A 57671-nucleotide genomic window follows, 5' to 3' on the forward strand; every position below is an offset into this window, starting at 1 on the left:
TTAGTTTTCAAAGATCGTTTGCTTTTAATCAGCTATCCTTGTAAGGTATCAAGCGGCTTTTTAAAGCCCTTGCTGAAACAAGGAAATGAAAGTATAGTCATAGAAAGCTTAAGGTTTGCTTAAATTAGGGAATGTTTGGGAAAATATTTTGATTTTTTAGAGTGCTTAAAAATTGCACGATCTTTTCTTTAGGGATAATCACTAAACTTTCGTGGTTTTCTAAAGTGCTGCTAGCCATTCCCATAAACTCCCCCACTTCGCTAAAATAAGGCCTCCCTCCCCACAACACGCTCCCCTTTTTAAAAGAACTATCAAGCGAAAGAAACTTTTTAGATTTTAAAAGTTCAGCCACAGAAATACCCGTTATCTGTATAGAAAAAGAATTCCCCTCATTTAACGCTGGGTAGTAGAGATCGGAATTGGGTGTTTTTTGATTGGTATAAGGATTTGAATGAAAAGTTTGAGCGTATTTTGTGTAAATCCTTGCATGATAATAGCTCTCTTCTCTTTTATGGCAATAATCGTCTCTAAAATCGGCGGTTTTTAAAAGCGAAAGCCCTTGATTCCTATCCATCGCTTCAAGGCGCAAGCTGGCTATACAAATCAGCTCTTTAGCGCTGCTGTCTTGCATTTTGGCTAAAATCGTTTTAGGGTATAAGCCGTTAGAATAAAGCGTTTCAGAAGAAGCGATATAACGCCCGTTTTCTAGCAAAGTCGCATAGCCTTCTTTATAAGTCCCATCGCTAAAATACACTTTCAATAACGCAACAGAATAAACCCATGCAGGGAGCGTTGGATCAAGGGGCGGATCGTCTCTGACGATTTGAATGTTATTAGCGTTTATCATGCATGAAAATAAAACGATACAACAACCAACCGCTAATCTTTTATGCCAAAACGCCATTATCAAACTTACCGCTTAAATTTCAAAGGTATCCTACAGTACTATCGGCTAAAATACCATTTGTTTTAATTTGTTGCTATAATAGAGCATTTGAATGACAAAAGCTTATCGCAAAGGTTTATGATGGATCCAATTAAAACTTATGAAATTAAAGAAGAAGAGCTTGCAAAAACCGCTTACGCCACAATCAAAACCAATAAAGGCAATATCGCTCTAGAGCTTTTTTACAAAGACGCGCCCCAAGCGGTCAGTAACTTTGTAACTTTGGCTAAAGAGGGTTTTTATAATGGGCTTAACTTCCATCGTGTGATCGCCGGCTTTGTGGCTCAAGGAGGCTGCCCTTATGGCACAGGCACAGGCGGGCCAGGACACCGCATTAAATGCGAAGTGGCCCATAACCCCAACAAGCACAAAAGAGGCTCTATTTCTATGGCGCATGCTGGGAGAGACACAGGGGGGAGTCAATTTTTCTTGTGTTTTGTGGATTTGCCCCATTTAGATGGCGAACACACCGTGTTTGGCAAGATCACTAGTGCAGAAGGTCTTAATGTCTTGGATAAAATCAAGCAAGGCGATATAATAGAAAGCGTTGTGTTTAGCCCTTCTCTATAAGGAACAAGAGATTAGACATGCTCATACTCAGCCGCAAAGTTAATGAAGGGATTGTCATTGATGATAACATCCACATTAAAGTCATTTCCATAGATAGAGGGAGTGTGCGTTTAGGGTTTGAAGCCCCTGAAAGCACCCTTATTTTGCGCGCTGAACTCAAAGAGGCCATTGTGAGCGAAAACCAAAAAGCTTCTGCGTGCGTAGATGAAAGCGTGTTAGAAAACATCAAAAAGGTCATTAAGCCTTGATGCATGTTTTTGAAGTTTATCCTAAAGTCAATATTTTTTTAAAGATCCTTCACAAAGAAGGGGCTTATCATAAGCTCATTTCTCGCATGTGTTTAGTCAAAGATAAGCTAAAGGATATTATTAGCGTCAAAAGTGCGCTTTCCTTTTCGCTAAAAGGGGATTTTGACTGCCCTTTAGAAGAAAACTCGCTCTTTAAAGCCCTCCAAATTTTAAAAAATTTTTTAAAATCAAAAAATTTCTCTCATTCTGTCATCAAATCCCTAGACACCCTAGCGATTGAAGTGGAAAAAAACATCCCCACTCAAGCCGGGTTAGGCGGTGGGAGTGCTGATGCTGGGGGGCTGTTGTATCATTTAAATCAAATATTTGACTGGCGTTTGAGTTTAGAAGAGCTCTATAGCATGGGATCTTTAGTGGGTGCAGACACCAATTTTTTCATCTCGCAATACAAAAGCGCTAACGCTACTTCTTATGGCGAAGTCATTGAAAATTTTGAAGAAGAGCCTTTAGAAAATCGCCTAGAAATCTATGCTCCAACTCATGTTTTTTGCAGCACTAAAGCCGTTTATCAAGCTTATAAACCTGAAACTTGTTTTTCTCAAGCTAAAGAATGGCTTAAAAAGCCGAGTTTGGAATGCCTAAAAACTTGCGACAGAAGCGAATTAAACGATCTTTTAAAGCCGGCTTTACTCACTAACCAAGCCTTAAGAGATATAGAAAGCGAATTAGGCAAGGAGTGGTTTTTTAGCGGGAGCGGGAGTGCGTTTTTTAGGCTAAAAAATACTCAAAAGGGAGCGAATGAAACTCATTGCCAGCAATAAAAAAGCCTATTTTGACTATGAAATTTTGGAAACTTTAGAAGCGGGATTAGCGCTTTTAGGTTCTGAAGTGAAGGCTTTGAGGCAAACTAGGGTGAATTTAAAAGATAATTTTGTTAAAATAATCAAAGGAGAAGCTTTTTTATTTGGTGTTCATATATCATATTTAGATACAATCCATGCGTATTACAAGCCCAATGAAAGGCGAGAGCGTAAGTTGCTTTTACACAAAAAGCAATTATTGAAATGGCAAATGGAAGCGTCTAAAGAACGCTTGAGTATCGTAGGATTGAAATTGTATTTTAACCAAAAAAATAGAGCTAAAATCCAAATTGCTTTAGTGAAAGGAAAAAGATTGCACGACAAAAGACAAAGTCTCAAAGAAAAAGCACTCAATAAAGAAATTCTTGCTGATTTAAAACACCACTTTAAAGGATAATAATGAAAGAAATGGTAGATTATGGGATCATAGGGTTTTTGATCTTCTTATCCGTCATCGTTATAGCGATCGCAATAGAAAGGTTGTGGTTTTTTGCCACTCTTCGTGTAGATGACTACACAGACAGGCGTAAATTAGAATTAGCCTTACACAAACGACTGACTTTAGTGGCCACGATTGGCTCAAACGCCCCTTATATCGGTCTTTTAGGAACGGTTATGGGGATCATGCTCACCTTTATGGATTTAGGCTCAGCTTCTGGCATTGACACTAAAGCAATCATGACTAATTTAGCCCTTGCTTTAAAAGCGACTGGCATGGGGTTATTGGTAGCGATCCCTGCGATTGTGATTTATAACTTGCTCGTGAGAAAAAGCGAGATTTTAGTCACTAAATGGGATATTTTCCACCACCCGGTTGACACGCAATCCCATGAGATTTATAACAAAGCTAAGGATTAAGCGGTGAAAAAAGTAGAATCCATGAATGTGGTGCCTTTCATTGACATCATGCTTGTGTTACTAGTGATCGTGCTTACAACAGCGTCTTTTGTGCAAACTTCAAAGCTCCCTATTAGCATTCCCCAAGTGGATAAAGACAGCACTGATTCTAAAGATGTGTTGGACAAAAAACAAGTTACAATCTCCATTTCTAATAAAGGCTCTTTCTATTTAGACGATAAAGAAATCAGCTTTGAAAATTTAAAGCACAAGGTTTCCACTTTGGCTAAAGACACCCCTATTGTCTTGCAAGGCGACAAGAAAAGCAATTTGGATAACTTTATCAAAGTCGTGGATTTATTGCAAACGAACAATCTGAAACAGCTTTACATTCTTGTTGAAGATAAAAAGAATCAAAAAAATTAGTTTTAGTCAATTTTTAGCATTCTTTAGCTAAAATCTGTGTTTATGTTTAATTTTTATCAAGGGAGTTTTAAATGAAACGCACTTACCAACCACACAACACACCAAGAAAGCGAACCCATGGCTTTCTTGTGAGAATGAAAACCAAAAACGGGCGCAAGGTGATTAATGCCAGACGAGCTAAGGGCAGAAAAAAGCTTTCCATCTAAACCCTATGACTCTTTAAAAAACAAGAGTGAGTTTGATAGGGTTTATCAAAAGGGGTTTAAAAAGCATAACCCTTTTTTTTCGCTCTTTGTTTTGGATTTGTCAAAAGAGCCACCAAAAGGAAAAGAGAGTTTTAAAGATCCGCTCTTTTGTAGGCTTAAAGACAAAAAAACGCTTTATTTATTAGGCTTGAGCGTGTCCAAAAAAGTCGGCAACGCCGTGAAACGAAACCTTATCAAACGCCGTTTGCGATCACTGGTTGCAAGGCATGCCGCTCTTTGTCAAGGGCTTGCTTTGGTGTTTGTGCCTAGAAGCGATTGTTGCCATTTGGATTTTTGGGCTTTAGAAAAACATTTTTTAGAAATGCTAACTTCCATTAAAAACTATATGAATAAAGCCTTAAAAGACTTGAAAAAAGGAATAACTCATACCTATGCGAAACAATAAAACGCCTTTTTTGAGCGCGATTTTTACGGCATCAATTAGGGGTTACCAACGCTTTTTTTCGGCTTTCACCTTTTCAAGCTGTCGGTTTTACCCCACTTGCTCCAACTACGCTCTGTGGTTGCTTTATTTTGAAAACCCTTTGAGCGCTATGGGTAAAATCGCTATAAGGATACTCTCATGCAACCCTTTTTGCTCTGGGGGCATTGCTTACCCTACTACTCGCTTGAAACGCCCAAGCCTGATCCAATCTCATAAAGATTTTAACCGCAATTTTAAAACCATTACTTTTTGGCTCGTTCCTACTACAAAAAGCTACGCAACTTACTACATCATTAAGGTTTAATCACAATGGATAGAAACAACAATAATAATCTCCGCTTGATTTTAGCGATCGCTCTGTCTTTCTTGTTTATCGCTCTTTATAGCTATTTTTTCCAAAAACCAAACAAAACAACAACCCAAACCACAAAGCAAGAAACAACCAACAACCATACAGCAACAAGTCCTAACGCGCCCAACGCCCAACATTTTAGCGTTGCTCAAACCATCCCACAAGAGAGTTTGTTAAGCACGATTTCTTTTGAGCATGCCAGGATTGAAATTGACTTTTTAGGGCGCATCAAACAGGTTTATCTCAAGGATAAAAAGTATCTAACCCCTAAACAAAAGGGCTTTTTAGAGCATGTGGGCCATCTTTTTAGCTCCAAAGAAAACGCGCAACCCCCCCTAAAAGAGCTCCCCCTTTTAGCAGCCGATAAACTCAAGCCTTTAGAAGTGCGTTTTTTAGACCCCACGCTCAATAACAAAGCGTTCAACACCCCTTATAGCGCTTCAAAAACCACTCTTGGGCCTAATGAACAGCTTGTTTTAACTCAAGATTTAGGCGCTCTTACCATCACTAAAACCCTGACTTTTTATGATGATTTGCATTATGATTTAAAAATCGCCTTCAAATCGCCCAACAACATTATCCCTAGCTACGTGATCACTAATGGTTACAGGCCGGTGGCTGATTTGGACAGCTACACCTTTTCAGGCGTGCTTTTAGAAAATAACGACAAAAAAATTGAAAAAATTGAAGATAAAGACGCTAAAGAAATCAAACGCTTTTCTAACACCCTCTTTTTATCCAGCGTGGATAGGTATTTCACCACCTTGCTTTTCACTAAAGATCCTCAAGGTTTTGAAGCCTTAATTGATTCAGAAATCGGCACTAAAAACCCCTTAGGCTTCATTTCCCTTAAAAATGAAGCAAATTTGCATGGCTATATTGGCCCTAAAGATTACCGCTCTTTGAAAGCGATTTCACCCATGCTTACGGATGTGATAGAGTATGGCTTAATCACTTTCTTTGCTAAAGGCGTGTTTGTTTTACTGGATTATTTGTATCAATTCGTGGGCAATTGGGGTTGGGCTATCATTTTTTTAACGATTATCGTGCGCCTAATCCTCTACCCCTTAAGCTATAAGGGCATGGTGAGCATGCAAAAGCTCAAAGAATTAGCCCCTAAAATGAAAGAGCTCCAAGAAAAATACAAGGGCGAACCCCAAAAGTTGCAAGCCCACATGATGCAGCTTTACAAAAAACATGGGGCTAACCCGCTAGGGGGTTGTCTGCCCTTAATCTTACAAATCCCGGTGTTTTTTGCGATTTATAGAGTGCTTTATAACGCTGTGGAATTGAAAAGCTCAGAGTGGATCTTATGGATTCATGATTTATCCATCATGGATCCGTATTTTATTTTACCGCTTCTTATGGGAGCGTCTATGTATTGGCACCAAAGCGTTACACCAAACACCATGACCGATCCCATGCAAGCGAAGATTTTTAAACTCTTACCCCTATTATTCACAATCTTTTTAATCACTTTCCCTGCAGGGTTAGTCTTGTATTGGACCACGAACAACATCCTTTCGGTGTTGCAACAACTCATCATCAATAAAGTCTTAGAGAACAAAAAACGCATGCATGCGCAAAACAAAAAGGAACATTGATGCAAAATCCTATTGAAATCAAAGCCAAAACCTTAGAAGAAGCCCTTATCCAGGCTTCTATCGCCTTGAATTGCCCCATTATTAATTTGCAATACGAAGTCATTCAAACGCCCTCTAAAGGTTTTTTAAACATCGGTAAAAAAGAAGCCATCATTTTAGTGGGCGTTAAAGAAACTAAAGAAAATAGCCTTAAAGAAACCAGCGCTAAAGAAAATCATCAAAACCATCAAAACAATATAGAAGAAAAAAAACAAAACTTAGAAACAGAAACACCGCAAGAAGAAATCATTACCCCTAAACCCCCTAAAAAAAACCTTAAAGAAGAATCTCACAATGAAGACAAACTCCATGAGATTAAGCAAGAATTGAAAGACTTATTCTCTCATTTGCCTTATAAAATCAATAAAGTGGAGGTGAGTCTTTATGAGCCGGGGGTTTTATTGATTGATATTGATGGCGAAGATTCCGCTCTTTTAATTGGTGAGAAAGGCTATCGTTACAAAGCCCTTTCTTACTTGCTTTTTAACTGGATCCATCCTACTTATGGCTATAGTATCCGCTTAGAAATTTCCACCTTTTTACAAAACCAAGAAAAGGTTATGGAAGCGCAGCTCCAAAGCACGATCATGACCGTGCATGAAGTGGGTAAAGGGCAGATGAAAGCCCCTGATGGCGTTTTAACCTATATCGCTTTAAAGAAATTACGAAAAGCGTTCCCTAACAAATATGTCTCTATCAAAACCAATTTAAACGATGAAAAATACATCGTCATCAACGACTTTAACAATGAATGACACCATCGCCGCTATCGCTACCCCTTCAGGCAAGGGAGCGATTAGCATCATTAAAATCAGCGGCTATAATGCTTTAAACATCCTCAAACAACTCACCCAAAAACAAGACTTCACCCCCAGATACGCTTATGTGTGCGATATTTTTTCTGATGGTGTTTTATTAGACAAAGCGTTAGTCATTTATTTCAAAGCCCCTTATAGTTTCACTGGTGAAGATGTGTGCGAAATCCAATGCCATGGAAGCCCCCTTTTAGCACAACATATCTTACAAGCTTGTTTGAATTTAGGGGCTAGGCTTGCTAAAGCGGGGGAATTTAGTAAAAAAGCCTTTTTAAACCATAAAATGGATTTGAGCGAGATTGAAGCGAGCGTTCAACTCATCCTTTGCGAAGATGAAAGCGTTTTAAACGCTCTAGCCAGGCAGCTTAAGGGCGAGTTAAAAATTTTTATTGAAGAGGCTAGAGATAATCTTTTAAAGCTTTTGGCTAGCTCAGAAGTTTTAATTGATTATAGCGAAGAAGACATCCCTAGCGATTTTTTAGATGGAGTGTCTCAAAATTTAGAAAAACAAATCGCCTCTTTTAAAGACTTATTGGATTTTTCTAACACGCAAAAACAAAGGAATAAAGGGCATGCCTTAAGCATTGTTGGCAAACCCAATGCTGGCAAAAGCTCTCTATTAAACGCCATGCTTTTAGAAGAAAGGGCTTTAGTGAGCGATATTAAAGGCACAACAAGGGACACCATAGAAGAAGTCATTGAACTAAAAGGGCATAAGGTGCGCTTGATTGATACGGCTGGTATTAGAGAGAGCACGGATAAAATAGAGCGTTTAGGGATTGAAAAAAGCCTTAAAAGTTTAGAAAATTGCGACATTATTTTAGGCGTGTTTGATCTTTCTAAACCCCTAGAAAAAGAAGATTTTAATCTCATTGACACCCTTAATCGCGCTAAAAAGCCTTGCATTGTTGTCTTGAATAAAAACGATCTAACCCCTAAACTAGAGCTTGAAATTTTAAAATCTTATCTTAAAATCCCTTATTCTATCCTAGAAACTAACACCCTAAATTCCAAGGCTTGTTTGAAAGATTTGAGCCAAAAAATCAGTGAGTTTTTCCCCAAACTAGACACTCAAAACAAGCTCTTACTCACTTCCCTAGCCCAAACAACCGCCCTAGAAAACACCATTATTGAATTGCAAAACGCTAAAAGCCATTTAGACACTTTGGAGCTTTTTTCTTATCATATTTTAAGCGCGATAGAAAACTTGAACTTGCTCACCCGCCCTTATGAAACCAGCCAAATGCTTGATAGCATGTTCAGTGAATTTTGCTTAGGCAAATGAAATCGCTTAAAGCATGGATTAAAAACCCCCTTTTAGTGCTACTTTTTAAGACTTTTTACCCATTAGTGCCGTTTAATACCCATATTTACAAAAAACCATACTGCCATTTTTCAAAAAGGGGTAAAATGAGCTAGTTTAAAATATATACATACTATCAACTGCTTTTGAGTAAAAATGTTAAAAAAGACCATTAAGGAGATTTCATGCTAAAACTCGCTAGCAAAACGATTTGTTTGTCCCTAATCGGATCGTTCACCGCTTTAGAAGCCTACCCAAAACACCAAAAAGACGGCTTTTTTGTAGAAGCTGGGTTTGAAACTGGGCTATTACAAGGCACACAAACCCAAGAACAAACCATAGCCACCACTCAAGAAAAACCTAAACCCAAACCCAAACCAAAGCCCAAACCCATTACCCCTCAAAGCACCTATGGGAAATACTACATCTCCCAAAGCACCATTTTAAAGAATGCGACTGAGTTATTTGCAGAGGACAATATCACCAACTTAACCTTTTATTCTTTAACCCCTGTGTATGTAACCGCTTATAACCAAGAAAGTGCTGAAGAAGATGGCTATGGCGATAGCAGCTTGATTATGATACAAAACTTCTTGCCTTACAATTTAAACAACATTGAGCTGAGTTATACAGACAATCAAGGCAATGTAGTCAGTTTGGGCGTGATAGAGACTATCCCTAAACAATCTCAAATCATTCTGCCCGCAAGCTTGTTTAACGATCCGCAACTTAACGCTGATGGCTTCCAACAACTCCAAACTGCCACCACAAAATTTTCTGATTCCAGCACGCAGAATCTGTTTGACAAGCTCAGTAGGGTTACGACCAATCTTCAAATGACTTATATCAATTACAACCAATTTTCTAGCGGTAACGGCAGTGGCTCTAAACCCCCATGCCCTCCATACGAAAATCAAGAAAATTGTACGGCTAAAGTGCCGCCTTTCACCTCTCAAGACGCCAAGAATTTGACCAATTTAATGCTGAACATGATGGCGGTGTTTGATTCTAAATCTTGGGAAGATGCCGTTAAAAACGCCCCCTTTCAGTTTAGCGACAACAACCTGTCAAAGCCATGTTATTCTAATTATTCTACATGCGTGAATCCTTACAACGATGGGCTTGTTGATCCTAAATTGATCGCTAAAAACGCTGGAGATGAATACAATATAGAAAACGGGCAAACAGGCTCAGTGATATTAACGCCGCAAGATGTTATCTATAGCTATAGAGTTACGAATAATCTTTATGTGAATCTCTTGCCCCCAAGAGGAGGGGATTTAGGGCTAGGGTCTCAATATGGCGGCCCCAATGGCCCAGGCGATGATGGCACCAATTTTGGCGCTTTAGGGATATTGTCTCCTTTCTTAGACCCTGAAATACTATTTGGCAAAGAATTGAATAAAGTCGCCATCATGCAATTAAGAGACATTATCCATGAATACGGGCACACTTTGGGCTATACGCATAACGGGAACATGACTTATCAAAGGGTGCGCATGTGTGAAGAAAACAATGGACCAGAAGAGCGCTGTAAGGGCGGGAAGATAGAGCAATTGAATGGACAAGAAGTGCAAGTGTTTGACAACGGGCACGAAGTGCGAGATACCGATGGCTCTTTCTATGATGTGTGTTCTCGTTTTAAAGACACGCCCTATACAGCGGGCAATTATCCTAACTCCATTTATACTGATTGCTCTCAAGTCCCCGCCGGGCTTATAGGCGTTACCAGTGCGGTTTGGCAACAACTCATTGATCAAAACGCCCTACCGGTGGATTACACTAATTTGAGCAGCCAAACCAACTATTTAAACGCTAGTTTGAACACGCAAGATTTTGCGACCACTATGCTTAGTGCGATCAGTCAAAGCCTTTCATCTTCTAAATCTAGCGCCACTACCTATCGCACTTCAAAAACCTCACGGCCCTTTGGGAGCCCCCTATTAGGCGTTAATCTTAAAATGGGCTATCAAAAATATTTTAACGATTATCTAGGGTTGTCTTCTTATGGTATTATCAAATACAACTACGCTCAAGCCAATAACGAAAAAATCCAACAATTAAGCTATGGCGTGGGAATGGATGTGTTGTTTGATTTTATCACCAATTACACTAACGAAAAGAACCCTAAAAACAATCTAACCAAAAAAGTGTTCACTTCCTCTCTTGGGGTGTTTGGAGGGTTAAGGGGCTTATACAACAGCTATTATTTGTTGAACCAATACAAAGGGAGCGGTAATTTAAATGTAACCGGTGGGTTGAATTACCGCTACAAGCATTCTAAATATTCTGTAGGCATTAGCGTTCCTTTAGTCCAGTTGAAATCTAGGGTCGTTTCTAGCGATGGCGCAACCACCAATTCTATCACCCTGAATGAAGGGGGCAGCCATTTTAAAGTGTTTTTTAATTACGGGTGGATTTTTTAGGGGTTAAAAATTGGCTTTAACTCTCTATTGGCTCCTAAGAATTAAGAGCGAATTGCCAAATTTCACTAGCATTCTTAGGTTTAAAGTTTTCAGTCGTATTAGGATTATCAATATCTAATAAATCTTGTTTTAGTTCATTATTAGGAGTATATTTATTAGCTAAATTCTCCTCTTTCTTAGCTTGAGAATATTGCTTTTAATCTTTCTCATTTGTGTTTTAATTTCTAAAACTTTACTTTGATACTTAGCTAATTGTTTTTCTAATTTGCCAATCTCCTTATAAAATTTAACCCCTACTTCTACATCTTTTAACATCTTATCTCCTTAACTCAATCAATCATAATCACCCCATTATATCTAAATTAACCAAATCCATGCTAAAATAAAAATAATGGGGAAATCATATATTTTATAATACAAAATTACAAAATAGCTTACAATGGGGAAATCCCCCTTGACCCCCTAAAAATCAAATGAGAGAACAAGTGAATATAAACAAACAAATTATTAAAAGTCTCAGGCTATCTAAAGAACAATGGCAAACTATCCAAACTCAAATGTAAGAAAAAAATTTAAACTTCTCTCAATTGGTTTTAAACTCTCTTTTACACCAAAACTCACAAACTCCAACAAAATCTAAAAAACAAAAAGCGATTGCTAATAAAGAACTAGTTATTGAATTAGCTAAGTGGGGAAACAATTTAAACCAAATCGCTAAATGTCTCAACACTAATAAAGGAGCGTTGTAATCATTTGAAAGCGCGCTAGCGATCAGATGACCCATGCTAGCTTTTTCTGCAATGTAAAGATTAGGCATTGTCGTTTGCTTCCAAAATGATCACAAAAGTGTCTAATGGAATGTGTTTTTTTGCCAAGCTATCTCTTAGAGCCATATGAGAAACTGCTCACGCCTGAAGCTAGGAAACTTTTGGAACAACAGGCTCTAGATTGTTTGACAAACACCAAAACTGAAGCCGACAGAAAAGAATGTGTCAAAAACCTCCCCAAAAACTTGAGAAAAGAGATTTTAGATAAAAACAGCTTAGAAGCCTATAAAACGCCCCAAAAGTCAAGGACAAACCCGCTTATAAAGGAAACCCCTAAGCTTTTAAACTCAGGGGAACGCTCTTAGAAAAATCAGCGTTTCACAGAAACGATCACTTTAAGCCCTAAAAAAGCAAACTCAAAGTATAATGTTTTCCAAGAGCGTTTGCCATTTTTGTGTTTCATGGCATGCTCCTTTTGACATAGGATTTGCCCCATAATGCAACTATGGGGCGTGATAAGATTCTACAACAAACCCCTTTAAAATCTCATCTAATCAAACACAAGGCGTTTTTAAAACATCAAAGAATGAGCGTTATTAAGCGGTATTGTTTAAAACTAATGCTTCAAACAATCTTCAAACAAATACTGATGCTCGCTAGGTAAAGCGTCAAATAAGGCTTTGGCTAAATCTTGCATTTCTTTTAAGGCTTTATTACTGCTTCTTAAAGTCAATAAATTTTGCAAACTCCTAGCGTTAATGCTATACGCTAAATGCGTTTTATAGCTCTCCGGCATGGCGTATTTGGCTAAATCGTTTTTAATGTTATGCTCGCTCAATAAAACCCTGAGATTTTCCAAAGCTAAAACGCTCATTGCATTCACTTTTTCATTATCCACAAAAACTAAAAACTCTTTGGCTCTTTCTAAATTCGTTTCATTAAGGGGTAAAAAGCTCTCCACTTCTTTCAATTCCCTCAAAGTGTAACGGCTTGACTTCACGCTCAAGCTCGCTATTCGATGCCGGCTCAATTCTTGCAACGCCCCCCTGCTCAAACCCTTGATTTCAAAATTGTAATAAAGATGCTCTAAAGTGGAAGAATGCCTAAAAATATTCCCCACCCTATGGATCAATTCCTTATCTTTACAGCCTCCATCATCGCTGTATTCAAAACTCTGCCAGCAAGTGCGGATCGCTTGGCTCGCAATGTCTAAAGGGGTGTAGTGCTTACAAATCACTTCCATTATCCTACTCCTAATATCGCTTTTTATTCCACGGTAACGCTTTTAGCCAAGTTTCTTGGGTGATCCACATCGTGGTTCAAACGCATAGCGATTTCTAAGGCTAAAAGCTGCATCGCTAAATTCATGCGGAAAAATTCTTCCATGTAGCTTTCGCTCTCTTCTAATTGGATAAAATCATCAGCAATTTCTAAAATTTCAGAGCTTAACACGCAAATCGTAGAATCCCTAGCGCTCAATTCTTCAATATTGCTTTTGGTTTTATCAAATAATAAGTGCTTAGACAATAAAGCAATGGTAAAAAGATTGGAATCCACCAACGCAATAGGCCCATGCTTCATTTCCGCGCTCGCATACCCCTCAGCATGCAAGTAGCTGATTTCTTTAAGTTTCAACGCCCCTTCTAAAGCGAGCGGGTAAAACACATCACGCCCGATATAAAAAAAGCCATGCCCATGCAAGTAGCGTTTGGATAAACGCTTGATCTTTTCATGCAATTTAGGCTCTACTTTCATCGCCTTCACGCTATTGAGCATGTTCTTAGCCTGGATTCTTTCTTCTTCTTTAGAAATTGTCCCTAGCTGTTTGCCTAGATACACGCTCAAAAGCCATAAAAGCATCACTTGCGAAGAAAACGCCTTAGTGGATGCCACGCTCCTTTCCACCCCCGCTCTAATCAAAAGCACATGATCACTAATGCGGCTCATCATGCTAAAGGGAGCGTTACACAAACTAATGGTTTTAAGCCCTTGGGCTTTGGCTAATTTTAGTGCCTCCAAAGTGTCAGCGGTTTCCCCGCTTTGAGAAATCGCTATAAAAAGCTCGTTAGGGTTGCTTTTAAAATTAGCGTAGCGGTATTCGCTCGCTAAAATGGCCCTCGCTCTTATTTTGGTCAATCTTTCAAACAAATACACGCTCGCCAAACTCGCATGGTAACTGCTCCCGCAAGAACACAGCGTGATTTCGCTCACATTTTCTAAAAATTCAGGATCGATCTCGCAATACACATTCAAGGCTTCCAAGCGCCCCTCTAAACACTCTAGCAAACTGCTGTGCTGCTCATAAATCTCTTTTTCTAAATAATTCCTAAAATTGCCTTTAGAATAATCCTTGTTTTCAAAAGCGTAATCTTTCATGTTTTCAATGTGTTTTAAATCTTTAAAATTTTCTAAAGAAATCTGCCCCACGCTGTTTTCTTCTAAAATGACAAATTGATCCACCTTAGGGGCTAACACGCTCAAACTGGACGCAAAAAACACCCCCTCTTTGCCCTTACCCACAACTAAAGGCGAAGAAGACTTAGCGTAAAACAAGCTCTCTTTAGCCCTTTTATGGAGCATTAAAATCGCATAACTCCCTTTTAAAAGGCTGATGCTTTTTTCAAAGGCTTTCAATAAATCGCCCTCGCTTTTAAGCGTTTCTTCTAATAAATGCGCAATAACTTCCGTGTCCGTTTGGCTTAAAAACGCATGCCCTTTGTTTTCTAATTCTTTTTTCAAGCTCGCGTAATTTTCAATGATGCCATTATGCACTAAGGCTAAATTTTCTGTAAAATGCGGGTGGGCGTTCGCGCTACTTGGCTTGCCATGCGTTGCCCATCTGGTGTGAGCGATACTCACGCCAAAATCCAAAAACTCTTTATTTGTAAGCTCTGATTTAAGGTTTTCTAATTTCCCTTGAGTTTTAAACACTTCCAAACGATTGCCGCTCAATACGGCTAAACCCGCGCTGTCATAACCTCTGTATTCCAATTCCTTTAAGCCCTCTAAAAGAATGGATTTTTTCTCGCTATCCCCTATATAACCTACAATCCCACACATTTAAAACACCAATAACCCTTTTTTGATTTTATTTAAAGCGTTGATAAGCTCCTTCAATCGCTCCACTTCTTCGCTTAATTGCGTAAAAAACGCTTCATTCACGCTCTTTGGCATGTCCATGCTCCCTCTTTTAATTTCAATAAAATCCCCCAAACTCAAATTCGCTAATTTTAAAAGCATTTCAATTTCATTTTGCGAATCTTCAATCTCCGCTAAAATCTTGCGTATTTTTTCAAACATGTGATCGCCTTTAATTTAGAATGCTCCATGATAGCTAAACTATTAAATTATTAAACTATCAATGATGTTTTCTAAAATCTGTTTGACTTTGGCGTGGTTTTCTTTAAATTCCTTATGCGCGTTAAGCCCTACATGATTACTCACGCAAAAAATCCCTTTAGCCTTCAAAGAAAACGCCTTAGCCACGCTTAAAACGCTAAAAAACTCCATGTTTTCTAACAAAACGCCCTTTTGAGCCATTTTTTTAGCAAACATTTCACTCGTGTGGATATAGTTACTGCTATTGACGCACACCCTTTCAAAAAGAGCTTCCTCTTCAGTTTCTATTTGAATGAAATTATCCAAAGGCGTGTAGCTGTTTAAATGGCTAAAACTCTCTTCAATTTGATAGCCGCAAACGCTTTCAAACACGCTTAAAAGCTCCATTTCTGGGCTATAACTCCCCGCGCTCCCTATAAAAATAAGGCTTTCTGTATCAGGGTTTTTTAGGCATATTCTCGTTAAATTAATCGCGCTTCCTATCAAGCCCACACCAATAGGCACCGCCCCTTTTAAAGTCTCATTCCTTCCAGCACAAAGCAGCATGAAAATCCTTTTTTCGCATCCATTAGCTTATTATAAAGCAAGCATTATAGACAAACCCTTAAAAGAAACACCTTAATTTTAAGGCTTCATTCACATTTCATTCACATGTTATTCCTTTTTCATTCACCACTTATTCACGCTATAATAACGCCATGGATACCAACAACAATATTGAGAAAGAAATCTTGGCGCTAGTCAAACAAAATCCTAAAGTTAGTCTCATAGAATATGAAAATTACTTTAGCCAACTCAAATACAACCCTAACGCGAGCAAGAGCGATATTGCCTTTTTTTATGCCCCCAACCAAGTCTTATGCACCACGATTACGGCTAAATACGGCGCGTTGCTTAAAGAAATTTTAAGCCAGAATAAAGTCGGCATGCATTTAGCCCATAGCGTGGACGTGCGTATTGAAGTAGCGCCTAAAATCCAAATTAACGCCCAAGCTAATATCAATTACAAAGCCATAAAAACGAGCGTCAAAGACTCTTACACTTTTGAAAATTTCGTCGTAGGCTCATGCAACAACACCGTTTATGAAATCGCTAAAAAAGTCGCCCAAAGCGATACCCCCCCTTATAACCCGGTGCTTTTTTATGGCGGCACAGGGTTAGGCAAAACGCACATTTTAAACGCTATCGGCAACCATGCCCTAGAAAAGCATAAAAAAGTCGTGTTAGTCACTTCAGAAGATTTTTTGACAGACTTTTTAAAGCATTTAGACAACAAAACCATGGATTCTTTTAAAGCAAAATACCGCCATTGCGACTTTTTCTTGTTAGATGACGCTCAATTTTTGCAAGGAAAACCCAAACTAGAAGAAGAATTTTTCCACACTTTTAACGAATTGCACGCCAACAGCAAACAAATCGTATTGATTTCAGACCGATCGCCTAAAAACATCGCTGGCTTAGAAGATCGCTTAAAATCGCGCTTTGAATGGGGGATAACCGCTAAAGTCATGCCCCCTGATCTAGAAACCAAACTTTCCATTGTCAAACAAAAATGCCAACTCAATCAAATCACTTTACCTGAAGAGGTGATGGAATACATCGCCCAACACATCAGCGATAACATCCGCCAAATGGAAGGCGCGATCATTAAAATCAGCGTGAACGCGAACTTAATGAACGCTCCCATTGATTTGAACCTCGCTAAAACCGTTTTAGAAGATTTGCAAAAAGATCATGCTGAAGGCTCAAGCTTGGAAAATATCTTACTCGCTGTCGCGCAAAGCTTGAATCTCAAATCCAGCGAAATCAAAGTTTCTTCGCGCCAAAAAAATGTCGCTTTGGCGAGAAAATTAGTCGTGTATTTCGCCAGGCTTTATACCCCTAACCCCACGCTCTCGCTCGCTCAATTTTTGGATTTAAAGGATCATTCAAGCATTTCTAAAATGTATTCTGGCGTTAAAAAAATGCTTGAAGAAGAAAAAAGCCCTTTTATCTCAAGCCTTAGAGAAGAAATCAAAAACCGCTTGAACGAATTGAACGACAAAAAAACCGCTTTCAAATTGAGTGAATAAAAAAAGGCTTATCAAAAAGCGTTTCATTCACTTTTTTTCAAATCCCACAACCCCCCTAAAAACGCGCATCCCTGAAACTTTTTAATTTTTCATTCCATCCATTCACGCCCCTACTACTGTTACTAATTATTATTAATTAAAGTGTTACCTATCTATAACCTATTTATGACTTTTAATAAACCTTTTTTTAAGCTATAATCCAAAAATCTAAAATAAAAAGGAATAAGCATGAAAAAATCCCTTTGTCTATCTTTCTTTCTGACTTTCTCTAACCCTCTTCAAGCCCTTGTGATCGAGCTTTTAGAAGAGATCAAAACTTCGCCGCATAAAGGCACTTTTAAAGCTAAAGTCCTTGATTCTAAAGAACCCAAACAGGTTTTAGGCATTTATAATATCTCCCCACACAAAAAACTCACGCTCACTATCACCCACATATCCACTGCAATCGTCTATCAACCCCTTGATGAAAAACTTTCTTTAGAAACGACCTTAAACCCTAACCGCCCTACTATCCCTAGAAACACCCAAATTGTTTTTTCTTCAAAAGAATTGAAAGAAGTGCACGCGCACCAAATGCCTTCTTTAAACGCACCCATGCAAAAACCACAAAATAAACCCAGTTCATCGCAACAACCTCCTCAAAACTTTTCTTACCCAGAGCCCAAACTAGGATCTAAAAACTCTAAAAACAGCCTTTTACAGCCTTTAATAACTCCTAGCAAAACAAACCCCACTAACGAAACTCAAACGCCAACAAACGACACCAAACCCCCTTTAAAGCATTCTTCAGAAGATCAAGAAAACAACCTATTCATAACGCCACCCACTGAAAAAACGCTCCCTAGTAACAACACCCCTAACGCTGATGCGAGTGAAAACAATGAAAATAACGAAAATAGGGACAATGTGGAAAAACAAGCGATTAGAGATCCTAATATTAAAGAATTTGCATGCGGGAAGTGGGTTTATGATGATGAAAATTTACAAGCCTATCGCCCAAGCATTTTAAAACGCGTTGATGAAGACAAACAGACTGCGACAGATATTACCCCTTGCGATTACAGCACCGCTGAAAATAAAAGCGGTAAAATCATTACCCCTTATACTAAAATCTCTGTTCATAAAACAGAGCCTTTAGAAGAGCCGCAAACTTTTGAAGCTAAAAATAATTTCGCCATTCTCCAAGCCAGAAGCTCTACAGAAAAGTGTAAAAGGGCTAGAGCAAGAAAAGACGGCACAACTAGGCAATGCTATCTGATAGAAGAGCCTTTAAAACAAGCATGGGAGAGCGAGTATGAAATCACCACACAATTAGTGAAAGCCATTTATGAACGCCCCAAACAAGACGATCAAGTAAAGCCGACTTTTTATGAAACCAGCGAATTGGCTTATTCTTCCACACGAAAAAGCGAAATAACGCGCAATGAATTGAATTTGAATGAAAAATTCATGGAATTTGTGGAAGTGTATGAGGGGCATTATTTAAACGATATAGTCAAAGAGAGCAGTGAATATAAAGAATGGGTTAAAAACCATGTGCGCTTTAAAGAAGGGGTGTGCATGGCCTTAGAAATAGAAGAGCAACCACGAGCCAAAAGCACGCCTTTGAGTATTGAAAACTCTCGCGTTGTGTGTGTCAAAAGGGGGAATTATTTATTCAATGAAGTTTAAAATGGTGGCTTGAGGCGGAATCGAACCACCGACACGAAGATTTTCAGTCTTCTGCTCTACCGACTGAGCTATCAAGCCAAGCAAAAAACAATTATTACATAAAAAAGGTAAAACAAAGCTTAATTTTTAAAAAAATGACTAAAAAGATATAATTCACTCAAAATCAAACAAGGATTAAAATGAAATTGATTTCATGGAATGTGAACGGGTTAAGGGCCTGCATGACTAAGGGCTTTATGGATTTTTTTAATAGCGTTGATGCGGATGTTTTTTGCATTCAAGAATCTAAAATGCAGCAAGAACAAAACACTTTTGAATTTAAAGGGTATTTTGATTTTTGGAATTGCGCGATTAAAAAGGGCTATTCTGGGGTGGTAACTTTCACTAAAAAAGAGCCTTTAAGCGTGAGCTATGGCATTAATATGGAAGAGCATGACAAAGAAGGACGCGTAATAACTTGCGAATTTGAGTCGTTTTACTTGGTGAATGTTTATACCCCTAATTCCCAACAAGCCCTATCCAGGCTTAGTTACCGCATGAGTTGGGAAATGGAATTTAAGAAATTTTTAAAAGCTTTAGAGTTGAAAAAACCGGTCATTGTGTGCGGGGATTTGAATGTGGCCCACAATGAAATTGATTTAGAAAACCCCAAAACCAACCGAAAAAATGCGGGCTTTAGCGATGAAGAGAGAGGAAAATTCAACGAGCTTTTGAACGCCGGTTTTATTGACACTTTCCGTTATTTTTACCCCAACAAAGAAAAGGCTTACACCTGGTGGAGTTACATGCAACAAGCAAGGGATAAAGACATTGGTTGGCGCATTGATTATTTTCTATGCTCTAATCCTTTAAAAACGCGCTTAAAAGACGCTTTAATCTATAAAGATATTTTAGGGAGCGATCATTGCCCAGTAGGGTTGGAATTAGTTTAAAGGTAGAAAGTGTGCGAAATAAAAATAGCAAATGTTCTTACAAAGGGGGAGTCGTATTCAAAGGCAAAGGGCCATTTAACCCCTACTTCAATACTAGCGTCATGGTGGAATAGCACGGTTTGGAATTTAAACCCCACTAAACCCAACATCCTAAAATTGGAAGTTTTGAGCGAAAACCCTTGAATGCTGCGCCAATCGTCAATGATGAAATTCGCGCTGTGCTTGGAAATTGTCCATGTGTTTTCGGCAACTTGCATGCCGTAAAAAAGGGAAAGAACATACAAGGGGTTTTTATTGTATTCCACAATCAAATCCCCCCCAAAGCCATAAGTGAACATGTTCGCTTGAGCGCCCGTTCTTTTATTGAGTATGACATTCCCGTAATCCATAAAAAAGTAATAGCGAGAATAAAACCAATAATTAGTGGGGTTAATCTCCCAGCCTAAAGAAAAGCTCGCCCCCTCAATCGTGCGTTTAAGATCGTTGTATTTTTTCATGATCATTTTCCCTACCTGATATTGAGAAGCCACATAAAAACGGCTTTTGGCTTGCGCAAGGGTGGGGCTTAAAAAATAAACGCTTAAAAATAAAGGGATTACTTTTTTAAACAAATCCTTTGAAAAAAATTTCACACTTTAATACTTCCTGTTGAGTGGGGAACTGAGATTGTCTTGGTGGTTAGTGGCTCGTTGTAAAACGTTATTCGTTCTTTTTTGCGAAGGATCAGCGTTTTCTTCATTATTGATTTCATCAATTTTGTTTTCGTTATTGATCAGATCATTCACTTCTTTGGTGACTTTTTCATCTTCTTCTTCATGCTCAATCTTTTTTATATCCTTATTAGGTTGATTGATTTGATTGTTTTGAGTGGTTTTAGTGTTGTTTTGGTGCGATTGGGACGATTTTTTAGGCTCGTCTTTGCATGCGCTCAACAGGCTTAAAACAAAAGAGATAGCGATAAAATGAGTGATTTTAGATTTCATCAATTAAATTTCCTTAAATCAATGTATAATTTGACTATCTTATCATAAAAATGATTAAGGATTGGCTAGGGTAAGAACAAATTGCAAGAAACAAATGACTTATTAAAAACATTGAACGTGAAATCGCTTTTAGAAGCCTTGCTTGTTTATACGCCCAAAGGCTATAAAGATTTAAATTTATTAGAGCGTTTTGAAACGGGCTTGAGTGGCGTTTTAGAAGTGGGTATTTTAGAGAAAAGAAACTACGCCAAAGTTTTAAAGATTTTCGCCTATTCCAAACGATTTTACAAAAATTTAGAGCTTGTTTTTTTCAATTACAGCACGTTCCATTATAGCCAGTTCAAAACCGGCGAGAGTTTGTTCATTTATGGTAAATTAGAGCAAAGCTCTTTTAATCAAGCTTATATCATTAACACGCCTAAAATCCTTACCGAATTTGGCAAGATTTCTTTAATTTTTAAAAAAGTTAAAAATCATAAAAAAATACAAGAAAATTTACAAAAACTTATTTCATTAGAAAATTTAAAAAAGGAAGGCGTTAAAGAAAATATCGCGCGTTTATTGTTAGAAATCTTTTTCCCCACGCCGCATTTTGTCAAGGATTTTGAAACGAATAAAAATTTTCCTTCACAACATTTAAATGCATTAAAATACATTGAAATGCTTTTTTATATGAAAAATTTAGAGCACAAAAAATTGCAATTTGGCGCTAAAATCGCATGCCCTAATAATAGCGAACGCTTGAAAGCGTTTATTACTTCTTTACCTTTTAAACTCACCAACGACCAACAAAACGCCATTAAAGAAATCCAAAGCGATCTCACCAGTCCTATAGCGTGCAAGCGTTTGATTGTGGGCGATGTGGGGTGCGGGAAAACGATGGTGATTTTAGCGAGCATGGTATTAGCCTACCCTAATAAAACCCTTTTAATGGCGCCCACTTCCATTCTCGCTAAACAGCTTTATAACGAAGCCTTAAAATTTTTACCCCCTTATTTTGAAGTGGAATTGCTGCTTGGCGGGAGCCACAAGAAGCGATCCAATCATTTGTTTGAAACAATCACGCATGTGGTTATCGGCACGCAAGCGTTGTTGTTTGATAAGCGCGATTTGAATGAATTCGCACTAGTGATCACTGATGAGCAGCATAGATTTGGCACCAAGCAGCGCTACCAATTAGAAAAAATGGCAAGCAGTAAGGGTAATAAACCCCATTCTTTGCAATTTTCCGCTACCCCCATTCCTCGCACGCTCGCCCTAGCCAAAAGCGCGTTTGTGAAAACGACCATGATCAGAGAAATCCCTTACCCTAAAGAGATTGAAACTTTAGTCTTGCATAAAAGAGATTTTAAAATAGTGATGGAGAAAATCAGCGAAGAAATCGCTAAAAACCATCAAGTCATTGTCGTTTATCCGCTGGTGAATGAAAGCGAAAAAATCCCGTATTTATCGCTCAGTGAGGGGGCGAGTTTTTGGCAAAAACGCTTTAAAAAGGTTTATACCACTTCAGGGCAAGATAAAAATAAAGAAGAAGTGATTGAAGAATTTAGAGAGTCCGGGAGCATTCTTTTAGCGACTACGCTCATTGAGGTGGGCATTTCTTTACCACGATTGAGCGTTATGGTGATTTTAGCGCCCGAAAGGTTAGGCTTAGCGACTTTACACCAGTTAAGGGGGCGCGTGTCTCGTAACGGCTTGAAAGGCTATTGTTTTTTATGCACGATCCAAGAAGAAAATGAACGATTAGAAAAATTTGCTGATGAATTAGACGGCTTTAAAATCGCTGAATTGGATTTAGAATACAGAAAAAGCGGGGATTTACTCCAAGGGGGGGAGCAGAGCGGGAATAGTTTTGAATACATTGACTTAGCCAAAGATGAAAACATTATCGCTGAAGTGAAACAGGATTTTTTAAAAAACCGCTAGCGTTTCACATGAAACATTTGAAAATTAAGGCGGAATTGGGTAATTTAAATCATTTAAAAAAAGGATAGCCATGCAAAATAAAGAAATGGATCAAGAAAAAAGCGTTAATGAAAAAAATGTAGAGGTTTTTAATCGTTATTTTCCCGGTTGCTTGAGTATAGAAAATGACAATCAACTCACGCTAGACACAAAAAAATTAAAAGCGTTACTAGGGGATTTTAGCGAGATAAAAGAAGAGGGCTATGGGTTGGATTTTGTAGGTAAGAAAATCGCCTTAAATCAAGCTTTTAAGAAAAACAATAAGATTTTAAAGCCCTTAAATAAATCCACTAGCAAGCACATTCTCATCAAGGGCGATAATTTAGACGCTCTCAAAATCTTAAAACAAAGCTATAGTGAAAAAATCAAAATGATTTACATTGACCCCCCTTACAACACCAAAAACGATAATTTTATTTATGGCGATGATTTCTCGCAATCCAATGAAGAAATTTTAAAACAATTGGATTATTCTAAAGAAAAATTGGATTATATCAAGAATCTTTTTGGGTCAAAATGCCATAGCGGGTGGCTTAGTTTCATGTATCCTAGATTGCTGCTCGCTAGAGATTTGCTCAAACAAGACGGCGTGATTTTCATCAGCATTGACGATAACGAATGCGCCCAACTCAAACTTTTATGCGATGAAATTTTTGGGGAGGGGAATTTTGTGGCTCAATTTATATGGCATTCTAAAAATAAGCCAAGTGGCAACACAACAGAAGATAAAACGATTGATACAAGAACAGAATATATTTTCTGCTATCAAAGATATAATTTTAAAGCAAATAAACATGAAAATACAAAAGAAGAATTGGAAGAAAAGGGTTATATTTTAAAAGATGAATATTTTGAAACAAGAGGGCATTATAAGCTTACTCCTTTAATGCACTCATGTTCTGCAAGTAGTTTTCAATATATTGAGAGCTTGGATTATGAAATACAAGCGCCTGATGGCACATGGTTTAAAAACCATCAAAATATTAAAAAAGAGAAATCATACCGCTATACTTGGAGTAAGAAATTATTTGATTTTGGTAATCAAAATGGGTTTATTGAATTTCAAAAAACGAGTGATGGTTTTTGGTGTGCATATAGAAAAATGTATGAATTATGCGCAATTGATAATAAAAAACTACAGATTATCTATCGTAAAAGTGGGAATGCGTATTCTAATTTAATTACTAATCTTTATAGCGATATAGGAGCGAATGAAGTAAGAAATATTTTTAATGGAGAAAAAATTTTTTCATACCCTAAACCTCTAAAACTCATTAACCGACTGATTGAATTATCCACAAACGAAGGCGACATCATCTTAGACTTTTTCGCCGGGAGCGGGACAACCGCGCATGCCGTGTTAGAGAGTAATAAGAGCGATTATCAAAAATTAAGTGAGGGGGGGGGTTATTTAATGGCTTGAGTGCCGAATTTAAAGAAAGGCAGTTCATTCTCGTCCAGTTAGATGAAAAAATCGATCCCAAGGAAAACAAAAGCGCTTATGATTTTTGTTTGAACGCCTTAAAATCCGCCTCCCCAAGCATTTTTGACATCACCGAAGAAAGGATTAAAAGAGCGGGGGCTAAAATCAAAGAAGCTTGCCCTCATTTAGATGTGGGGTTTAGAGCGTTTGAAATCATTGATGATGAAACGCATGCTAACGATAAAAATCTGGGTGGAGCCACTCAAAAGGATTTGTTCGCTTATTCTAACCCAAAAAAAGGGGAAACTCAAACGATTTTAATCAAGCTTTTATGCTGTGAGGGTTTAGAGCTCACCACCCCTATAACTTGCTTGATTGAAAACGCCTTGTATCTGGCTGAAAATACGGCTTTCATTGTGGGGGATATAGAAATGAGCGAAGTTTTAGAAAACTTGAAAGATAAAGGGGTGGAAAAAATCAGCATGTATATGCCCGCTATCAGTAATGATAGGCTGTGTTTGGAATTGGGCAGTAATTTGTTGGATTTGAAATTAGAGAGCGGCGATTTAAAGATTAGGGGGTAGAGATGAAAATCAAATTCAAACGATTGGATTATCAGGAGCAATGCCGGGACCAAATTTTAGGGGTGTTTAAGGGGATTTATTTCATGGAGCAAGAAAATGACGCTCAAAGGATTGCTAACCCTGTTTTTGAAATAGGGGCATTCAAAGATCTTTTATTAGAAAATATTGAGAATTTGCGATCGAAACAAAAAATAACCCAGGGAAGTGTGGGGATTGAGAAGTCGTTAAACTGCGATATTTTAATGGAAACAGGCACCGGGAAGACCTTTTGCTTTTTGGAATGCGTTTATGCCTTGCACCAAAACTACCATTTGTCAAAATTCATCGTTTTAGTGCCAAGCAACGCCATTAAATTAGGGGTTTTAAAGAGTGTTGAAATCACCAGAGAATTTTTTAAAAGCGAGTATTCTAACACGCATTTAGAAAGCTATGAAGATGCAGAAAGATTCATTCTAGCGAGCAACCATAAATGCTGTGTGTTGGTGATGACTTTTTCTGCCTTTAATAAAGAGAAAAACACTATCAACAAATCATGCCTAGAAAACACGAATCTATTCAATGGTGCAAAAAGTTACATGCGAGCTTTAGCGAGTATGCGCCCCATCGTAATCTTAGACGAACCGCACCGATTTTTAGGCGATAAAACAAAAAAATATTTGGAACAATTAAACGCTTTAATCACGCTCAGGTTTGGGGCGACTTTTAAAGATGATTATAATAATCTGATTTATACGCTAGACAGCAAAAAAGCGTTTGATTGCGCCCTAGTGAAAAGCATCAGCGTGGCGTCTGTGGGGGAGAGTCAAGAGTGTTTTTTAGAGCTTAAAGAGATTAAAAAAATACAAAACGAATATGAAGCTATGATTAACTACACGGATTTAGAAAATAAAACTCAAAGCGTCAAAGTCAAAAAGCACGATAATTTAGGCGCGCTAACTCAAATCAGCGCTTTAGAAGATTACATTGTAGAAAAAATCACTAAAACTGAGATTCGTTTTCTCAATGGCTTTAATTTGTTACTGGATCAAAAAGAGCCTTTTTCTCATCTTTTAGAGGGAGAACAAGAAGTGATGCTGAAAGAAGCGATAAAAAGCCATTTTGAAAGAGAAGAAGGGCTTTTTAAAAATGGGATTAAAGCCTTGTGCATGGTGTTTATTAGCGGGGTAAATAGCTATTTAAGCGAGAATGAAAAGCCGGCCAAATTAGCCCTTTTATTTGAAAAACTCTACCAACAAAAGCTTGAAGAAGTCTTAAAAAAGCCTTTAGATGAAAATTATAGAGCGTATTTAGAACGCACCAAAGACGCTATTTTAAAAGTGCATGGAGGGTATTTTGCTAAAAGCAAGAAAGAGAGCGATGAAGCCCAAGTGATCGCGCTCATTTTAAAAGAAAAAGAAAAATTGCTGAGTTTTGATTCCGATCTCAGGTTTATTTTTTCGCAATGGGCGTTGCAAGAGGGGTGGGATAACCCTAACGTGATGACGATTTGCAAATTAGCCCCTAGCCATTCCAATATCACTAAATTGCAACAAATCGGTAGGGGGTTAAGGCTCGCTGTGAATGATAAGGGCGAACGCATCACTAAAGAGCATGCTGATTTTGATTTTGTCAATGAATTGGTGGTGATCGTGCCGCAAGTGGAGGGGGATTTTGTGGGAGCGATCCAGCAAGAGATAAGCGAACATAGCTTGATTAAACAAACATTCAGTGCAGAAGAGTTAGAAAAAAGCGGCGTTGTTAAAAAAGGGTATTATGGGGTTTTATTGGAAACATTAGAGGGTTTGGGTTTTGGAGAAAAAACAGATGATGAAAACTTTAAACTCACTCTCAATCAAAACGAATTTTTAAAAAAAGAGCCAGAACTAGAAAATTTAAAAAATGAAAAATACTTGGATTTTGAAAAATTAAAAGATTTTTTAAAAGATCGCTTGATTGGTAATTCTAGAGTGAGGGACAAAAACGAGCGAAAAACTGAAAAAATCAAAATCAATAAAGAAAATTTTAAAAAATTTGAAACCTTATGGGAAAGTTTGAATCATCAAGCCCGGATCGCTTACGCCATTGATAGCGAGAGTTTGATTGATGAGATTGTCAAAAAGATCGATTCTTCTTTTAATGTCAGTTCAAAAATCGTTTCGGTTACGACTCATAAAAAAATAGAAACGATGGGAAATAACGCCACAACAGAGATTTTTGAGCGAGAAAGCGCATGTGTGTGGAGCTTGCATGAATTTATCAGCGCCTTGTCTAATAAGGTGAAATTGAGTTTTAAAAGCGTGGCTAAAGTGTTGGAAAACATTGATGAAAACAAGTTTAATGAAATTAAAAAAAACGAACAAGAGGGCTTAAAGCGCTTAGAAGAGCTGTTTTTGGAAATCATTTATCAAAATATTAAAGATAAAATCTCCTATCAAATGCGCGAAACGACGATTAAAAACAGAAAAAACGATGCGTTTTATGATGAAAAAGGAGAAATTAGAGAATTTTTAGACGGGAGTTTGGATGGGGATAAATATGAGATTAAAAATTCAAGCGTGCGAGAAAGATGCCTGTATGAAAATTTCATGCAAGTGCATAGCGAGATTGAAAAAGACACGATTGAAGAATCTAACGACACTAAAATCATTGTTTTTGGCAAGCTCCCTAGGGTTAAAATCCCAGTAGGGTTAAATCAAACTTATAGCCCTGATTTTGGGTATGTGGTTGAAAACAACGATAAAAAAGTGTTGTTAGTGGTGGAAACTAAGGGGGTTGAACATGAAAGCGAATTGCGCGAAGAAGAGCGGCGGAAAATTTCAACCGCTAAGAAATTTTTTGAAGCTTTAAAAAAGCAAGGCGTGAATATTGAATACGAAACCAAAATGAACAAAGATCAATTAAGCATGTTGATCAATGAAGTTTTAAATCGTAAAGATTAGAGTTACTTTAATGTTTCACATGGAACAATTTCAAAGAAAAGCGTTTTATTTAAAATTCATGGTGCTTTTGTTATAATCGTTTTCATCCCATTTCAAAGGCGTTTTATGATTCGTTTCACTCCCATTCCACTTAAAGATTTTATTAAACCATACAACCCCCAAGAACCCAAAAAGGAAACTATAGAAAATTTTGAAAAAGAAATAAACAGCTTATTAGAAAACGCGCCAAGACGAAATGATGAAGAATTTCAAAAAAATGAAATCAATAAGTTTTTAAAAAATGCCTATGGCTATGACTGCAATACTAATGAAAAAGTGGATAGCGCGATCTATGTGGGTGAAAAACCTTGGGTGCTTATTGAAGTCAAATCCCTAAGTAACAAGACAGAATTCCCTAAAGACAGAGAAAACCCACTCAGTAAAGCCTTTTGTCAAATGGTTTTGTATTTTTTAAAAGAGACAGAAGAAAACAACTCCCTAAAACACGCCATTATTTGCAACGCGCATGAATTTTTTCTCTTTGATTGTAGGGATTTGCTTTTGTTGTTTCAAAAAGATAAACGCATCAATAAATTCTATGAAAGTTGGGCTAAAAACGAAGGCACAGACCCTTCAAAACCAAAATTTTACAAAGATTTAGAACAATATTTGAAAACAGATTTTAAGGGCGAACTTCGCTACACTCACTTTAATTTGAACGATGATTCTAAAGAACTTCCTTTGATTTATCAAGTTTTAAGCCAAGAAGTCCTTTTAAAACAAAGGAAAACCCTTGACGCCAACACGCTTAACAAAGATTTTTATGAAGAATTGCTCTACATTTTAGGGTTAGAAGAGCAAAATGACAAAGGGAAAATTTTAATCAAGCCCAGCCGCACCAAAAACTCCCTAAGCGATGCTTTAAAAGGTTCATACAATAATTTAGACGATGAAGAAGTCATGGCGTTGCTCATCGCTTGGAATAACCGCATCTTGTTTTTACGGCTTTTAGAAAGCCTTTTATTTTCTTTCAAGCATTTTAAAAATTCTTTCTTAACCATAGAAAACTTTAAAACTTTCAACGCCCTAAACGATCTCTTTTTTGAAGTCCTAGCCAAGAAAAACAGCGAGCGTTTACCAGAAATTAAAGAAGACAAGATTTTACAAAAAATCCCTTATTTGAATTCCAGTTTGTTTGATAAAACGCCTTTAGAATTAAAGGGGTATGAAATCAAGCTTTTAGACAATAAAAAGCTAGAAATCTATAAAAATTCCGTTCTCAAAAAAGATGAAGATTATCAAAAACAAAAAGATTTAAAACCTTTGCCCTTGCTAGAATACCTTTTTGAATTTTTGCGCCTTTATGATTTCACCACCACCCCTAAAGACATTAAAGATAATCAAAATAACAGCGAAAGCTGTTTGATTAACCCTAGCGTTTTAGGGCTTGTTTTTGAAAAACTCAACGGCTATAAAGAGGGGAGCTTCTATACCCCAAGCTTCATCACAAGCTACATGTGTAAAGAGAGCATCACGACAATCGTGTTGGATAAATTCAATCAAACTTACATGATAGAGTGCGATAATTTAAAAGAATTAAAAAATTACCTCAAAAATAGCTATAAAGAGGATAAACGCAAAGAATACTTGCAACTCCTTCTCACTTTACGCATTTGCGATCCGGCGGTGGGGAGCGGGCATTTTTTAGTCTCTGCACTCAATGAAATGGTGTGGGTTGCTCACAAGCTAGGGCTTATTGCTTCCTTGTATCGCCACGAGCTTAGATTAGAAAACGATGAAATCATCATTCACACGCCAAAAAATGAAGTTTTTAAATACACCATACCACATAGCGAAAACGACCCCCACCACCAAATCCAAAAAGAACTTTTTGAGCTTAAAAAAGACATCATTGAAAACTGCCTTTTTGGCGTGGATATTAACCCCAATTCTTGCGAAATCACCAAGCTCAGGCTATGGATAGAGCTTTTAAAATACAGCTATTATATTTTTGAAAAGGGCAAGAACACTAATGCGCTTGAAACCCTCCCCAACATTGACATTAACATTAAGTGCGCTAACAGCTTGATCTCACGCTTTAATTTGAATGATGATCTCAAAAAGATCCCCAATATCAAGCAAAAAATCCAAGAATACAAAGATCTAGTCGCCCAATACAAAGACCCAAACTCTCTCTATCCCTTAAATAAGCAAGATCTTATCAACAAAATCCAAGACTTAAAAAACACTTTTTCCCTCACGCTCAAAGACCCTAAAACCAAAGCAGAGCTTGAAAAGGCTATTGAAAAACACATCAAAAAATACAATGATTTTGCCCTAGACGATAAGAGTTTGCTAGATGGGTTGAATTACTTTATCCCAAACCTTTTTGGCACGCCCAAACTAAGCCCCAAAGAAGAGGAAGAGGCTTTTGCTTCTTATGGGCGTATTAGAGCTTTAAGGAAAAAGCTTGATGATACCTTGAGTGGTAGAGAGTATCACAATGCGTTTGAATGGCGCTTTGAATTCCCTGAAGTGTTGGACGATGAGGGGGATTTTTTAGGCTTTGATTGCATCATTGGCAACCCGCCTTATATCCGCCAAGAACACATCAAAGACATAAAGCCTTTATTAGAAAAGCAATACCAAGATTTCTATAACAGCACCGCTGACATTTACACCTACTTTTTTGCCTTAGCTTACCACCTTTTAAAAGAAAAGGGGTTTAACGCTTTCATCACTTCTAACAAATACGCGCGCGCCAAATACGGCGCTAAATTGAGGGAATGGCTGCTTCAAAAAACCACCCTTGTCAGCTACATGGAACTAAACGCTTTAAAAGTCTTTGAGAGTGCTGCAGTGGATACCAGTATCATGAATTTCATCAAACAAACGCCCCCTAAAGAGAGCGTTTTTGAATATTACGAACCCACCCCAAACGATAAAGACGATTTGAAAAGCACCCCCTCCTTTTTGATGAAACAAAACGCGCTTTCAACAGAAAGCTTTATTTTTGCCAACGCCACGCTTTTAGATTTGAGGGACAAAATAGAGAGTGTTGGCACCCCGCTTAAAGACTGGGATATTCAAATCTATCGTGGCATTTTAACCGGTTGCAACGAAGCCTTTATTATTCCCACTGAAAAAAGAGACGCCATTTTGAACGCTTGCAAGACGCAAGAAGAAAGAAAGCGCACAGAGAGGCTTATTAAGCCTATTTTAAGAGGGAAAGACATTAAAAGGTATTCTTATGAGTGGGCGGATTTGTGGGTGATCAACACCCATAACGGCTACACTTCTAATCTCAAATCCAAAATCCCTCCCATTGATATAGAAAAAACCCCTGTGCTCAAAGCGCATTTAAACGCTCATTTAGATACTATTGCAACACGATGCGATCAAGGAGACACCCCCTATCACTTAAGGAATTGCGCGTATTTAGAGGATTTTGAAAAAGAGAAAATTGTGTATGGCGAGATCGTGCAAGAGCCACGATTTTATTTAGATAATGGAGAATGCGAATTAGGGTATTTTTATGCAGAAGCCACGAGCTTCATTCTCACAGGAGAACATTTGCACTATCTTTTAGGAATGTTGCATTCTAAATTGATCACTTTTGCTTTCAAAACTTTCTATGCTGGCGGAGGACTAGGCGAGAGTGGCTATCGCTATAAAAAGGCTTTTATAGAACGACTACCCATTCCCCAAATCACCAAATCAAACAAGCCTACAGCCGATAAAATCACCGCTTTAGTGGAGCAAATCCTACAATTAAAAGAAAACGACCCTAAAGCCAACACCCAAAGATTAGAAAAAGAAATTGACGCTTTAGTCTATCAGCTCTACCACTTCACCGATGAAGAAATTAAGATCATTGAAGACGGGCAGTGAAAAGCTGATTTTCCACTTAAGGATAACCCCCTAATTTAGGGGGCAACTCTTTTTAAGAATTAGCGTTTGATCACTAGATCAAACTTTAAACCCAAAAAACTGATTTTTAGGTATAATTCTTTCCAAGAGTGTTTACTACGATGATTTTTCATAGTAAGCTCCTAAAAGTGGATTTTACCCCCTAATCTCTAGCAAAAAAACTAGGGGGTGAGCGTTATTTTATCCTAGCCTTACAAAAACGATTTTTATAAAAGCTGCAAACCACTCATTTAAAGTCGCATCGAAAAACTTCACAAGAAATAAAAAGCACTTTACCTTAAAGGAAACCCCTTAAATAGGGGAAACCTTTGGCTTAATGGGTTTTTTTAACAACGATTTTAACCCTATACTTAAAAAAGGGTATTTTTAAGTATAATACAACCAAAGGTTTTTTTACCATGTTTTTTGGACATAGTAATCCTTTGAAGGTAATTTACCCCCTAATCTCTAGCGAAAAACTAGGGGGTGAGCGTTATTTTACCCTAATCTTACAAAAACGATTTCTATAAAAGCTGCAAACCACTAATTTAAAATCGTATTGAAAAACTTTTCTTCCAAATTTTTGAAATTCCATTAAATATTTGTTCAATACCGCAAATTTTTAACTTAAAGCCTGTTTTTAGAGCTTAAGTTATTGGCCTTACTTTTTTCTTGAAAAATATCTTTATAAATAAAGAGATTAAAATCATTGAAAAAGGAATGGTTAGAAAGTTAACAATATTTAGTTAAAATTAGCAAAAACTAACTAGGGGGTATTAATGGTTAATGCTTTGGAACTAGCAAAATATATTCTTAAGCATTCAAACAAAGAATTGAGCAACTTAGAATTGCAAAAAACTTTGTATTTCACAGAGCTTGACTATATTAAAGAGTTTGACAAACACCTAGTTTCTGATGATTTTGAAGCTTGGAAATACGGACCTGTTGCAAGAGAGGTGTATTATAAATATCGTAATTATGGTGCCAATTCTATTAACAAACCCAAAGAGGAAACGCTCTCACAAAATCTTAGAAAAGATGAACTTGAAACCATCAATCGCTCCATAGAAAAATGCAGCAAAAAATCCTATTGGGATTTAGTGAAAGAGAGTCATAAAGAAGATGGCGCTTGGCATAAAAGCTTCAAAGAAGATAGAAAAGAAATCATTAGTAAAGATTTGATCAGACAAGAAGCCAAACAAACAAATGGAAACTAAAGAAGAAGATAAAGATAAAAAGCTAGAAGAAATTATTGTATCGCTGTGTGAAAAGGGGGATTTGTTTAGCCAAACAGATCAAATCATCAAAGATCTCAAAGAAATCTATCAAGGAGAATACAGGCATAAATACTCAAAAATTACAACTATTATTTTAAATTCTACAAGGGATAAAGAGCAAGCCTTTATGACACTCGCACAAAATATAAGGACACTCAAAGAGATTCAAGATAATAAAGAAGTTGAAAGCATTAGCCAAAACTAGAAAAGCTTTATGATCGCATGAATTTAGAGTGTATCAAACTGCAAGATTTTGATGAGAAAATGAGTAGAGTTAAAGATATTTCTATCAAGTTAGAAGATCTAAATAAAAACTATAAAAAATTAAGCGAAGAATTGAATAAGCAACAAACGCAATACATAACCATTTTAGGTATTTTTGCTTCTATTGTTTTAACATTTGTTGGGGGATTGGCGTTTTCCACTTCTGTTTTATCAAATATTGACAAAGCGAACGCCTATCGCTTGGTTTTTGTTATGGCTTTTATAGCTTTATTTTTTGGGAATATTTTGTATCTGCTTTTTTCTTTTTTATCAAAAATATCCTTATCAAAAGAGGAAAAAGATAAACAAGAAAATTTTTGCAAAAAACCTATTTTTTGGTTTAATTTAATAGTTACAATTCTACTTGTGATTGGTTTTTGTGGAGAATTGCATATAATACAGAGATTAGTTTCTAAATATCTTTAAATTCAACCCAACCCATTTTTTGCGTCCATTCCAATAAAATTTGATGCAAATTTTTCTTAATTGAGTGTTTTTTTGCAATTTTGAAAATCTCAACACTCATTGAAAAACCTAAATTATTTCTTTCAAATTTAGCCTTAAGAAATCCAATCACGCGTTTATTGAACACCGCAAGCCTTTTAACTTAAATTCCTTTTGATTAAAGACTCAATAAGTTTCACAGAAATCATTTTAATTCTTAAACAAAGACTCTAAAGCTTCTACCCCTACTTTTTGCGTTTCTTTTTCGCTTTCATTTTCTGCGTTTTCTTTGACGCTAGGAATGGTTTCAAACTCTATGTGATAGCCTGTAAGCATGGACGCTAAGCACACATTCACCCCGCCTTTACCGATAGCCTTAGATTTTTCAATGTCTAACAAGCGCACTTTAGCCTTTTGCAAATGGTTATTGGCAATGAAACGCTCTTGAATGGATTCTTTTTCTTCAGCACTCAATTCTTCTATGGGGATTTTTTTAACCTCAACGCTTAAAATTTTGGCTGGAGCGAGCGCTAAAGTGATATAAATTTCAGGCACATTAGAATACTCTATGCAATCAATGTTTTCTTTATTCAATTCGTTACTGATCGCATTAATGCGCACGCCCTTAACCCCCATAGCCGCGCCTATGGGGTCAATCCTGGCGTTATGGGAAAAAAAGCTCACTTTCGCTCTGTTGCCTGGGATTCGCGCGCAATGGATGATTTCAATTTCTTTATCTTTAATTTCAGGGACTTCCAATTCCAACAAAGCTTCAAGCATTTTAGGGGTGGTGCGGCTCAGCTCTAAGAGTAAGCCTTTTTTCGTGCGTTTGACTTGCGTTAAAACCGCTTTAATGCTATCGCCCACTTTAAAACTCTCGCCCTTGATGCGATGGCGCATGGAAAGAACGCCCTGAAATTGCTGCTCGATCTCAATAAAAGTGTTTTGGTTGCTATCCACTAAAATCACTTGCCCCATTAAAACGCTGTTGAGACGCTTTTGAAACGCTTCAAAGTGGCTGTCTTCTAACGCCTTTTCTAACTGGTATTGCAAATCTTTAAAAAGGCGGTTGATCGCTCCTTGCTTCATGCTCTCCAAACTCAAGCTGTAAGACAATTCGTCCTTAATCTTAACGCTTGGATCCATTTCTTTGGCTTTAGACAGGCTGATGTATTTAGAAGGATCGTTAATCAACCTTTCATCATCGTCTTCTAAAACTTCCACCAACTGGATAAGCTGGAGCTGCTTGTTTTCTTCAACCACCAAGTAGCGCGCTAGGGGGTCCAATTCGTTTTGTGCCATTTTTAACAAACAGCCTTGAATCACTTTTGAAATCATCTCTTTAGGCAAATTTTTTTCATACGCAATGCATTCTATAAGATCGCTGATTTTTTCCATTCTTAAGTTCCTTTAAATTGATGTTCTGTCGTTTTCTATCATTCTCTATTGTGGGGGATATGGTGCGTTTAAAAGAAATTTTATTATAGCGAATTTTCAAGCTTTATTAAGAATTTCTTCTAAAACCAGAGCGATTTTTTCAAAATCTTTTTCATTCAGGCTAAAGACTTCAAAACACACAAATTCGCATGAAATTCTTGTAATAACGCCTTTTTGAAAAAGCCTTAAATAAAGTTTCTCACCATTTAAAGCGCGGGTGTTTTTGGGCTGGATTTTCACGCAAAAGGATTCTAATTCCCTACCAAACAAATTCCCTATTTTAGAAAAGCTAGAGGCTATGCTCACATTCAATTCTAAAGGCTTTAAAAGGGCGTAGAGTTTGAGGGCTTTTTGCAATAAGGCGTCTTTAGTTTGGTTTAGTAACGCATGGATTGTGATTTCTTCTTGATGATTGACCCATGCGTTTAGGCTGTGAAAAAGCAAGGTGAGCGTGATTTTATCCGCTCTCAAGGCTCTATAAAGGGGGTGGTTTTTTAACATTTCAACCCATTCTTTTTTCCCCATAATAATGCCGGCTTGTGCGCTGTTAAAGGATTTATCCGCACTAAAGCTTAAAAGCGATGGTTTTAGAGCTAAAATTTCTTCTAAAGCCGTTCTGTTTAACAAATCCACATCCCCTAAATTGTAATAATCTATCAAACCATGCTCTTTGGCTAGGGCTTGCAAATCTTTAAAGGGCGTGTCTTTTTTGAAAGCGGGGTTGTGGGTTTTAAAGAGCATTTTGCTGTTTTCATTCAAGGCCAAGCGGTAATCCCTTAAATAAGCGCGACTGGTATTCCCCACTAAATGCAGCCTAGCCCCACTACTCAATAAAATATCTTTAAGGTTAAAATTCCCCCCCACTAATTCGCCATAAGAAACAACGATTTCTTTTTCTTGCGCTAAAGCGTTAGCGATGAGGAATATCGCGCTGGTGTTGTTATTGACAATTAAAATTTCTTCAGCGTTAAAACACGCCTTAAAAAGCTGTTTTAAAGGGGTTAAGCGGTTCTTTTTTTTAGCGGTGTTGAGATCGCATTCTAAATCAATGGGTTGGGTTAAAACTTCTTTTAAATAAGGTTCAATTTTTTCATAAAATTGCGGGCTAAAAAACGATCGCCCATGATTTTCATCAAAAACGCTCGCGCTCGCATTGATGATTTTTTGATAAGGGCTTTTCAAAAGATCCAGGGTTATTTCAAGCGTTTCTTTAGCCATAGTGAAGCGCGTTTGATTCCTTTTTTGAGTTAAAATAAAGCGTTATCTTAAACTAAACTCGCTAAATTTTTAATAAAACTACTTTTTTAAAATCCTTAGGAGCATCTTAATGAGTTTATTGAGTGAGCGGAACTTTTTCCATAGAGTTTGGCGGTTTCTATAGGGCTTTTTCATGTTTGTTTCCATGTTCAAAATTCAAAAAGAAATCCTAAGATTTCTTTCATTTTAGAACTGATAGGATACCTCAAAACGCGCGTTAAATCCAGGAGCCGGGAGCGCCATGCGCTTGCCTTTGGGGATCATATCGCTCGCTGGAGCGTCCGCGCTCGCTTGAAACACAGAAGTTTGATCCACATATTGCTTGTTTAAGATATTGTTAAACACGGCTGAAATCCTTAAACCCTGCCATTTTTTAGAAGGCGGAGTCCAATTGATAAAGACATTATGCACGCCATACCCAGGTTTATGGATTTTGATCAAGCCGTATTGCGGGTAGTAGATAGAATAGCCCTCATAATACATGTTAGTTACAAAGCGTGAGAGCCAGGTTAAAGTAAGCCCCCATCTGCGAACATCATAATCGGCTTTTAAGATAAACACATTCCCAGTCGTTGCAGCTAGAGCGTAAGTGTCCGCTAATAAATGCCCCCTAGCCGTTGGCCAAGAGCGAGCCACTGAGAAAGTCCCTAAGAAATTCTTATACCTCACATTCCCTGAAACTTCATAACCATAAATATTAATGGTTTCGGGCAAATTCCCTGACATGTTTTTTGCGGTCGCGTTACCTCCGCCATTTTTAGAAGTGTCTTGCCCGTAGCTGTTGATGAAGTTATTGATGACTTGATAGAACGCTGCCCCGCGCACATTGAAATACTTGCTGTTGAAATCCACATTGAATTCCACATTTTGACCGATTGATGGGCGTAAATTCCTTTGATAAATCACCGTAGGATCGCGCATCAAAACGCCATCGCCAGGCAAAGCCCCCTTAGTTACATACGCATAACTCACTTTCAAGCCAATGCTTTCAATGGGGTTATAAAGCACGGTTGCAGAAGGCGAGAAACCAGAAGTTACATGCGTGCGGCCGTTTTTGTCCAGCAAGGTGTAAATATCATAACGAGTTCCCGCACCCACGATCACATTGCTTAAAATATTGTAGTTCGCTTGCATAAACCCTCCGATGATATTCCCGATCGCATGCGAATTTTGGGGCATGTTACGATAGAGCGGGTTAGGGGTGTTGAGATTTTGAGGGTATTGAGAGCTTTGATCGGTGTAGTAATGGCGGTAAGGCAAGCCCGGCCCATTAGGGTCGTTAGGATCAATATTGTTTTTATAATAGCCGTTTTTGCCTTTATCCAATCCAGAGAAAACGCTCAGGTTTTGATAAATCATGCCGTATTCAAACACATTCCCATAATCTTCGCTAATGGGGTGGGTTACTTTAAAATTAACGCCCGAGTTGATTAAGAAAATCCTTCTGGCTAAAGTCCCCTCAGCGTCCGCATTCCCTAAAGTCCAATCGTTTGCGCTAGGGTTTTGAGCGTTAGGGGGGGTCATGTCATAATCAGGATTTTTAGGGACAAGCCCATGATAGACATTCGCGCTTGCAGAAAGCATAGTAGCGTTAAGCTGCCCATACCCTGCTTGCGCCCCTCCACTAGAATCGCTATCCCCTTGCCAATTAATAGAGTTAGGTACGCCATAGCCTATTTGATACCCTCCATTATAAGGCCTGATAGCCCCTTGCGTGCATTGGCTGATATTATCCGGGTTATTACACCACTCTCTCACCTCAGGGATATAATCCGGGTTAGCCGGCTCGTTAGAATTGTAAGCGAAAGGATTCACCACAGGGTTATAATTGCCCCCCCTTACCCCTAAAAAGGCGGTGGATTCAACGCGCGGTTGGTTAAAATTAGGGCCGCCTTCATGCTTGTATTTCAGACTCAAATTGTGGTTGAAGTTAATGGTATGGGCTAATTCTTTCCCAAAGTCAATCACAAAGGGGGCTGGCTGGCTTCCTGGGTCGTTGGCTTTGGAGAGAGCTGAAGTGGTGTTAGGCCGTAAAAGCCTTGTAGAATTGTCTCGTGTGAGGTTGTAGCTCACGCTAATGCTATCGGTTTCGTTGATATAGCCATTAATTTTAGCTAAAACGCTATTGACTTCGCTCGGAGTCCCTACGCTCATATCGCTATTACTTGGATCTTGTAAATCGTAGTTAGGGTGGAAGACATTCCTAAAAGCGTTGTTCCCGTCTCTATAGTAAAAAATATTTTGATGGTTGTAATAAGCGAGTATGTCCCAATTCTTCCCACGATAGGCCGCCGTAGCGTTCATGCGATACCCAAAGTTGGTATAAAAGGCCGCTTCCGCTTTAGCCCCATAAGTTTGATTCTTTCTTAAGAAGTCGTTAGCGTCAATCGTGGTGAAAGACAATTTACCCGCCACCGCGCCAGGGCCTGCTGAAGCGTTCGCCGCTCCCTTAATCACTTCCACTTCTTTAATCATGTTAGGATCGATCACGGTGTTAGCGTCATGGTGGAAAATGTTACCATTTTGGGCGACGCCATCTATGGTTACCCTTAAAAGACGGCTCTCAATCCCCCTAACATAGATCTTTTGCGCCATCAAGCCCCCACTAGCCACATTCACATCCGCTCGAGTCCTAAAAATATCACGGACTTGGTTGCTTTGGCGTTGTTGGAGTTCTTTTCTGTCAATATACATTTTATTGTTGTATTCAAAAGTCCTTTCACCCTTAGTGGTTACCTTACCCAAAGTGTGGGTATTTTCTTGAGCTTGCAAACTGCTAGCGACAATACAAGAGACAAACACGATACGAAATTGATTTCTAAGCATTTCTTTTAGCCTTTTTATTTACTTTTTTCTAAAAATTTAGTCAAGCTTTGAACCTAAGGTTATTATTACATTATTCTATTTAATAATACCTTAAATTTGTTTTAGGATTAAGAAAATACCAAGAAAAATGTGATTAAAAAAAGTTTTAGCATTTTACTGAGCGGCTGATTACTGAGCGGCCGAATCGATCACTATGCGTGAAGAAGCGCTACTGATCTCTCTTAAAAAAGTTTGAGAAGACACATTGATTTCAGCGTTCTGGCGGAAAATATCGCTTGGTTGGTTGCTCTGGCGTTCTTCTAAATCATGGCGTTTGATGATAATGGTATTCCCCCATTGAAAAGGCCTGTAAGCGCGCTTTTTTTTAATGATAAAATGAGGTTCCAAATTTAAAAATTGCGCGTAACTGGGGAAATATAGCGACTCTAGTAAAGGGTTTATGGGGTGCGCTTTTAAAACCATAAGGAGGAAAAAGAGGCTAAAGATTGGTTTCATAGTAAATTTTCACGCTCGCCCCCACTTGAGAATGGGGAGAAATTTCTAACTTGCTGATTTTCAAATAAAGCTCAGAGATTTCACTATAGCGCGTTTTTAAAACATGGCTTAAATCTTTCAAGGCGTCTTCAATGAGTAAGTATTGTTTTTCTCGCATGGTGTTTTGAATGATTTCTTGGATTTCCATGTAGTCTAAATAAGCCTTATTGGGTAATTCCGTGTAGAAAAGATCCAAATTTACGCTTATTTTTTGGGGTTTTAAGCGTTCAAATTCTAAAATCCCCAAAATCGTTTCAAACACCAAGTTATGGACATGAACGCCTTGTTTAGTTTTCATAAGACTTTCTTTTCCTTGCCGGCTAATAAATTAAAAATATTGCCCGCATGCTTGATAAGGGTAAAAATAAAAATAAGCACCATCGGCGTTTGCGTGCCGACTTCTTTAAGGATATTGACGCTATCTGGGATATGCATATAAGGCACAAAAAAGATAAGAACAGTCGCTGTGCCTACCCCTAAAATGCTAGCGAGTGAAGAGATTTTAAGCACCTTACCCACAAAAAACCACACCACTAAACCGATCAGGCTTTCAATAGGGATGAGCAACACCACAGAACCCATGATTGTAGAAACGCCCTTACCTCCATTGAAATTCAAAAAAGGCGAATAACAATGCCCTAAAATGCTAGCGATAGCGACCATCCATTGCAAACTATAATCCAACCCAAACAATTTGCTCAAAAACACCGCAAACATGCCTTTGAATAGATCCAAGATTAAGACTAATAAGGCCATTTGTTTAGCGTTACTCACGCTCTTACTTTGTAAAGCGCGTAAGACATTCGTCGCGCCAATGCCCCCCGATCCGATCTTAGTAATATCCATGCCGTAAAAGATTTTCATTAACGCATAGCCAAAAGGAATCCCCCCAATCAAATAACCCAAAAGGGTGAAAATCACATTGATATTGGTTAGGAAATTTAAAACGCTTTCCATAAATACCCTTTCAAATAAAATAGCGATCATTATAACATGTTGCTTTTTAAGTGAAAGCGTTAAGTTGTTAGGGTATAGTGGCTTAAAAATTTTAGGATATTGAGAATGCTTGAATCTTCTAGCCATTTTTTAAAATCGTTTCGCTTGAAGCGTTATATAGGGTTTTTATTGATTTCTTTAGCGCTACTAGTCACGCCCTTTGTTCGCATTGATGGGGCGCATTTGTTTTTGATCTCCTTTGAGCATAAGCAACTGCATTTTTTAGGCAAGATCTTTAGCGCTGAAGAATTGCAAGTCATGCCTTTTATGGTTATTTTGCTTTTTATAGGGATTTTTTTCATCACCACTAGCCTTGGGCGTGTGTGGTGCGGTTGGGCTTGCCCACAAACCTTTTTAAGGGTGCTTTATAGAGATGTGATTGAAACTAAGATTTTCAAACTCCATAAAAAGATCAGCAACAAACAAGAAAGCCCTAAAAACACCCCAAGCTATAAGATGCGTAAAGCGTTGAGCGTTTTATTGTTCGCTCCTGTTGTGGCGGGGCTAATGATGTTGTTTTTCTTTTATTTCATCGCCCCTGAAGACTTTTTTATGTATCTTAAAAACCCTAGCGAGCATCCTGTTGCTATGGGTTTCTGGCTTTTTAGCACGGCTGTGGTGCTATTTGATATAGTGGTGGTTGCGGAGCGTTTTTGCATTTATTTATGCCCTTACGCTAGGGTGCAATCGGTGTTGTATGACAATGACACCTTAAACCCTATTTATGATGAAAAGCGCGGCGGAGCGCTTTATGACAAGCAAGGCCATCTCTTTCCCTTACCCCCCAAAAAACGCAACCCAGAAAACGAATGCGTGAATTGTTTGCATTGCGTTCAGGTTTGCCCCACGCATATTGATATTAGAAAGGGCTTGCAATTAGAATGCATCAATTGCTTAGAATGCGTGGATGCATGCACGATTACCATGGCTAAATACAACCGCCCTTCACTCATCCAATGGTCTTCAACTAACGCCATTAATACGCGCCAAAAAGTGCGCCTAGTGCGTTTAAAAACGATCGCTTACATGGGGGTTATCGCTATTGTAATAGCTCTTTTAGCCATCACTTCGTTTAAAAAAGAACGCATGCTCTTAGACATTAACCGCAACAGCGATCTGTATGAATTGCGTTCTAGTGGGTATGTGGATAACGATTATGTGTTTTTATTCCACAACACGGACAATAAAGACCATGAGTTTTATTTCAAAATTTTAGGGCAAAAAGACATTCACATCAAAAAGCCTTTAAATCCTATTGCGATTAAAGCCGGACAAAAGATCAAAGCGGTAGTGATTTTAAGAAAACCCCTAAAGGGTAACGCCACAGAATACAAGAGCGCTAGAGACGCTTTAATCCCTATCACAATACAAGCTTATAGCGCAGACGATAAGAACATTACGATAGAAAGGGAATCGGTGTTTATTGCGCCTAGTGAAGATTGAAGCCTAAAACTAGCGCTCAATCACTTCATAAGGCAAGCCTTGTTTGATCAATTCTTCCATAAAGGGATCGGTGTTTAATTCTTCTATGTTAAACACCCCGGCCCTAAAATGATCCGCACTCCAAGTGTCATTACAAATCATTTTAGCCGCGCACATCGCTGGCACGCCGGTGGTGTAGCTTATGGCTTGCGAACCCACTTCTTCATAGCATTTTTTATGATCGCACACATTGTAAATATAGAGCGTTTTGTCTTGGTTGTTTTTAATGCCGGTCATATAGCACCCGATGTTGGTTTTACCGGTGGTGTCTTTAGCCAGAATCGCTGGATCAGGAAGCAAGGTTTTTAAAAATTGTATCGGCACGATTTTTACGCCTTGATGCTCTATTTCTTTAATACCTAGCATGCCGACATTTTCTAAGCATTTCATGTGGGTTAAATAATTTTGAGAGAAAGTCATAAAAAACCTCGCCCTTCTCAAGCCCTTAATGTTTTTGACTAACGATTCCAATTCTTCATGGTATAAAAGATACGAATCCATTTCGCCAATCTGCGGGTAAGCCCACACTTGCTTGATTTCTAAGGGCTTTGTTTCAATCCATTTGCCGTTTTCATAATAACGCCCTTTAGAACTGACTTCTCTCAAATTGATTTCAGGGTTAAAATTCGTAGCAAAAGGGCGTTTGTGATCCCCAGCGTTGCAATCTAAAATATCTAAAGTGTGGATAGTGTCAAAATGGTGTTTTTGAGCGTGAGCGACATAAGCGTTCGTAACGCCCGGATCAAACCCAGCCCCTAAAATCCCTAAAATCCTTGCTTCTTTATAGGCCCTATCAAACGCCCATTGCTCTTTGTATTCAAACTTCGCTAAATCCGGGTGCTCGTAATTGGCGGTATCAATGTAATGCGTTTTAGTCTCTAAACATGCTTGCATGATCGTTAAATCTTGATAGGGTAAAGCCACATTAACAACGACTTTAGGCTTGTATTTTTGGATTAAAGCGACTAAGGCTTGCGTATCGTCTGCATCCACTTGCTCAACGCCAATTTCCCCCAAACCCTTTTTGAGCATGCTTTCTTTAATCGCATGGCATTTGTCTAAGCTCCTGCTCGCTAAAATGATATTTTTAAACACATCTCTGTTCATGCCCATTTTGTGTGCTACCACACTGCCTACGCCACCAGCTCCAATTTGTAATACTGTATGCAAGGAACACCTACTTTCTAACTGATCTCGTTCTTTTAGGGGGGTATTATATTATAATAAGATAAATTTGATTAATAAGGATGCAGGCTTGCAAGAAATTAAGTTGGATATTTATGCCACTTTGGTGTGCATGGTTTTAGTGCTACTTTTGGGGCGTTATGTGATTTCTAAAGTCAAGTTTTTACGAGATTATGATATTCCAGAGCCTGTTGTGGGCGGGGTTTTAGTCGCTTTTTTTATCATGTTAGCGCGTCAATTTTACAATTTTGGCTTGCAGTTTGATTCTTCTTTAAAAGATCCTTTAATGCTGACTTTTTTTATCACCATTGGTTTGAGCGCGGATTTCAAATCTTTACAAAAAGGCGGCAAAATGCTTGCGGTCTTTTTGCTGGCTGTGGCGGGGTTTGTGGTGTGCCAAAATGCAGTGGGGATTTCTATCGCTAGCCTTTTAGGGGTCAATCCTTTAATGGGGCTTTTAGGGGGATCTATTGCTTTAGTGGGAGGGCATGGCACTAGCGCGGCATGGGCTAATTTTTTCACCCAACCACCTTATAATTTTAGCTCTAGCTTAGAAGTGGGCATGGCGTGCGCGACTTTTGGCTTGGTGAGTGGGGGGATTATTGGAGGGCCTGTCGCTAAATATTTGATCTCAAAATACAAACTAGAGCCTAAAGACACTAAAGAAAAAGACACTTTAGAGGGCGTGGTGTCTAAAGGCTTTGAAACCCCTAAAGAGCAACGCCTGATCACCGCATCCAGTTTTGTAGAAACTTTAGCTTTGATTGCGATCGCTTTATTAGTGGGGACTTTTTTATCGCACTTGATGCCTAAAAGTTTCACTTTGCCGACTTTTGTGTGGTGTTTGTTTGTGGGGGTTATTTTAAGAAACGCCTTGTCGTTTTTTAAGATCCATAGCGTGTTTGACAGAGAGGTTTCAGTCATAGGGAATGTGAGTTTGAGCCTGTTTTTAGCCTACGCTTTAATGAGCGTGAATTTATTGGAATTGTTAAAACTCGCTGTGCCGTTAGCGGTTATTTTGAGCGTTCAAGTGGCGGTTATGATCCTTTATGTGGTGCTTGTAACCTTTAGGGTATGCGGGAAGGATTATGATGCGGCGGTGTTGTGCGCGGGGCATTGCGGTTTTGGGCTTGGAGCGACTCCAACGGCTATGGTGAATATGCAAACCATCACCAACCACTATGGGCCATCGCATGTAGCGTTTATCGTTGTGCCTTTAGTGGGGGCGTTTTTTGTTGATATTATTAACGCTTTAGCGATTAAAGGCTTTTTGCTCTTGCCTTTTTTCCCGTCATGAGACTTTATGAAAGTTTATTAGAAATTTGCTTGAATAAGGCGTGGGAGCATCAAACCCTAGCCTTAGAAAACCCAAGCGTGGCTTGCATGGTGTTAGATAAAAACCATGAGATCTTGAGTTTAGAAACCCACAAAAAAGCCAAAACCTCGCATGCAGAAGTCTTAGCCGCCAAATCAGCGTTGAAGATTTTGCGCCCCCATTTAAAAAGCGACTTAGAAAAATTAGAAGATCCTAAAATTTTAAGCGATTTTTTAAAAACACGCCACGATAACGCTTTTAGAGACTGCGTTTTTTTAATCACCCTAGAGCCATGCAATTCTTATGGCAAAACCCCGGCGTGCAGCGGGTTGTTAGAAATTTTAAAGCCTAAAAAAGTGATCATTGCCGCAGAAGAAAACGAAGCGAAAAAAGGGGGTTTAGCAAGGCTACAAAAGGCTCATATTGAAACAATGATTTGTCATAATTTAGAAAACAAGGCTAAGGATTTGCTCTTGCCTTTTAGGATAATGGAACAAAAGGGGCGTTTCAATTTGTTCAAACTCGCTTTAAGGATGAATGGGGATTATTATCATGGCAAGATCACCGGGCAAAAAAGCGTGATTTTCACGCACAACCAGCGAGCGGTATGTGACACGCTCATCATTTCTGGGAAAACCATAAGAACGGACAACCCCTTATTAGACGCTCGCTTTTGCGATAGCTTTTATCAAGGTAAAAACCCCAATATCGCTATTTTATCCAAGCGCTCAATTAGCCCCAATTCAAAAGTTTTTTCTGCGCCCAATCGTTTGGTTAATACTTTCAACAACCCTAAAGATTTACCCCTAGAGAAAGGGTTTAATTTCATTGAAGGGGGGTGGGGATTGTTTGAGAGCTTGAGGGATAAAATTGATGCACTGCTTTTGCATTCGCATGCGTCTATGATTGGCGAAGCGTTTAATACGCTCGCTCTAAAAACCCCTTTTAAGGGGCGGTTGTTGCATGCGCAAATCTTAGAAAATGAAGCCCTTTTATGGATAGAAAACTCTTAAGATTATACCAGCCCTTAAACGCTTATTCTTACAATAGCGATTCGCTTTTTTTATACGATTTTTCACGCCCTTTTATCAAAAATAGCGGCGCGATTTTAGACATAGGCTCAGGGTGTGGGGTTCTAGGCTTGCTCTGCGCCAGAGACAACCCGCTAGCGAGCGTTCATTTAGTGGAAAAGGATAGCAAAATGGCGTTTTGCTCCCAAAAAAACGCCCTTAAATTCCCTAACGCTCAAGTGTTTGAGGGCGATTTTTTAGATTTTAACCCTCCGATTTTGTATGATGCGATTGTGTGCAACCCTCCTTTTTATGCCTTAGGCTCTATTAAATCTAAAAACAAAGGGCATGCGAGACACCAGAGCGAATTAGACTTCGCTTCTTTAATGGCTAAAGTGAAAAAATGCTTAAAACCTAAAGGGTATTTTATTTTTTGCTATGAAGCCTTGTCGCTTTGCTTGGTCATAGAGGGTTTAAAAAGCGTTAAGCTCACGCTAGAGGCTTTAAGGTTTGTCCAAAGTTTTAAAGACAAAAACGCCCATTTGATGCTTGGAGCGGCTAGGAATAATTCCAAAAGCGCTCTAAAAGTCTTACCCCCTTTAATCACGCACCATTCCAAAAACCAAAGCGACAACACCAAAGAAGTTCTAAGCATCTATCAAACCTGTAACACTTATTCTATCAAAGTGCTTCTCAATTAGTGCCCAATCAATTAAGGATTCAAAAATGAAATGTTCGCATTGCCAGTTGGAGTTTAAAGAAAGTGAGCTTTTTAAAGAGGTGATCAATCATAAAGAATTGTATTTTTGCTGCACGGGGTGCGCTAGGGTGTATGCGTTGTTGTTAGATTTGAATTTAGAGAGCTTTTATGACAAATTAAACGATTCCACTTTAGCCCCTGTAACGCCCCAAGATTCAATGAACGCTTTAGAATTAGAACAGGCCCTTGAAGAAAACAATAAGGGCGATTTTATCCTCAATCTTTTGCTAGAAAAAACGCATTGTAACGCTTGCTTGTGGCTCAATCAAAAGGTTTTAGAGCGCTTAAAGGGGGTTAAAAAAGTGAGCGTGAATTTCACCACCCACCATTTACAAATCGTGTTTGATAAGTCCTTAGACCCTAAAGAGATCGTTCAAAAAATTGAGAGTTTGGGTTATGGGGCTAAAATTTATAACGTAAAAAATTACGCTCTAAAAGCCCAAAAAGAGCAGCGCTCCTACTTGCTCACTTTGAGCGTGGGGTTTTTTGCCACCATGAATTTGATGTTTATTGCAATTGCCAAATACGCAAGTTATGGTGGCGCAAATTATGGCGCTGGCATGGATAAGCTTATGCAAAGGAATTTGGATCTCGTATCGCTCTTTTTAAGCTTGTTGGTGTTAGTGGTTGTGGGGCGTTTTTTTATTAAGGGGGCGTTTTACGGGCTAAAAAATGGCGTTTTGGGCATGGATTTGAGCGTGTCTTTTGGAGCGTTATCGGCGTTTGTTTATTCCGTTTATGCCATGCTGGTGTCCAAAGAGACTTATTTTGAAGCGAGCAGCACGATTTTAACGCTTGTTTTTGGCTCTAAGTTTTTGGAATTAAAAGCCAGGCTGTTTGCGAATGAAAAATGTCTGGCCCTAGAATCGCATGAAATCCATAGCGTGATTGTTGTAGAAAATGGCAAGCAGATAGAAAAACACCCTAAAGATGTGGCGATAGGCTCTGTTGTTTGGGTGCCAAGCGGGGCTAAAATCGCTTTAGATGGCGTGCTTTTAAATAACGCGAGCGTGGATGCATCTTTGATCAGCGGGGAGTTTAAACCTTTGGAATTGGGGGTTAATGATCCAATTTTAGGGGGTTATGTGAATGTGGGCGTGCCTTTTAGCTATCAAGTGAGTGCAACTTTTCAAAACTCACGCCTTTCTAGTTTGTTAGAAACTTTAAAAAAGAGTTTTTTAGAAAAGCCCTTAATTGAGAGCAGCGCGAATAAAATTGCGGATATTTTTTCTAAAGCGGTGTTGTTTTTAGCCTTTATAAGCTTTTTGTTATGGCAATTTGGTTTGGGGGGTGGTTTTGAAAAAGCCTTAATGGTGTGTATTAGCGTGTTAGTCATCAGCTGCCCTTGCGCGTTCGCTTTAGCTACGCCCATTGCGCTAGTGATAGGGGTGTTTAAAAACCCTTTGATCGTGTTTAAAGAAGCGTTGTTTTTAGAAACTCTGGCTAAAGTGAAAAAAATCTTTATAGACAAAACCGGCACTCTCACGCAAAAAGAAGTTCTTTTAAAAGAAAAAATCATTTATGAAGAATTTGATGAAAGGCTTTTAAAGAGCCTTTTAAAAACTAGGGAGCATTTAGCCCATAACGCGATTCTTAAAACATTAGATGGCGATGAGGTTGATTTAGAAAAGATAGAGTTTTTCGCTCATGGCTTAAAAGCGAATTATCAAAACGAAACTTTGCTAGTGGGGAGTTTGAAATTTTTAAAATCCATGGGGGTTGATTTAAAGGTCAAAGAGAGCGCTAATATCATGGTAGGCTTTGCGAAAAACAAGACCTTATGCGCATTATTCATTTTAGAAGAGCGTTTGAAAGCTAACGCTAAAGAAGTCATTCAGGCTTTACAAAATCAAGGTTTAGAATTAGAAATTTTAAGCGGGGATAATGAAAGCTCGGTTAAGGAGTGCGCGAAAAAATTAGGGATTTCTAAGTATCATGCCCATTTGACCCCTGAAGATAAGGCTCAAATCGTCAGCTCTTATCAGGGCGTGTGCGCGATGATAGGCGATGGCAATAATGACGCGCTAGCCTTAAAAAAAGCGAGCGTTTCTTTGGGGTTTGAAAAAAGCGCTTTGAGTAAAAGCGCATGCGATATTTTGCTTTTAGAAGAGGATTTGAGTTTGCTAGAAAAAGCGTTTCATAACGCTCAAAAAGTCTATCAAGTGGTGTTGCAAAACATTGTTTTGAGCTTGATTTATAACGCTATTTTAATCCCGGTCGCCATGCTAGGATACATCAACCCTTTAATAGCGAGTTTGAGCATGAGTGCTAGCTCGCTCTTAGTGGTTTTAAATTCTTTAAGGTTGAAACGCTCTTAAACAAACCACATCGTTTTGGCTAAAATGGCGATTAAAAAGCCAAAAGTTAGAGCGATAGGGTGGATATATTTACCAATAGGGTTTTTCTTACCCAAAAACTTACACGACAAAGAAAAAAGCACCAAAAGAAAAATGCTTAACGCTAAGATCACTTTAAGCATGAGTATTTTTTGAAAAGGGGTTTCACACCAGCCTTTATCGCCCCCCATGTATTGACTAAGCATCATGCCCCCTGTTAAAACAAGCCCTAAAACGCATAAGGGCATGATTTTGATCGCTCTTTGAGTGATTCCTGTATTCGCTTTATTGGCAAACTCTTCGCCAAACATTTTCTTCACATTGGGGAAAATCACCCCATCAAAAAACAAGTAGCCAATAAAAATAATGGCACACAATAAATGAACAACCAACACATAAGGATAAATCGCATCCATTTAAAATCCTTTATTCATGGGAAAATTAAAGAGTTTTTAATCTACTATAAAAGGGTTTTATTGTCAAGTATCCCACTATTATGGGAATTTTAGGGGTTGTTTTTGTTTGACTTTTAAGATTGCAATTAGCTATAATAAAATAATTAAAAAAGTAATACTTAAGCGGAGACCCTAGAGAGTGATGCTCAATTTTATGACAAAGAAGAAAAATAGAATGCAAGATTGCAAAATGGTTTGTAAAAATTTTAATCGTAAGGAATCTGTTTTGATAGCTCAATCTTTAGATATTTCTAAAAAAGGCTCGGTAATTTTAGGCGCTCTTTTGAGTTCGTTATGGCTGACAAACTCCTTAAATGCCCATGAAAAGAATGGCGCGTTTGTGGGGATTAGCTTGGAAGTGGGTAGGGCTGATCAAAAGACCAACGCTTATAGAAACGGCGAGTTGTTTCAAGTGCCTTTTGGAGATGTTTCGGCTAATGATGATGGCAAAGTTCCTGACGGGCAGACCGGTGGCTGTCAGCCAGCTTCAGGGACGCCAGGAACGCCAGGCTACACTAAAGCTAACTGCGTGGTCAATTGGACTTCTCGCACCATGCTAAGCACCAATAAAAGCATTCCTGGCCGTAACCAGCCGATGTATGGGCTAGGCGTGATGACAGGCTATAAGCATTTTATCGGCAAAAAAAGGTGGTTTGGGTTGCGTTATTATGGCTTTTTTGATTATGGGCATACCAATTTCTCTAACTCCAGGGCTGCTAACGCCATATCGCCTTTTTATTTGAGCGATCAAAAAGCAGACATGTATACTTATGGTTTTGGCACAGACATGCTTTTTAATATTATAGACAAGCCTAAAGCCACGGCCGGGTTTTTTCTAGGCGTGAATTTTGCGGGTAACACTTGGACTAATAATCGTGTGGGGTATTTTAAGGACGGGTATGTTTATGGCGTCAATACGGACGCTGACGCTTACATGACTAACGCTGATGGCACAATCACTTGTGGGGACACGACGCCGGCGAGTTGTAATGTGGGGATTAACCCTAATAGCGTCTATACCACAGGAAAATTAAACGCTAAAGTGAATAACACGATCTTCCAATTTTTAGTGAATGTGGGCATTAGGACTAATATTTTTGAACACCATGGCATTGAGTTTGGTATCAAAATCCCCACGCTCCCTAATTACTTTTTCAAAGGCTCTACCACTATCAAAGAGCAAAGCCAAGGTCCGTTAAAAGACGGCAAACCAACCACTATCACGGGAGCAGAAACCAATTTCAGCTTGACCCAAACCTTACGCCGTCAGTATTCTATGTATTTGCGCTATGTTTATACTTTTTAAGTTTGGTAGGGTTTTTAGGCAGGGCTTATAGCTTATATATGGATATATGAAAGCTTGATTTGTCAAGCTTTAGGGTTGTCATTGAGCTGTAATAACTCTGTGCTATTTTCTACTTTTTTGATAAAATCATTAACAGCATAACAACATATATTAATATTGTCTTTGAATTGGGCAAATTTTGCATATTCTTTGGCATCATCATGGATATTTGGAGCTACAAAAACACTAAATTTTTCTCTAATATCAGTGCTATTTTTAATCAATTCTTTTAAATGTCTGGCAATAGGTATCATTTCCAAGGTACTTTGACTTCTATCTCTAATCAAGCTCACTTCTACATAACTTTGGGCTTTTGTATCCATAGCTACAATATCAGGTTTGTTACCGCTTGCTGTGTATACGGGCAAGCCTTCATCATCGCTTTTATAATTGGGTATCACGCTTAAATTTTCAAAATGTTGTTTCAAGAAAATAGCGCTTAAAAATTCCAAGCGTAAAGGTTTATCAATGAGTCTTAAAAAACTATCTTTTGATTCTTGCTTGTTACAAGTAATGAGTAATTCTTGCTTGATAAAATCTTTAGTATAAGTGTTTGCTAGTTCATTCAATTTGCTTGATTTAACGCTCTCATCAGCACTGATTGGAGTAACACTAACAAGAAAGCTATCCACGATCGCCATGTAGTTAAAAAAGGCGAGTTTGTTAGCTTGAGTGTCGTTTAAATAATCCCCTTTAAAAGTCTTATGAGTTTGTAAAATGTAATCTATTTTATTATTTTCATTAGTATTAATATCAATAAACCTACCATTACCACGCAATGAAATAAGTCCTGTAATACGCATTTTTCTAATGTATTCATCAACGGCTTCGTTAGTGATTTGGCTCATTTTAAATCGTATTTTATTGGTGCTTTCTAAAAGTTTTAGGCATTTTTCATAAATAAATTCATCTGAGTAACTGAATTCTGTTTTATTGATAGCAACGATTTCTTGTCTTAAACGAATAATGTAGTCATAAAGCCCATTAGCGTTATCGTCTTTCCAACAAAGTAAAATAGGGATTTCTTTGACAGATAGGGGAGTTAGATGGGCATTTTTGAGTCGTTTTAAAAGCGAGAGCAATAGTTTGAAGGGGTTGTTATGGTTTAAGTTCTTTTTATAAGGGTTTCCTACTTCATATTTAGACAGAGCGTTTAAAAATATAGCCCCAACTACGCTTTCATCAACGCTTTCTTTAAAAGCATCGTTTTCTTTATCGTAATAAGCAAGAATAAGCATCTTAGCGCTATCGCTGATGAGTATTTTCTCATATTTTGCATAGTAGCAAAAACCAAACTCACACATAAGCTTATACCAAGTGTCAAACCGACTTTCCCATCCATGCTCAAAGCCCATTTCTTTATGCTGTTGTGGGGATATTTCTATAATGCGTTCTAACTCTTCATCGCTAAAGACATATTCATTGGAGTCAAATTTTTCTTTCAATTCTTTATTTTGATTGATAGAAGTAGGCCTATAAAGCCTATGAGCCAAAACGGATTTGATAATTTGCATGATTGTTGAAGATTTAAGGATTTGATTTTCAAACTTTCCTAAAACAGCTAAAAATTGTCCTATTCTTTTAGGGTTTCGCATAGTGGTTGAAAAGCTTAAAATTTTTCGTGCCGGTTTTTTAGTCATAATTAATTACCTATAATTAGTTACAAAGATTTCTTGACTATCTTCTTTAATAGTATTGTCATTATAACTGATATAATTACTTTTGATATTAAAAATATAATATTTTTTAGCCCATTCTTTTAAAATAAAATTAGTCTCTCCCTTGTGATAAACAAGATTGGTTATACCAAATAAAACTCCCTTTTTATCTAGGCTATCTAAAACACCATATAAGGCTATCTCATTATCGCTATCCCATAACTTGTTGTATTCACTATTGGAGATTAAATAAGGGGGGTCAAAATAAACATAATCATCTTTTAAATAAGTGGTGTGGTTAAGGAAATCAATATAATCATCATTGTGAAAAATAATGGTGTTTTGTTGCATAAAATCTATGTAGTTTTTTAGGGCATTATAAACATTTTCATTAAAATCTACATTACCTACAGGTAAATTAAAAAGCCCTTTAGAATTAAATCTAATCATGTGATTAAACCCATAAATTAAAAGTAAATACAAATAGAGCATGTTGTTTTGATTGGAGTTAAAATCAGCCCTTAGTTTTTCATAAGCTATTTTATTGTATTTGGCGTAGTAAGTTTTTATATATTGTTTTTTTAATTCATCAGGGGCCGTAATCCCCTTAAAAGAGAAAGACAAGCCATAATGAATGATGATTTTAGACAATTCATCAAAAAGCTCACAAGTATTGAACTTGCTTAAAGTTTTATGTAAATTGATAATATTGGTATCTATGTCGTTAGCTAAGTATCTTTTAGCCTTAGTGTTTAAAAACACGCTACCCCCACCCACAAAAGGCTCAATAAATTGATTAATGTTATTTGGGAATAGCTTATTGAGTTGTGGCATGAGTTTATATTTATCCCCTACATAGAAAAAGGGAGAACGAATGCCTTTTTTCAAGGTTTCACTTCCACTATAAATAAAAATTCTTTATGCTCTTTAAAATCAGTTTTTCCTGAATTAAAAAAACTATGAGCCTTTTCTTTAACGCTTAATTTTCCTTTTTGGCTTAAAATTTCCACTAAATCTTTAAAGCCTATTTTATTTTGCGAAGAGCTAGACTTAGAATTATAGGTATTATTATAAGTTAAAGCAATCCTTTTACAATCTAGTTTTTCAATTAAATCGCTCAATTCTTTCTTGGCATTAGAGCGACAATATTCGCTCATGTTCTCGCATGATGGCTTTAAAGCTGTTCCATAGAGTTTGGGTTTTTTCCACTGCACCAAGTTTTCATAGAGATGATAAAACCGGCTGTATTGCCTTGAATTGTATGGAGGGTCAATAAAGACTAAGTCTATTTTTAAGGTTTTAGCCAATTCGTTAGCGTTTTTTCTCTCTATCATGATATTTTTATCATGCTTTATAGGGTTAATAAGCTCAAAAATAAATCTATCTTGCAAAATCTCTTTTTTCCTATAAGCTTCATAATGCCCTACTGTGTTAGCTATTTTATCCATTGAATAAATCAAGCTTGTTAATAAAATATCTTTATTTAATTTATCTAAATTCAAGCTTTCTATATGCTCTCTAATGCTACCGATTTTGACGCAATCTTTATAGCTGAAAAATTTGTCGCTAAAATGTTGGCTAAAATAATTTTCTTCTAGCTTTAAAGCTTGAGTATAATATTCTTTCAGCTCTTTAAGCACCTTAAAATCAGCGTCTTGCCCCCTAAAAAAAGCATGATAAATGATTTCATTAGAAAATAAAATATCGTTTATAATAATGTTTTTAACATTAGGAATAGTGGCAAATTGACCAGCCACTACCCCACTTCCGGCAAAAATATCGCACACGCTTTTGATATTATTTAATTTTAAATTCCCAAATACCCACTCTATAAGCTTGGTTTTTGAGCCGATATACCGGCGGTTTTTTAGATTAAATCTTTCCACTAGCCACCTTTAAACTAAGAGAACAAAACCACTTAGTAACATATAAGATTTAAAAATCACAACCTCTTATTAAGCTTTTTAAAATACCAAAGACTGAGGGCTAAGAATACGAAAAAGGGCGATAGAACGCCTATTTCAGGAATGAGTATCCCTGAAATGCTGAACTTCCCTAAAGCAAAGAATAGCCCCCAAACAACGAGCGTGATAATGATAAACTTTAGCCCTAAAAGAGCCAGGTTTTCATAGCGGGCGAGACTGGGCGAAAAATAAGCGATTAAAACGCTTAAAAACGGCACAAAAAAGGGCAAAATCGCAAACACATACAAAAACGAGCGCACTTTTTTCGTGTCTGCGTTTTGGCGCACTAAAGCATGCAAGGATAAAAGAGCGTCTGTGATAGAAACCGCGGGCTTGTTTTGATAAATGGTGTCTAAAACTTTAGGACGGAAATTTTTGAGCGTTTTAAAGGTTTTTAAACGCGTGGTGTTTAAGGAGTTTGCGCCCAGTTCAAAGCTCAAGGGCATCTCATAGATAGTAGTGTCATGCAAGATCCAATACTTGTCTTCAAAAAAAGCTTCTTTAGCTTCAGCGTAAGATTCCAATGTCTTATCTTTTAGGCGAAAAACCTTGATATTTTGGGCTTTTTGCAATAAGGGATTAATCTTATCAAAATACACATAATCATCGTTATATTTCACTAACAAATGCTCTGAGACGCTCAAAGAATTGTCTTTATAGATTAAATTTTGCGTTTTTTCTTCCATATACACAAAAGGAGTCGCATTCAACCCCACATAAACAGCCGTGAAAAATAAGCTAATCAAAAAAATAGGGCTTAAAATCTGGCATTTGGAAAAGCCAATGGAGAGCAGGGCGGTGTATTGGTTGGATTTAATGAAGGTGATGTAAAATAAAACCATCGCCAAAAGCAAGGAAATGGGCAAGGTGTAATTGAGGGCGAATAAAATATCATAGGTGAAAAATAAAATGATCATGTTCGCAGAATCAGGCATTTTATCGGCGTATTTCAAGCTGTCAATGCCTACAAAAAACAATTCCAAAGCCAAAAGCACGATTAAAAAGTATTTGAAATAATACCACCCCACAAATCTAAACAAACGCACTTTAAACTCCTAACTTTCTATTTGTAAAGGTTTTTTAAGCGTGAAACGATTTTGCATAGCGTTAAAATCATGGCTTTCTATAAAAAATTTTAAGGCGTTTTTGGCATGTTCAAACGCAGCGTTTTTTAAAGGCTCTTCGTTTTTGTGGAATTTTGAAAGCACATGCTCAATCACGCCAATTCCTTTAGAAATCCCCACTCTCAAGCGGTAATAAGAATTTGAACACAATAAATCAATGGACTTTAAGCCATTATGCCCCCCATTCCCCCCACCCTTTTTAAACCTCACAACGCCTAAAGGTAGATCCAAGTCGTCATGGACAATTAAAAGCTCTTCAGTTTTGTAAAAATTTTTAGCGCTTAAAACGCTCTCGCCGCTTAAATTCATGTAAGTTTGGGGCTTGAGTAAGATAAAATCCTTATAAACGCACAAATAAGCGTTGTGTTTGGGAGAAAAAGTGAAAGAAAGATTCAATTCGCTAACGAGCGAATCTAAAATATCAAAACCAGCGTTGTGTCTGGTGTGGGCGTAACGCAAAGTAGGGTTGCCTAAACCTACTAAAAGCGTCATAGCCTAAAATCACTTCGCTTTAATCACACCGATCACAGCGATAGAATCATGATCTAAAATCTTAACATTTTCGTGTTTTTCTAAATCGCGCACCAAAATAGACTCATTCACGTCTAAAGGGGCTACATCCACTAAATAGTGATCGGGCAAATGCTCTGGAGCGCATTCCACGCTGATACGCTTTTTAGAGAGCATTAAAATCCCTTTATTTTTCAAGCCCACTGGAGTGCCTTGGTGTTTAACGGGGACTTTAAACTTAGACTTCACGCCTTTAGTAACAGCGAGTAAATCCACATGGATAAGCTCGTTAGTAACAGGGTTTTTTTGGTATTCTTGAACCACGACTTCAAAAGTCTTATCCCCTAATTTCACCGGAAAAATCAAATACTTTTTTTCCTTAAGGTATTTAATGAAAGGGTTTAATTTGAACGCGCCATTCACGTTTTCAACACCCTTTCCATAAACGTTTGCGATTAGATAGCCATCTTTTTTTAAAGCTTTAGCGTTAGCTTTAGTAATACTCTCTCTAATAACGCCTTCTAACATGTCAATCCTTTAAAATAAAATAAGGGCTTATTCTATCCAAAAAACCCTTAAAAATCAAAAACTGCTTAAAAGCTTTTCAAAGGATTGTTTGAACGCTATCAAGCCTTCTTTAAGGAGTTTTTGGGCGGTGTTTTCTAAATCAATGTTGTGTGCTTTTAATTCTTTTTTAAACGCTTCAATTTCTGCACTTTTTAAAGGGGTTTGATACTCAGTGTTTGGGTCAAGCAAATAAGCGTTTAAAGCCTCTAATGGGGCCGTATTGATAGAGTTCTTAAAACACAGCGCTTTAATGTAGTAATCTTTAGCTAAAGAGTTAGACTTAACGCCTGTGGATGCAAAAAGGGTGCTTGTGAATTTGTTGGCATGCTCATTGATTTGGTAATAGCACTCGGTAGCGTTGATAATCCCGCTTTGAGCTTGCAAGTTTTGCGCCACTAATGGGTCTATTTCTTTGTCAAATCGTGAGACAAACACGCTAATGACCGCTCTTTTTCGCGCTTCTTTGGCTAAAATTTGAGCGATTCCACCGGCGATTTTAGGCGAAAAGACTAAAGTTACATTAACGGGAATAGAGGCTTTAGTTAAAGCGCTAATGACTTCAAGACCGCTCTCGCTCGCCGGGACTTTAATCATCACATTAGGGCGGTTTAATGTTTTGAATAACCGCTTGGCTTCATCAATGCTTTTAATGGCATCATCTTCTAAAAAAGGGTCAATTTCTAGGCTAATGTAGCCGTTGTTAGGGTCTTTTTCATATAAAGGCATTAACGCACTAGAGGCTTGTAAAATATCCTTTAACGCCAGAGTTTCATAAATTTCTTTAGCTTTTTTGCCTTTGAGTTTAGCGATTTCATCTTTATAAAATGCGCTTTTTATGATCGCTTCGCAAAACAAACTAGGGTTACTCGTCGCCCCGCAAATAGCCCCCTTATTGATGAGCTTTAAAAAGTCGTTTTCTAAAAAATCCCTTTCTATAAAATCGCACCACAAACTGAATTCTTGCATGTTTTATCCTTGTTTTAAATGTTGGTAATAGCTTTTAACGACCTCTTGGTCGCTAAAAAAAATCGTTTTGTCTTTAAAGATTTGAGTGTTTTCATCGCCCTTGCCTAAAATCAACAATACCTCATCGTCTTTTAAATTTTCTAAAGCGTTTAAAATGGCTTTTTTTCGGTCTTTTTCTATAATCACTTTAGAAGAATCGCTGATGCCTTTTAAAATATCCTTAATAATGTCTTCTTCGTTTTCGCTTCTAGGATTGTCTGAAGTTAAGATGATTTGATGTGCATAACAACTCGCTACCTCT

At 37.9% G+C, this 57671-nt stretch carries 52 protein-coding genes, 1 tRNA gene and 4 pseudogenes (1 of these 57 running past the window's edge); 31 read left to right on the forward strand and 26 right to left on the reverse strand.

Annotated features, from left to right (window positions below; genetic code table 11):
- Positions 1 to 124: 124 nt before the first annotated feature.
- Positions 125 to 904 carry a hypothetical protein gene (locus tag CXY28_RS00005; RefSeq protein ID WP_100979081.1) on the reverse strand — a complete coding sequence of 260 codons (780 nt, stop codon included), beginning with the start codon at positions 902 to 904 and terminating at the stop codon, positions 125 to 127.
- A 123-nt stretch (positions 905 to 1027) separates the two neighbouring features.
- Here CXY28_RS00005 and CXY28_RS00010 point away from each other — a divergent pair, with 123 nt between their 5' ends.
- From CXY28_RS00010 to CXY28_RS00070, 13 genes are all read left to right on the forward strand, one after another.
- Positions 1028 to 1516, forward strand: a complete 489-nt coding sequence (locus tag CXY28_RS00010) for a peptidylprolyl isomerase (protein WP_015643663.1) — start codon at positions 1028 to 1030, stop codon at positions 1514 to 1516.
- Positions 1517 to 1533: 17 nt separating this feature from the next.
- Complete coding sequence (locus CXY28_RS00015) at positions 1534 to 1764, forward strand: carbon storage regulator (protein ID WP_000906442.1); 231 nt, start codon at positions 1534 to 1536, stop codon at positions 1762 to 1764.
- Positions 1764 to 2585 (forward strand): 4-(cytidine 5'-diphospho)-2-C-methyl-D-erythritol kinase, encoded by an 822-nt coding sequence (locus CXY28_RS00020; protein WP_015643662.1) that lies wholly within the window; start codon positions 1764 to 1766, stop codon positions 2583 to 2585. Before CXY28_RS00015 ends, CXY28_RS00020 begins: the two co-directional genes overlap by 1 nt.
- The gene (gene smpB / locus CXY28_RS00025) at positions 2563 to 3021 is read left to right on the forward strand and encodes an SsrA-binding protein (protein WP_000766484.1); all 459 of its coding nucleotides are present in this window, start codon (positions 2563 to 2565) and stop codon (positions 3019 to 3021) included. The genes CXY28_RS00020 and smpB overlap by 23 nt, the downstream gene beginning before the upstream one ends.
- A gap of 2 nt (positions 3022 to 3023) precedes the next feature.
- Complete coding sequence (gene exbB / locus CXY28_RS00030) at positions 3024 to 3482, forward strand: TonB-system energizer ExbB (protein WP_000661838.1); 459 nt, start codon at positions 3024 to 3026, stop codon at positions 3480 to 3482.
- Between the two features lie 3 nt (positions 3483 to 3485).
- Complete coding sequence (locus CXY28_RS00035; RefSeq protein ID WP_000755086.1) at positions 3486 to 3887, forward strand: ExbD/TolR family protein; 402 nt, start codon at positions 3486 to 3488, stop codon at positions 3885 to 3887.
- Positions 3888 to 3958: 71 nt separating this feature from the next.
- Positions 3959 to 4093 (forward strand): 50S ribosomal protein L34, encoded by a 135-nt coding sequence (rpmH, locus tag CXY28_RS00040; RefSeq protein WP_033590721.1) that lies wholly within the window; start codon positions 3959 to 3961, stop codon positions 4091 to 4093.
- Entirely contained in the window at positions 4053 to 4538 is a 486-nt protein-coding gene (gene rnpA, locus CXY28_RS00045; protein WP_050826147.1) for a ribonuclease P protein component, read from the forward strand. The genes rpmH and rnpA overlap by 41 nt, the downstream gene beginning before the upstream one ends.
- Positions 4525 to 4881, forward strand: coding sequence for a membrane protein insertion efficiency factor YidD (yidD, locus tag CXY28_RS00050; RefSeq protein WP_050826148.1), 357 nt, complete (start codon positions 4525 to 4527; stop codon positions 4879 to 4881). Before rnpA ends, yidD begins: the two co-directional genes overlap by 14 nt.
- Positions 4882 to 4886: 5 nt before the next feature.
- Positions 4887 to 6533 (forward strand): membrane protein insertase YidC, encoded by a 1647-nt coding sequence (gene yidC / locus CXY28_RS00055; protein WP_100979082.1) that lies wholly within the window; start codon positions 4887 to 4889, stop codon positions 6531 to 6533.
- On the forward strand, positions 6533 to 7327 hold the full coding sequence (locus CXY28_RS00060) for a Jag N-terminal domain-containing protein (protein ID WP_100979083.1): 795 nt from the start codon (positions 6533 to 6535) through the stop codon (positions 7325 to 7327). Before yidC ends, CXY28_RS00060 begins: the two co-directional genes overlap by 1 nt.
- Positions 7320 to 8672, forward strand: a complete 1353-nt coding sequence (mnmE, locus tag CXY28_RS00065; protein ID WP_198542572.1) for a tRNA uridine-5-carboxymethylaminomethyl(34) synthesis GTPase MnmE — start codon at positions 7320 to 7322, stop codon at positions 8670 to 8672. The genes CXY28_RS00060 and mnmE overlap by 8 nt, the downstream gene beginning before the upstream one ends.
- Positions 8673 to 8875: 203 nt before the next feature.
- A complete protein-coding gene (locus CXY28_RS00070; RefSeq protein ID WP_100979085.1) occupies positions 8876 to 11116 on the forward strand; it encodes an outer membrane beta-barrel protein in 2241 nt (746 codons plus the stop codon).
- A gap of 34 nt (positions 11117 to 11150) precedes the next feature.
- Here the strand turns inward: CXY28_RS00070 and CXY28_RS00075 are convergent.
- A pseudogene (locus tag CXY28_RS00075) lies at positions 11151 to 11431 on the reverse strand (hypothetical protein).
- 158 nt (positions 11432 to 11589) lie between these two features.
- Between CXY28_RS00075 and CXY28_RS00080 the strand changes: the two are divergent.
- Positions 11590 to 11865 (forward strand): annotated as a pseudogene (locus CXY28_RS00080) (plasmid mobilization protein).
- A 104-nt stretch (positions 11866 to 11969) separates the two neighbouring features.
- Entirely contained in the window at positions 11970 to 12248 is a 279-nt protein-coding gene (locus CXY28_RS08870) for a CagY family CD-EC repeat-containing protein (protein ID WP_100979086.1), read from the forward strand.
- 251 nt (positions 12249 to 12499) lie between these two features.
- Here the strand turns inward: CXY28_RS08870 and thyX are convergent, their stop codons facing one another.
- From thyX to CXY28_RS00105, 4 genes are read right to left on the reverse strand one after another with little or no spacing between them, the layout of a single operon-like run.
- Positions 12500 to 13126 carry an FAD-dependent thymidylate synthase gene (gene thyX, locus CXY28_RS00090; RefSeq protein ID WP_000451924.1) on the reverse strand — a complete coding sequence of 209 codons (627 nt, stop codon included), beginning with the start codon at positions 13124 to 13126 and terminating at the stop codon, positions 12500 to 12502.
- A 23-nt stretch (positions 13127 to 13149) separates the two neighbouring features.
- Positions 13150 to 14943: a glutamine--fructose-6-phosphate transaminase (isomerizing) gene (gene glmS / locus CXY28_RS00095; protein WP_100979087.1), complete on the reverse strand. Its 1794-nt coding sequence runs from the start codon at positions 14941 to 14943 to the stop codon at positions 13150 to 13152.
- Entirely contained in the window at positions 14944 to 15183 is a 240-nt protein-coding gene (locus CXY28_RS00100) for a DUF2443 family protein (protein ID WP_000461849.1), read from the reverse strand.
- A 42-nt stretch (positions 15184 to 15225) separates the two neighbouring features.
- Complete coding sequence (locus CXY28_RS00105; RefSeq protein ID WP_100979088.1) at positions 15226 to 15768, reverse strand: nucleoside phosphorylase-I family protein; 543 nt, start codon at positions 15766 to 15768, stop codon at positions 15226 to 15228.
- 152 nt (positions 15769 to 15920) lie between these two features.
- On the opposite strand from CXY28_RS00105, the gene dnaA reads away from it, so the two are divergent.
- Both dnaA and CXY28_RS00115 read left to right on the forward strand, forming a co-directional pair.
- Positions 15921 to 17294 carry a chromosomal replication initiator protein DnaA gene (gene dnaA, locus CXY28_RS00110; RefSeq protein WP_100979089.1) on the forward strand — a complete coding sequence of 458 codons (1374 nt, stop codon included), beginning with the start codon at positions 15921 to 15923 and terminating at the stop codon, positions 17292 to 17294.
- 228 nt (positions 17295 to 17522) lie between these two features.
- Positions 17523 to 18965: a competence protein gene (locus CXY28_RS00115; RefSeq protein WP_100979090.1), complete on the forward strand. Its 1443-nt coding sequence runs from the start codon at positions 17523 to 17525 to the stop codon at positions 18963 to 18965.
- A gap of 2 nt (positions 18966 to 18967) precedes the next feature.
- Here CXY28_RS00115 and CXY28_RS00120 read toward each other — a convergent pair.
- Positions 18968 to 19043: transfer RNA gene (locus tag CXY28_RS00120), tRNA-Phe, on the reverse strand.
- A gap of 101 nt (positions 19044 to 19144) precedes the next feature.
- Here CXY28_RS00120 and CXY28_RS00125 point away from each other — a divergent pair.
- Positions 19145 to 19897 (forward strand): exodeoxyribonuclease III, encoded by a 753-nt coding sequence (locus CXY28_RS00125; protein WP_100979091.1) that lies wholly within the window; start codon positions 19145 to 19147, stop codon positions 19895 to 19897.
- On the opposite strand, the gene CXY28_RS00130 is transcribed toward CXY28_RS00125, so the two are convergent.
- Together CXY28_RS00130 and CXY28_RS00135 are read right to left on the reverse strand one after the other, a co-directional pair.
- The gene (locus tag CXY28_RS00130) at positions 19894 to 20529 is read right to left on the reverse strand and encodes an outer membrane protein (RefSeq protein WP_100949987.1); all 636 of its coding nucleotides are present in this window, start codon (positions 20527 to 20529) and stop codon (positions 19894 to 19896) included. The two genes, CXY28_RS00125 and CXY28_RS00130, sit on opposite strands and share 4 nt — an antisense overlap.
- A gap of 3 nt (positions 20530 to 20532) precedes the next feature.
- On the reverse strand, positions 20533 to 20880 hold the full coding sequence (locus tag CXY28_RS00135) for a hypothetical protein (RefSeq protein WP_000837049.1): 348 nt from the start codon (positions 20878 to 20880) through the stop codon (positions 20533 to 20535).
- A gap of 81 nt (positions 20881 to 20961) precedes the next feature.
- On the opposite strand from CXY28_RS00135, the pseudogene recG reads away from it, so the two are divergent.
- The 7 genes and pseudogenes from recG to CXY28_RS00170 all read left to right on the forward strand — a co-directional run bounded on the left by recG (position 20962) and on the right by CXY28_RS00170 (position 33625).
- Positions 20962 to 22834 (forward strand): annotated as a pseudogene (gene recG, locus CXY28_RS00140) (ATP-dependent DNA helicase RecG).
- 42 nt (positions 22835 to 22876) lie between these two features.
- Entirely contained in the window at positions 22877 to 24268 is a 1392-nt protein-coding gene (locus tag CXY28_RS00145) for a site-specific DNA-methyltransferase (protein WP_100979092.1), read from the forward strand.
- Entirely contained in the window at positions 24265 to 24852 is a 588-nt protein-coding gene (locus CXY28_RS00150) for a site-specific DNA-methyltransferase (protein ID WP_100979093.1), read from the forward strand. Before CXY28_RS00145 ends, CXY28_RS00150 begins: the two co-directional genes overlap by 4 nt.
- 2 nt (positions 24853 to 24854) lie before the next feature.
- Positions 24855 to 27770, forward strand: coding sequence for a type III restriction-modification system endonuclease (locus CXY28_RS00155; protein WP_100979094.1), 2916 nt, complete (start codon positions 24855 to 24857; stop codon positions 27768 to 27770).
- Between the two features lie 105 nt (positions 27771 to 27875).
- Positions 27876 to 31640 (forward strand): DUF7149 domain-containing protein, encoded by a 3765-nt coding sequence (locus CXY28_RS00160; protein ID WP_100979095.1) that lies wholly within the window; start codon positions 27876 to 27878, stop codon positions 31638 to 31640.
- 797 nt (positions 31641 to 32437) lie between these two features.
- On the forward strand, positions 32438 to 32875 hold the full coding sequence (locus CXY28_RS00165) for a Panacea domain-containing protein (RefSeq protein WP_100973909.1): 438 nt from the start codon (positions 32438 to 32440) through the stop codon (positions 32873 to 32875).
- Positions 32865 to 33625 (forward strand): annotated as a pseudogene (locus CXY28_RS00170) (hypothetical protein). Before CXY28_RS00165 ends, CXY28_RS00170 begins: the two are co-directional and overlap by 11 nt.
- Here the strand turns inward: CXY28_RS00170 and CXY28_RS08630 are convergent.
- From CXY28_RS08630 to plsY, 7 genes are all read right to left on the reverse strand, one after another.
- Positions 33612 to 33791 carry a hypothetical protein gene (locus CXY28_RS08630; protein WP_198516053.1) on the reverse strand — a complete coding sequence of 60 codons (180 nt, stop codon included), beginning with the start codon at positions 33789 to 33791 and terminating at the stop codon, positions 33612 to 33614. The pseudogene CXY28_RS00170 and the gene CXY28_RS08630 overlap by 14 nt on opposite strands.
- A gap of 62 nt (positions 33792 to 33853) precedes the next feature.
- Entirely contained in the window at positions 33854 to 35041 is a 1188-nt protein-coding gene (nusA, locus tag CXY28_RS00175) for a transcription termination factor NusA (protein ID WP_100979096.1), read from the reverse strand.
- Positions 35042 to 35137: 96 nt separating this feature from the next.
- On the reverse strand, positions 35138 to 36298 hold the full coding sequence (locus tag CXY28_RS00180) for an aminotransferase class V-fold PLP-dependent enzyme (RefSeq protein WP_100979097.1): 1161 nt from the start codon (positions 36296 to 36298) through the stop codon (positions 35138 to 35140).
- A 225-nt stretch (positions 36299 to 36523) separates the two neighbouring features.
- Complete coding sequence (locus tag CXY28_RS00185; protein ID WP_100979098.1) at positions 36524 to 39163, reverse strand: TonB-dependent receptor domain-containing protein; 2640 nt, start codon at positions 39161 to 39163, stop codon at positions 36524 to 36526.
- Between the two features lie 168 nt (positions 39164 to 39331).
- The gene (locus CXY28_RS00190) at positions 39332 to 39658 is read right to left on the reverse strand and encodes an iron-regulated protein (protein WP_100979099.1); all 327 of its coding nucleotides are present in this window, start codon (positions 39656 to 39658) and stop codon (positions 39332 to 39334) included.
- Positions 39642 to 39995: a FolB domain-containing protein gene (locus tag CXY28_RS00195; RefSeq protein ID WP_100979100.1), complete on the reverse strand. Its 354-nt coding sequence runs from the start codon at positions 39993 to 39995 to the stop codon at positions 39642 to 39644. Before CXY28_RS00195 ends, CXY28_RS00190 begins: the two co-directional genes overlap by 17 nt.
- Positions 39992 to 40654, reverse strand: coding sequence for a glycerol-3-phosphate 1-O-acyltransferase PlsY (gene plsY / locus CXY28_RS00200; protein ID WP_232779966.1), 663 nt, complete (start codon positions 40652 to 40654; stop codon positions 39992 to 39994). The genes CXY28_RS00195 and plsY overlap by 4 nt, the downstream gene beginning before the upstream one ends.
- Positions 40655 to 40759: 105 nt before the next feature.
- Between plsY and ccoG the strand changes: the two genes are divergently transcribed.
- Complete coding sequence (gene ccoG / locus CXY28_RS00205; RefSeq protein WP_100979102.1) at positions 40760 to 42136, forward strand: cytochrome c oxidase accessory protein CcoG; 1377 nt, start codon at positions 40760 to 40762, stop codon at positions 42134 to 42136.
- A 9-nt stretch (positions 42137 to 42145) separates the two neighbouring features.
- On the opposite strand, the gene CXY28_RS00210 is transcribed toward ccoG, so the two are convergent.
- A complete protein-coding gene (locus tag CXY28_RS00210) occupies positions 42146 to 43345 on the reverse strand; it encodes a saccharopine dehydrogenase family protein (protein ID WP_100971483.1) in 1200 nt (399 codons plus the stop codon).
- 85 nt (positions 43346 to 43430) lie between these two features.
- Between CXY28_RS00210 and gltS the strand changes: the two genes are divergently transcribed.
- Genes gltS through CXY28_RS00230 form a run of 4 tightly spaced genes read left to right on the forward strand, consistent with a single transcriptional unit; the run spans position 43431 to position 48763 of the window.
- The gene (gene gltS, locus CXY28_RS00215) at positions 43431 to 44657 is read left to right on the forward strand and encodes a sodium/glutamate symporter (RefSeq protein WP_015643627.1); all 1227 of its coding nucleotides are present in this window, start codon (positions 43431 to 43433) and stop codon (positions 44655 to 44657) included.
- Positions 44654 to 45688 carry a dihydrofolate reductase family protein gene (locus tag CXY28_RS00220; RefSeq protein WP_100979103.1) on the forward strand — a complete coding sequence of 345 codons (1035 nt, stop codon included), beginning with the start codon at positions 44654 to 44656 and terminating at the stop codon, positions 45686 to 45688. The genes gltS and CXY28_RS00220 overlap by 4 nt, the downstream gene beginning before the upstream one ends.
- Positions 45670 to 46386, forward strand: coding sequence for a tRNA1(Val) (adenine(37)-N6)-methyltransferase (locus CXY28_RS00225; RefSeq protein WP_100979104.1), 717 nt, complete (start codon positions 45670 to 45672; stop codon positions 46384 to 46386). Before CXY28_RS00220 ends, CXY28_RS00225 begins: the two co-directional genes overlap by 19 nt.
- 25 nt (positions 46387 to 46411) lie before the next feature.
- A complete protein-coding gene (locus CXY28_RS00230) occupies positions 46412 to 48763 on the forward strand; it encodes a heavy metal translocating P-type ATPase (protein WP_100979105.1) in 2352 nt (783 codons plus the stop codon).
- On the opposite strand, the gene CXY28_RS00235 is transcribed toward CXY28_RS00230, so the two are convergent.
- On the reverse strand, positions 48760 to 49197 hold the full coding sequence (locus tag CXY28_RS00235; RefSeq protein WP_000338876.1) for a CopD family copper resistance protein: 438 nt from the start codon (positions 49195 to 49197) through the stop codon (positions 48760 to 48762). The genes CXY28_RS00230 and CXY28_RS00235 overlap by 4 nt on opposite strands.
- A 181-nt stretch (positions 49198 to 49378) precedes the next feature.
- On the opposite strand from CXY28_RS00235, the gene CXY28_RS08875 reads away from it, so the two are divergent.
- Positions 49379 to 50542, forward strand: a complete 1164-nt coding sequence (locus tag CXY28_RS08875) for an outer membrane protein (RefSeq protein WP_198542577.1) — start codon at positions 49379 to 49381, stop codon at positions 50540 to 50542.
- 62 nt (positions 50543 to 50604) lie between these two features.
- Here CXY28_RS08875 and CXY28_RS00245 read toward each other — a convergent pair whose 3' ends face one another.
- The 8 genes in view from CXY28_RS00245 to CXY28_RS00280 are tightly spaced (at most 56 nt apart) and all read right to left on the reverse strand, a layout consistent with a single transcriptional unit that may run on beyond the window.
- The gene (locus CXY28_RS00245; RefSeq protein WP_050826129.1) at positions 50605 to 52221 is read right to left on the reverse strand and encodes an AlwI family type II restriction endonuclease; all 1617 of its coding nucleotides are present in this window, start codon (positions 52219 to 52221) and stop codon (positions 50605 to 50607) included.
- A gap of 6 nt (positions 52222 to 52227) precedes the next feature.
- On the reverse strand, positions 52228 to 53127 hold the full coding sequence (locus CXY28_RS00250) for a Dam family site-specific DNA-(adenine-N6)-methyltransferase (protein WP_015643621.1): 900 nt from the start codon (positions 53125 to 53127) through the stop codon (positions 52228 to 52230).
- Entirely contained in the window at positions 53124 to 54125 is a 1002-nt protein-coding gene (locus CXY28_RS00255; protein WP_050826130.1) for a DNA adenine methylase, read from the reverse strand. Before CXY28_RS00255 ends, CXY28_RS00250 begins: the two co-directional genes overlap by 4 nt.
- A 56-nt stretch (positions 54126 to 54181) precedes the next feature.
- Positions 54182 to 55249, reverse strand: a complete 1068-nt coding sequence (locus CXY28_RS00260) for an LptF/LptG family permease (protein ID WP_100979107.1) — start codon at positions 55247 to 55249, stop codon at positions 54182 to 54184.
- Positions 55250 to 55258: 9 nt separating this feature from the next.
- Complete coding sequence (pth, locus tag CXY28_RS00265; RefSeq protein ID WP_100971494.1) at positions 55259 to 55819, reverse strand: aminoacyl-tRNA hydrolase; 561 nt, start codon at positions 55817 to 55819, stop codon at positions 55259 to 55261.
- A gap of 9 nt (positions 55820 to 55828) precedes the next feature.
- The gene (locus CXY28_RS00270; protein ID WP_100979108.1) at positions 55829 to 56365 is read right to left on the reverse strand and encodes a 50S ribosomal protein L25/general stress protein Ctc; all 537 of its coding nucleotides are present in this window, start codon (positions 56363 to 56365) and stop codon (positions 55829 to 55831) included.
- Positions 56366 to 56419: 54 nt separating this feature from the next.
- Positions 56420 to 57370: a transaldolase gene (tal, locus tag CXY28_RS00275; RefSeq protein WP_015643616.1), complete on the reverse strand. Its 951-nt coding sequence runs from the start codon at positions 57368 to 57370 to the stop codon at positions 56420 to 56422.
- A 3-nt stretch (positions 57371 to 57373) separates the two neighbouring features.
- Positions 57374 to 57671 carry the final stretch of a UDP-N-acetylmuramoyl-L-alanyl-D-glutamate--2,6-diaminopimelate ligase gene (locus CXY28_RS00280; protein ID WP_100979109.1) on the reverse strand. The gene runs 1046 nt beyond the window's last position, so 298 of the gene's 1344 nt are visible here — the last part of the coding sequence; the start codon falls outside the window, past its right edge — the gene reads right to left on this strand; the stop codon is at positions 57374 to 57376.

It is taken from the genome of Helicobacter pylori (assembly GCF_002832345.1).
In the GTDB taxonomy this organism is placed as follows: Bacteria; Campylobacterota; Campylobacteria; order Campylobacterales; family Helicobacteraceae; genus Helicobacter; species Helicobacter pylori_CP.

Excerpts from the sequence above, each read along its gene's own strand:
- CXY28_RS00005 (WP_100979081.1), bottom strand. The coding sequence starts at position 904 with ATGGCGTTTTGGCATAAAAGATTAGCGGTTGGTTGTTGTATCGTTTTA.
- CXY28_RS00010 (WP_015643663.1), top strand. The coding sequence starts at position 1,028 with ATGGATCCAATTAAAACTTATGAAATTAAAGAAGAAGAGCTTGCAAAA.
- CXY28_RS00015 (WP_000906442.1), top strand. The coding sequence starts at position 1,534 with ATGCTCATACTCAGCCGCAAAGTTAATGAAGGGATTGTCATTGATGAT.
- CXY28_RS00020 (WP_015643662.1), top strand. The coding sequence starts at position 1,764 with ATGCATGTTTTTGAAGTTTATCCTAAAGTCAATATTTTTTTAAAGATC.
- smpB (WP_000766484.1), top strand. The coding sequence starts at position 2,563 with ATGAAACTCATTGCCAGCAATAAAAAAGCCTATTTTGACTATGAAATT.
- exbB (WP_000661838.1), top strand. The coding sequence starts at position 3,024 with ATGAAAGAAATGGTAGATTATGGGATCATAGGGTTTTTGATCTTCTTA.
- rpmH (WP_033590721.1), top strand. The coding sequence starts at position 3,959 with ATGAAACGCACTTACCAACCACACAACACACCAAGAAAGCGAACCCAT.
- rnpA (WP_050826147.1), top strand. The coding sequence starts at position 4,053 with ATGCCAGACGAGCTAAGGGCAGAAAAAAGCTTTCCATCTAAACCCTAT.
- yidD (WP_050826148.1), top strand. The coding sequence starts at position 4,525 with ATGCGAAACAATAAAACGCCTTTTTTGAGCGCGATTTTTACGGCATCA.
- yidC (WP_100979082.1), top strand. The coding sequence starts at position 4,887 with ATGGATAGAAACAACAATAATAATCTCCGCTTGATTTTAGCGATCGCT.
- CXY28_RS00060 (WP_100979083.1), top strand. The coding sequence starts at position 6,533 with ATGCAAAATCCTATTGAAATCAAAGCCAAAACCTTAGAAGAAGCCCTT.
- mnmE (WP_198542572.1), top strand. The coding sequence starts at position 7,320 with ATGAATGACACCATCGCCGCTATCGCTACCCCTTCAGGCAAGGGAGCG.
- CXY28_RS00070 (WP_100979085.1), top strand. The coding sequence starts at position 8,876 with ATGCTAAAACTCGCTAGCAAAACGATTTGTTTGTCCCTAATCGGATCG.
- CXY28_RS08870 (WP_100979086.1), top strand. The coding sequence starts at position 11,970 with ATGGAATGTGTTTTTTTGCCAAGCTATCTCTTAGAGCCATATGAGAAA.
- thyX (WP_000451924.1), bottom strand. The coding sequence starts at position 13,126 with ATGGAAGTGATTTGTAAGCACTACACCCCTTTAGACATTGCGAGCCAA.
- glmS (WP_100979087.1), bottom strand. The coding sequence starts at position 14,943 with ATGTGTGGGATTGTAGGTTATATAGGGGATAGCGAGAAAAAATCCATT.
- CXY28_RS00100 (WP_000461849.1), bottom strand. The coding sequence starts at position 15,183 with ATGTTTGAAAAAATACGCAAGATTTTAGCGGAGATTGAAGATTCGCAA.
- CXY28_RS00105 (WP_100979088.1), bottom strand. The coding sequence starts at position 15,768 with ATGCTGCTTTGTGCTGGAAGGAATGAGACTTTAAAAGGGGCGGTGCCT.
- dnaA (WP_100979089.1), top strand. The coding sequence starts at position 15,921 with ATGGATACCAACAACAATATTGAGAAAGAAATCTTGGCGCTAGTCAAA.
- CXY28_RS00115 (WP_100979090.1), top strand. The coding sequence starts at position 17,523 with ATGAAAAAATCCCTTTGTCTATCTTTCTTTCTGACTTTCTCTAACCCT.
- CXY28_RS00125 (WP_100979091.1), top strand. The coding sequence starts at position 19,145 with ATGAAATTGATTTCATGGAATGTGAACGGGTTAAGGGCCTGCATGACT.
- CXY28_RS00135 (WP_000837049.1), bottom strand. The coding sequence starts at position 20,880 with ATGAAATCTAAAATCACTCATTTTATCGCTATCTCTTTTGTTTTAAGC.
- CXY28_RS00145 (WP_100979092.1), top strand. The coding sequence starts at position 22,877 with ATGCAAAATAAAGAAATGGATCAAGAAAAAAGCGTTAATGAAAAAAAT.
- CXY28_RS00155 (WP_100979094.1), top strand. The coding sequence starts at position 24,855 with ATGAAAATCAAATTCAAACGATTGGATTATCAGGAGCAATGCCGGGAC.
- CXY28_RS00160 (WP_100979095.1), top strand. The coding sequence starts at position 27,876 with ATGATTCGTTTCACTCCCATTCCACTTAAAGATTTTATTAAACCATAC.
- CXY28_RS00165 (WP_100973909.1), top strand. The coding sequence starts at position 32,438 with ATGGTTAATGCTTTGGAACTAGCAAAATATATTCTTAAGCATTCAAAC.
- nusA (WP_100979096.1), bottom strand. The coding sequence starts at position 35,041 with ATGGAAAAAATCAGCGATCTTATAGAATGCATTGCGTATGAAAAAAAT.
- CXY28_RS00180 (WP_100979097.1), bottom strand. The coding sequence starts at position 36,298 with ATGGCTAAAGAAACGCTTGAAATAACCCTGGATCTTTTGAAAAGCCCT.
- CXY28_RS00185 (WP_100979098.1), bottom strand. The coding sequence starts at position 39,163 with ATGCTTAGAAATCAATTTCGTATCGTGTTTGTCTCTTGTATTGTCGCT.
- CXY28_RS00190 (WP_100979099.1), bottom strand. The coding sequence starts at position 39,658 with ATGAAACCAATCTTTAGCCTCTTTTTCCTCCTTATGGTTTTAAAAGCG.
- CXY28_RS00195 (WP_100979100.1), bottom strand. The coding sequence starts at position 39,995 with ATGAAAACTAAACAAGGCGTTCATGTCCATAACTTGGTGTTTGAAACG.
- plsY (WP_232779966.1), bottom strand. The coding sequence starts at position 40,654 with ATGGAAAGCGTTTTAAATTTCCTAACCAATATCAATGTGATTTTCACC.
- ccoG (WP_100979102.1), top strand. The coding sequence starts at position 40,760 with ATGCTTGAATCTTCTAGCCATTTTTTAAAATCGTTTCGCTTGAAGCGT.
- CXY28_RS00220 (WP_100979103.1), top strand. The coding sequence starts at position 44,654 with ATGAGACTTTATGAAAGTTTATTAGAAATTTGCTTGAATAAGGCGTGG.
- CXY28_RS00225 (WP_100979104.1), top strand. The coding sequence starts at position 45,670 with ATGGATAGAAAACTCTTAAGATTATACCAGCCCTTAAACGCTTATTCT.
- CXY28_RS00230 (WP_100979105.1), top strand. The coding sequence starts at position 46,412 with ATGAAATGTTCGCATTGCCAGTTGGAGTTTAAAGAAAGTGAGCTTTTT.
- CXY28_RS00235 (WP_000338876.1), bottom strand. The coding sequence starts at position 49,197 with ATGGATGCGATTTATCCTTATGTGTTGGTTGTTCATTTATTGTGTGCC.
- CXY28_RS08875 (WP_198542577.1), top strand. The coding sequence starts at position 49,379 with ATGCTCAATTTTATGACAAAGAAGAAAAATAGAATGCAAGATTGCAAA.
- CXY28_RS00245 (WP_050826129.1), bottom strand. The coding sequence starts at position 52,221 with ATGACTAAAAAACCGGCACGAAAAATTTTAAGCTTTTCAACCACTATG.
- pth (WP_100971494.1), bottom strand. The coding sequence starts at position 55,819 with ATGACGCTTTTAGTAGGTTTAGGCAACCCTACTTTGCGTTACGCCCAC.
- CXY28_RS00270 (WP_100979108.1), bottom strand. The coding sequence starts at position 56,365 with ATGTTAGAAGGCGTTATTAGAGAGAGTATTACTAAAGCTAACGCTAAA.
- tal (WP_015643616.1), bottom strand. The coding sequence starts at position 57,370 with ATGCAAGAATTCAGTTTGTGGTGCGATTTTATAGAAAGGGATTTTTTA.